Below are 55,545 nucleotides of genomic sequence, written 5' to 3' on the forward strand. Positions count from 1 at the left end.
GACTGCGGCTCCAAGATCGGCTTTCTCACGGCCAATGTCGTCTACGCGCTCGACCGCGACGACATCCGCGAAGGCTTCCTCAAGGAACTCCGCAAAATTGACCTCGGTGACAGCCTGCAGGTCGCCGCCGAATAGCAGCGACTTCCAGTTTAGATCTTCAGCCAGCCGTGCAGGTGTTCCGCCAGCACGGCTGGTTCGTTTTCGGCGCCATGCAGCACCAGCTCGGGCGTGGTCGGCGGCTCGAACGGGGAATCGATGCCGGTGAAATTTTTGATCTCGCCTGCCCGCGCCCGCTTGTAGAGCCCCTTGGGATCGCGCGACTCGCAGACCTCCAGCGGCGTATCGACATAGACTTCCACGAAGTCTATATCGCCGGCGATCTCGCGCGCCAGCCGGCGCTCCTTCTCGAAGGGCGAGATGAAGGACACCAAAACGATCAGCCCGGCATCGGCCATCAGCCGCGCCACTTCCGCCACGCGGCGGATGTTTTCGACGCGCGCCGCTTCCGTAAAGCCGAGATCCTTGTTGAGGCCATGCCGGACATTGTCGCCGTCGAGGATATAGGCGTGCCGCCCCTCGGCAGTCAGACGCTTTTCGAGCAGGTTGGCAATCGACGACTTGCCCGAGCCCGAGAGCCCGGTGAACCAGACGATCTTGGCCTGCTGCCCCTTCATCTGCGACCGCACATCGCGGTTCACGTCGAAATTCTGATAGGTCAGGTTCTGCGCCCGGCGCAGGCCGAAATCGATCCTCCCGGCACCCAGCGTCGCATTGGAGATGCGATCTACCAGGATAAAGCCGCCGGTCAGCGCATTGCTGGTATAGGCGTCAAAAGCAATCGGCTTGTCGGTGGCAATGGTGACGGTCGCCACCTCGTTGAGATCAACCTTGGTCGCAGCGGTTTGCTCCAACGTGTTCACATTGGTGCGGAATTTGAGATCGGTAATCGTCGCCGGCACCAGCTGCGTGCCGAGCTTAAGCAGATAGGACCGCCCCGGATAGGCCGGCTCTTCGCTCATCCAGACCACGCGCGCCTGGAACTGGTTGGAAAATTCCGGCGTCTCGCCGGCATGGGTCAGCATATCGCCGCGCGAAATATCCACCTCGCGATCGAGCACCAGCGTCACCGCCTGCCCCGCCACCGCCTGGCTCAGCTCGCCATCCATGGTGACGATGCTTTTGACCACCGCCGGCCTGCGCGAGGAAGCAATCAGAACCTCATCGCCCACCTTGACCACGCCCGACGCAACAGTGCCGGAAAAGCCGCGGAAATCGAGATTGGGCCGGTTCACCCATTGCACCGGAAAGCGCATCTTGCCGAGCGTCCGATCTTCGGCGACCTGAATGGTCTCGAGATAAGGCACCAGTGGCACCCCATCAAACCACGGCGTCCGCCCACTCTTGGCCAGGATATTGTCGCCGCGCAGGGCCGACACCGGCACAGCCGCCAGCGTCGAAAAGCCCAGCGGCTCGGCAAAGGCGCGATATTCGGCGACGATGCGGTCAAAGATTGCCTCGTCATAATCGACGAGGTCGATCTTGTTGACCACCAGCACGACATGTTTCACTCCGATCAGCGACAGGATGAATGAATGCCGCCGTGTCTGGGTGAGCACGCCCTTGCGCGCATCGATCAGCACCAGCGCCAGCTCGGCATTGGAGGCGCCGGTCGCCATATTGCGGGTATATTGCTCATGGCCCGGCGTGTCGGCGACGATGAACTTGCGCTTGTCGGTCGAAAAGAACCGATAGGCCACGTCGATGGTAATGCCCTGCTCGCGCTCGGCGGTCAGCCCGTCGACCAGCAGCGAAAAGTCGATGCCCTCGTCACCGACGGTGCGATTGTGGCTTTCCTTCTTGAGGCTCGCCAATTGGTCGTCGAGAATAAGCTGGCTGTCATAGAGCAGTCGGCCGATCAGCGTGGATTTGCCGTCATCGACCGAGCCGCAGGTGAGGAAGCGCAGCAGCGACTTTTCGGTCTGCTGGTTGAGCCAGAGCGCGATGTCGGTATCGGGGGTCAAGGCAGCAAGGCTCATCAGAAATACCCTTCCTGCTTCTTCTTTTCCATCGAGCCGACGCTATCGCTGTCGATCAGCCGCCCTTCGCGCTCCGATGTCCGGCTCGCCTGCATTTCCATGATGATACCAGGCAGCGTCGCCGCGTCTGACCGGATCGCGCCCGTCAGCGGATAGTCGCCCAGCGTACGGAAGCGCACCACCTCCTGCCGCGGCTGCTCGCCCGGCTCGAGCCGGAAGCGCTCGTCATCCACCATGATCAGCGTGCCCTGGCGATCCACCACGGGGCGCGACTTGGCATAGTAAAGCGACGGCAGTTCAATGCCCTCGCTGTAAATGTAGGTCCAGACGTCGAGTTCGGTCCAATTGCTGATCGGGAACACTCGCATGCTCTCGCCCGGATTAAGCCGCGTGTTGAACACCCGCCATAGCTCCGGCCGCTGGTTCTTGGGGTCCCAGGCATGGCTGGCATTGCGATGCGAAAAAATGCGTTCCTTGGCGCGCGATTTCTCCTCGTCGCGCCGCGCCCCGCCGATCGCCGCATCATAGCGCCCGGCGTCGAGCGCCTGGCGCAGCGCCTGCGTCTTCATGATATCGGTAAAGCGCGACGAGCCATGATCGAACGGGTTGATGCCATTGGCCAGCCCTTCCGGATTGGTGTGGCTGATCAGATCGAAGCCATGCTTTTCCGCCATGGCGTCGCGAAAGGCGATCATCTCCCGGAATTTCCAGGTGGTGTTCACATGCAGCAGCGGAAACGGGATCTTGCTGGGAAAGAACGCCTTGCGCGCCAGATGCAGCAGGACACTGGAATCCTTGCCGATCGAATACATCATCACCGGCCGCTCGAAACTCGCCGCGACCTCGCGCAGAATTTCGATGCTTTCGGCCTCAAGGCTTTGCAGATGCGTCAGGGAACCACTTGTCACTCTGCTCGACACTCCAACACGCGCGCCACAGAGCGCAAGATCATGCCTGTTGGTAGGGCGGAAGCAGTCCTGTCATCAAGCCCAAAACGGGCGGAAAGGCCCGGTGCACAAGGGCCTTGAGCATATTTGCCTGCTCGTTGCGCCTTGCCTGCCAAGCCACTGCGTGCAAGGCGGCACCGGGCAACAGAACATATGGCCAGACCGCCGTGCTGGAGAAAAATAGTTTCCTACCGACGCCAAACAGACCCGATTCCGGACAATATTCTACAGTATTAGTAGAATATAACAGGCAGCAGAGTTGGTGAGGTAAGGTGTACGCCCAGCTCATCCCCCTCCCCCTAAACGCCAAAGGCCGCGCCTTGCGGCGCAGCCTCTGTGTCATTGCTTCGTTCAACCTAGAACTCGGACGACACCGAAATCTTGAAGGTGCGCGGTGCACCGGCAGCCAGATAGCCGCGAGCCGAAGACGCCCAATAGTTGTTGTCGAACAGGTTTTCGATATTGGCCTTGAACTCGACCGGCTTGCCATGCGGACCTTCGATCGCATAGCGCATGCCGACATCGACGCGGGTCCAGTCAGCCACCTTCTGGGTATTGGCCTGGTCGTAGAAGGTGCTGCCGCTGTACACCAGTCGGCCCGTGGCCGTCAGACCTTCGAGCCATGGAATGTCATATTCGCCATAGAGGTTGAACGCGGTTTCCGGAACGCCCGGCACCAGCTTGCCATCCAGCGTACCATTCAGCGTCTTGGCCAGCTTGGCATCCATGAAGGTTACGCCACCGAGCAGGCGCAGTCCGTCGAAGGGTTCGCCAAACACCGAGAGTTCGAGCCCGCGATTGACCTGCAGCCCGCTGACCGAGAACACACCGCCGGGTGAGTTGAAGCCGTTGGGCTGTTCGATTTCGAACAGGCCGGCCGTCACGCCAAATGCGCCGCCATCATACTTGACGCCCATTTCGCGCTGTCTGGTAACCACGGGTGGGAAGATCTGCCCAACATTGGACGCCGTCCGCGGTGCCGACGGACCTTCGGTCAGGGCCTCGACGTAATTGCCATAAACCGACAGGTTGTCATTCACCCGCGCAGTCATGGCAATGGCAGGGCTCCACCGGCCATCCTCATTGAAGTAGTTGCGCTGGCCGAATGTGGCCCCCGGCGTAGTATTATAGCTCTGCGACACGAAATTCTGGTAGCGCGCGCCGAGGGTCAGCTGGATGCGATCGTCCAGTAGAGACATGGTATCGCTGATTGCCAGGCTGGTCGAGGTCAGCTCGGCGAACAGCGGCAAGTTGCCGGACCGCGGCAGGGCCGCGATATTGACAGAGCCGTCAGGCAGGTAGCGCGGCGTATAGATATTGGTCGCATAAGCCGCCGGAAGACCCAGCGAAGCTGCAACGAAGCCACCGCGGTAATTCTGGTTGAGCGAGCGCGCCGCGGAGATGTTGACCTTGTGCCCGATCGGGCCCGTTTCAAATTCTGAGCGGACGCCGATTTCCCCGGACACGCCGACGATCTGCTGCGGCTGGATCGCCAGCGTTGCCGTTGCATTGCCATTGGCGTTGACGATCTGGTGCGACGACGAGACGAAGTCCTCGTGATATGCACTGGCGCCGCCAGCGGCATAAATCGTGGTATTCGGCAGCACGTCATATTCGACGCGACTGGCGACCATATTGTAGGTGCTGTCGTGATATTCGAACGGGCTGGAGAGGTTGATCCGGCCATTGGGCGCGGCTGGAATCACCACTCCTGCAGCGGCCGAATTGAACAGCGAGGTCGGCGCGTTGATGTTCTGCGTCGAGTGGTTGTAATCAAGCGAGGCGCGCAGGCGTTCGCCGCGATAGTCCAGCGCCACCGACGCCACGCCAACCTCGGCCTGGTTGTTGTTGTAAGGCGTATTACCATTACGATAAGAGCCGTTGACCCGCACACCGAGTTCATTGGCTGCGCCGAAACGCCGTCCCAGATCGAGATGCGTCCACAGCTGCGAATCGCTTGAATAGGTGCTCGTGATGCGGGTCAGCGGCTCATCCGCTGCACGCTTGGGCACGAGGTTGATGGTTCCGCCAACGCGTCCAAGGCCGCCGTTCAGCAGGGTCGATGGGCCCTTCAGCACCTGAACCTGATCGATGCCTTCCATAAAGCTGCGGCGTGGATTGGCCAGGTAGAACAGGCCGTCGAAAGCGGTGTCCAGATTGGTCACCGAGAACCCGCGGATGAAGAAGGCGTCGCGCTCGCTGAAGGGCGATGCGTCGTTGCGCACGGTCGGATCGTTGAGCACCACGTCGGCGAGGGTTTTAGCCTGCTGGTCGCGGATCAGTTTTGCGGAATAGCCCGAAACGCTAAAAGGCGCGTCGAAGACCGAGACATTGCCCAACACGCCAAGCTGCGTGCCCGACACGGCCTGTCCACCCGCATAGGCAGGCGCCGTCTGACCGATCGTGCCGGTTGGGGGCGCACTGCCCTCCCATCCCTCCACGATCAGACGGTCAAGCAATGTCGGCTGTATCGTTGCCTGCTGTCCCAGTGCGCTGCCGGACATGAGCGCCAGTAGCGAAATTCCTGTCAGCACACGACGACGGCCCCTACTACGGCTAAACACTTGCATTCTTTATCCCCCAAACATCTATCAACGCTTGGGAATTCTCAAACATGATAATTAGAGTCAAGTCTAAGTCGGCGCATGCGGTACGGTTTGCCGGTGATTGACCACCAAAGGGTCAATGTGTCGCAACCCGTCCCAGCAACGCGTCACGACGCGCAGAACGAGAGCCACGGAGGGGACGTGCCAAAAAATGTAGGGGATGTGGTGCCGGCAGCAGGGTTCGAACCCGCGACCCCCTGATTACAAATCAGGTGCTCTACCAACTGAGCTATACCGGCAGCGGCTTGCGTCTAGCATCACCAGCTACGGGTGGCAACAATCGGTTGCACTGTCCCACAAGCAGAGTTGCATCACGCCCAAGCATGTGAAATCCAGCAACGGGATGCTCTTGCAAAGCAACCGCTTGCCGCGCATCTCACTAGCAATTCGCAAACGCTCTGGCGCTATGTTGACCGAAAAAGGACCCGCGATGTGGAATCTGTTTCGGCGCGAAGTCGCCGCACCGACGCTAGCGGCGCGGCGCCTCGCCCGCGGTCAGCGGCCTGAACTGGTCTATGCCATCGGCGATGTGCACGGCTGCCTCGATGACCTGAAGCGCCTTGAAGCCAGGATCGTAGCAGACGCGGCGGCGACGCCTGGTACCAAGCTCATCGTCATGCTCGGCGACTATGTCGATCGCGGCCCCAAATCGGCCCAGACCTTAGATTGGTTGCAGCGCCCGGCACCAGACGGTTTCGAGCGCATCTGCCTGCGTGGCAATCATGAAATGTTGTTTCGGGATGCGTTCGCCCGGCCGGATAAATGCAATGACTGGCTCGCTTGGGGCGGCCAGGAGACGCTGGCGTCCTATGGCATCGCTCCGCAAGGCTTCGTCCAAGCATCCGGCCGCCTCCGCAAGCAGATGCTGCAAAGTCTCGTGCCCAACGAACATTGGCACTTTCTCGACCAGTTGCCGATCATGCTGGACCTGCCCGGCTTCCTGCTGGTTCACGCCGGCATTCGGCCCGGCATCGCCCTGGACGAGCAAGCTGACGAAGACCTGATCTGGATCCGCGAGCCCTTTCTCAGCCAGCCGCATGGCCTCGACAAGGTGGTCGTGCATGGCCATACGCCGGCCGATCAACCATCCTTCGAACCGTATCGCGTCGGCATCGACACACGGGCCTATGGCGGCGGCAAGCTCACCGCCCTGCGCATCGCGTCCACAGGCGAATTTGCTCTGCTAACCTCCTGACGCCAAGGGGGCAGGACAGTTTCGGCCAGTCGCTACACTTCCGAATAATACGAATAGTACTTGTTCTGGTAGCGGTTGCCGGTCGGCGGCTGCTGCGTCATTGCCAGGAGGATTGGCGTTTCCGGCCGCTTCGAGCGTTCGACGGCCTCCAGCGAACGCACCACTTCGCGCTGCGTCGTCTGTCCCCAGCAGGTGACGAAGACGATCGCATCGGCCAGCTGCATGACATAGATGCCGTCCACCACCACGCCGATCGGCGGCGTGTCGAGGATCACCACATCAAACGCCGCCTTGCCGGCTTCGACCAGCCGCACGAAAGTATTGCTGGCCAGCAATTGCTCGGTCGGCACGCCGCTATGGCGCGCGCCGACAATCGCCGCGACATCGGAAATCGGGTCCTTGCTGACGATCGCCGTCGGCAATTCGGCGCCCATCGTGCCGGACAGATAGTCGAATAAGCCATCCGACGAGCTGATCTCCAGCTGGCTGTTGACCGAAGGCTTGCGCAGGTCGCCGTCGATCAACAGCACCTTCATGCCGGCCGCGCTATAGGTGCGGGCGAGACCGATAGCAGTCGTCGTCTTGCCTTCGACCGGCACAGACGAGGTCACGACGATCAGCTTGCCCTTGCCGGGCGTCGATTTCACGCCGCTTTGCGCCATGGTCTGATCGACCCGGAGGCGCAGCCGGCGCAAGCTTTCGGAAAACTGCGACAGCGGCGAGGCGATGATCGCATCAGAAGCACTGCTCGATTGCGTCCCGTCCGGCCGCTTGATGGCCTTCTGGTAAGGAATGGTCGCGGCCACTTCGCGACGGGTCACCGCCTCGAGCTGCTCGGGCGAGGTAAAGCCACCGACGAAGTTTTCGACGAGGAAGGCCAACGCCGCGCCGAGGCCCAGCGCAAACAGCGCCGCCATCACGAGGATTAGGCGGGTATTGGGGAAAGACGGCGACGACGGCGCGCTGGCCGGCGCCACCACGCGGCTGTCGGCGATCTGAACGGCAGCCTGGTTGTTGAGATCGTTCACCCGCGCAACCAGACGTTCGTAGTTGGCGCGGCTGAGGCTCGAATTCTGCTGCAACTCATAAATGCTCGTCAGAACGTCGGCCGGCAATTCGCCACCCAGCACGGTCTGGCGCAGATTATCGCGCAACGTCGTGGCGCGGTCCTGGTTGGCCGACACCTGCTGCCGCAGGCTGGCGATCTCGGTCTCGGCCGTTGCCGAGAGCTGCGACGACAGCGAGCCCAGTTCGGCGCGCAGATCGACCGCTGCCGGATCATCCGATGCCACGGCATTGAGGCGATTGAGCAGGTCGGCCCGCTGCTGCTCAAGCGTTGCCAGAGCTTCCGACTGCAACGCACTGGCCACCTGCTCGTAATTGAGCTGGGTTAGTCCCTGCGATGCGGTCTCGACGGCCGAGCTGAGCCGGGACGCTTCAGACGTCGCAGCGGTGAACTGGCTGCGCAACGCGGCAATATCCTGCCGGCCGGTATCATCGATGATGCGCTGCAGGTTGACGTCGATAAACGTGTCATAGGCGCTTTCGCTGGCTGCCAGCGCCGCCGTGGCATCGGCAATGCGCGGTTGCAATACGCTGAGCGAGCCCAGAATCGACTGCGTCTTCGATTGCAACTGCGATTCGATATAGGCCTCGGCCACTGCATTGGCGACCTTGGCGGCGGTCTCGGGCGATGCGGCGTCGGCGCTGATCGAGATCAGATAGGTGAGGCCACGGCGCCGGACCGACACCGAATTCATCACCTTGGCAACGACGTCGTTGAGGGCTTCTTCGCCGGTCGGCAATTTTGGTTCAGCCAGGCGGAAAAACGCCATCAGCTGCTGGCGCAATCCGATGGTGGGCTGGAAATCCGGGTCCTGCAGCAATCCGGCCTTTTCCACCACGCGCAGCATGGTGGGCATGGATTTGACGATTTCGACTTCGCTATCCACGCGCGCACTGTCGCTGGACGAGGACGTGCCCTGCATGCCGTCGGGATCGAGCAGATCTTTGCGCGACGGATCGACCATCACCAGGGCCGAGGCGGTATATTCGGGCTTGAGAGAGAAGACGACACCGCTGGTGACGATCAGAACGGCAACCAGAACCATGGCAATGAGCCGGAACCGCCGCCTGAGCACACCCAGCACAGACCGCAAATCGAAATACTGTTCGTCCATAACCCACCTTGGCCGTCTAACACTTGTCTCGTTATCACCGCGCAAGGTGATCCATGCAACTCGATTTAGTTGCTATGCATAACTGGCAGACCCGCGTTGCAACGGGCGCCGCGCACGCCGAAAGTATTTTTGTTCGGGCCCTGATATCGTCTTTTCTTGCTGCCCGTAGTTAAACTGCCTCAAGGCACCCCCGATAACGCTGCGTTTATTGCGCGCTGGCGCCCCGGTGGTAACCATTCCGATAGCTATGCTGTTGATGCATCTGACATCCTTCTCAACAGCAATTGACACGAATACGAGTGCCATCGTACTTAAGCACAACTTAATTCCCATGGGGGACAAAATGAAAAAGCTGTTCGCAGTACTGCTCGCAACCACGACACTGTCGTTGGTCGCCCTGCCTCAAGTATACGCTCAGGAGCTGACCGCTGTTGAACAGGGCCAGCTCAATGCCCTTCCGATCGCCGTCCGCACCGCGATCCAGGCACGCCTCGCAGGCCTCTCCCCCGCTCAGGTCCAGGCAGTACTGTCGCTGCCAGCCGCCAGCCTGACCAAGCTGTCCGCCCTGCCGGCTGCTGAATTTGCCAACCTGGCCACGCTGCCTGCAGCCTCGCTGACCGTTGTCGCCGCTCTCCCGGCCGCACAGTTGGCCGCCGTCGGCACCCTGCCCGCTGCGCAGTTGACTGCAATCTCCACTTTGCCGGCGGCCAACAGCACTGCAGTGTTCTCGGCCGTTGCCAGCCTCAAGACTGCTGCTGTCACCGGTAACGCTGCAACCATCGCAGCTCAGGTCGGCGCTCTCAACACTGCACTGAACGCTGCCAAGGCCGTTGCTGGCGCAACCTTCTCCACCGCTGTGGTTGCTCAGGTCGCCGTCGCTGTCAGCCAAGACATCGCTGCATCGGTTGCTGGTACAGGCAACGCTGCCGCTGCCGTCGTGTCGAACGCGGCCCTGACCGGCTTGGCCGGTATCGCCGTCAACAATGGCGCTTCGGCTGCGCAGGTTGAAACCATTACCGTCGCTGCAAATACCGCTCTCGGTGGCAACACTGCCGACGCAACGGTCATCGCGTCCGTCAACACTTCGGTCAGCCCGAGCTAAGCTCCGACCGACTTAAATGATTTAGAAGGCCCGCCATTGGCGGGCCTTTTCTTTTGGCTGGTTACGAGCTGGCGGTCCGGCCGGCGACCGCCCGGCCCATCGCCAGCAAGGCTACCAGTAAATATGCATTGGCCTGCATCTCAAGGCTGAAGTCGACCGCGGTATGCGTTGCGGCAGCCACCAGGGCACCAATGGCCGCAAGCCGCACGGCAATGCCCGCCTCGCTGCGCATATAGCGCAAAACGATGGAGCCCACGATGCAGCCGACGATAATGATCGGCAGCGCACCGAATACCACGCCCAACTCTGCAAACAGCTGCAGATAGGTCGAATGCGCCTTGTCGACCAGCACATGCGTCCACAGCGGCGCATGATCAAACAGCGGAAAAGCCAGTTCAAACGATCCGCCGCCATAACCTAGCAAGGGCCTCGCCTGGATCATTTCGATCACCTGTGACCAAATATCGGTTCGCCCACTGCCGGTCTCTTCCAGCATGGTGATGCGCTCGAGAACGCCCTGACCGAATAGGGATAGCAGGGCAACGAAGCCGCCCAATGCCACGACGACAGCCACTATGGTGACGACTGGGTGCCATTTGATCCACCGCGCAGCTAGCACCAATACCACCACTGCCCCAAGAACAGCCGCGATCAGACCCATGCGCGACTGGCTGGCGGCGATTGCAATCACCAACACCAGCATACCGGCCAATTGCGTAAAGACGCCGGTTCCGACCTCACCCAATGTGCGGTTCTCGCGCGTCAACTGCACCACGGCATTGGCCACCAGCCCGGCCCCGACTGCCAACCCCATAGCAAGAAAGGTCGCATAGGAGTTGCGGTTGACGAAGGTTCCGGTCGCCATGCCCTGATAGGCCACCTTGTCAAAACCGAGCAGCGTGTCGTTGAACTGGGTCAACTGGATCAGCCCGAAGGCAGCATGGGCGACGACAGCCCAGAAGATCACCGTCACCAGACGCTCGGCCCGTCGTTCATTGGCGCCCACCTGCAGGGCCAGGAAGAAGAACAGGCCGTAGCTTGCCATGCGGATCAGCATCATCCAGGTCGACCCCGGCGCGAGGCTCAGATAGTCGCTCTCGACCATCTGGCCACGGCCGGTTTCGAAGCTGAATGGTCCCAGCAATTGCCCCAGCGGCAGCATTTGCACGATGAGATAGAGGCACAGGACAGCGGCAAGACCGACGACAAGCTTCATCTTGCCCAGAGGAAAGCGCAGCGCCTGGTGTCCCCTCGCCGCGGCCAGCATGTAGACCAGCGCTGCCAGCCCCACCAGCGTTCCGGAAATCGCCCAGAAGGCAGGCGGATTGCTACCCAGGGGGATGGGCGACAGCAAGACCAGCGCGACAACAAACCAGCCGAGCGTATCATTGAGTTTAGTCATGATGAGACTACCGGTTGGCCGAGCGGACAGCGGCGACGAATTGCCGCTGCAGGTCGGGTGAAAGCGTTTCGACCACGGAGGTGGCCCGGGCCTGGAGGTCCGCATCGAGATGGTAGTTCTGCGCCAAGAACCGGCGACCCAGGTCGGATGCCGCCAGCGTGGCAATATCCATCTCATAGGCGCGCAAGGCCTCGGGTGTCAGGCTGCCCACATTGCGCAGCGCCAACATGGCACGCGACTGGGCCAGCCATTGCGCGCGCTGTCCGAACAGTTGCGATCGCACCAGCGAGGTATTGAGTTCGTCAAAATTGCCCTGTCCCTCTGCGACCAGTGCATCGATGAACCAGGCAAAGGAAAAGCTGGGCTCTTCGGCAAGAATGGACTGGGCCATTTCTTTGCAGTTTTCCAGCATGGCCTGCCGTGCTTCCGGTAACAGCACCTGCCCCTGCACGCTGCTGACCGCCGCATTGCAGTCGGACAGCACCAGCATCTGGGACTTGTAGGACGGCCCCGAAGGCAGCGCCCCGGCCGTCAAGGCATCGAGCTTTTGCTCGATACCGGAACCGGACCGGAACAGCGGCAAGATCTCGGAATAGGCCGTTACGGCAGATCCAGCAGTCAACAGGGCAGCGACGCCCAGGATACCCCAACCGGGGAAAGATTTCGAACGAACTGCCAAACGAGCACCAAATGAAAATTGCGGCGCGATCATCGCGCCGCAACATCTATAGGGCTGTCATCTTGCTACAAGGTTAGCTCCAGCGGCGCGGATCGGCACCGGCAATCGACACCAGGCGGTGGCCGCTCTCGCGGAACTGCTTGATTTCGCCGGTCAGATTATCGAGCGTCAGGTCGCCACGGCTGGTCTTGACCACGAGCACCGCATGGCCTTCGCCAGCACGGGTATTGACGAAGGCGATGCGCAGCGCGCTGGCTGGCAGGCCGGCCTCGATCAGTTCATGGCGCTTGCTGACCACATAGCTCTTGCAATCGCCTGCGCGGGGATTGATCTGCCATATCTGCATCGCAGCCGAGTCCTGCTTGGGACGGATCGAGCGATTAACGCGCGCATTGACGCGTTCCAGCACCGTCATCACGTCCTGGGTCAGGCTGATCTTGGAGGCACCGCCCGGGCGGCATTCGGCGGGATTGAGCATGCAGAACATCTGGAAGCTCAGCGGACCCTGCGAAGAAACGCGTTCGGGCGTTGCAATGCTGGTTGGTGCATAGGCGACAGCGCCACTGATCGAGACTGCAGTGAGCATTGCGCCGGTGACGATGGAAAAGAGAAACTTGTTCATGACCTACCCCTGATTGGTATGTGGTCACCGTACGCACTGGGTTTTTCCGCCCTCTGTAAAACTTCGATAAAATTGTAATCAAATTGGATCGAAGCTTCTTGATGTTGAACCGTGCCAGCGTTACTTGAACTGGCGCAAAAGCTGCAGCCGCACATCTCTGCCCCCGTTAATCAATCTAGCAGGTCTGCGTTTTGCGCAGATGACACGGACGCGAAGTTTTGCGATGGTAACTCAAGCGTTAATAGCAAGTCCCCAGATAGGGAATGTCTATGTCTGAGTTTGTGCCGACCATTGAGATCACGAACCTGCCCTCCTTCCGCTTCGACGATGCGAAGCTGGCCGGCATAGGCGATATCGACTCGGCATTTTCCTTTGACACGAAAGAGCGCCGCGAGCGTGCCCTGCGCGCCAAGCAGAGCGGCCTGCCAATCGAATGGCAGGATGCGGCTCCCGCAGCCCCTGTACAGACTGCCTCGCGCAAGTTTTCGCTCGCTCTCAAGCGCGGCGTCGATATCGCCGGTGCCATGCTCGGCCTGATGGCCCTTGGTCCGCTGCTGCTGATCGTTGCCGCCGGCGTAAAGCTGACCGACCGTGGCCCGGCCCTCTTCCGCCAGCAGCGCGTCGGCATGAACGGCAAACCATTCGACATCTACAAGTTCCGCTCGATGTATTTCGACCGCTGCGACGTGTCCGGCATTGCCCAGACGGTCGCCAGCGACAGCCGCGTCACCCCGATCGGCCGCATCATCCGCAAGACCTCCATCGACGAGCTGCCACAGCTGCTCAACGTGCTACGTGGTGAAATGTCGCTCGTCGGCCCCCGCCCCCATGTTGCGGGCATGCTCGCCGCCGGCGTGGCTTATGAAGATCTGTCGCCACACTACGCCTATCGCTACCACATGCGTCCGGGCATCACTGGCTGGGCCCAGTGCAACCGCTTCCGCGGCGCCACGGTCAGCGAAGACCAGGCCTTCGGTCGTCTTGGCCACGACATCGCCTACGTCCAGAACTATTCGCTGACGCTCGATGCCAAGGTGATCTGGCGCACGCTGCGCCAGGAATTCCTCAGCGGCGCCGCTCACTGATACAACTATCGCAGGCATTGCTGCTGCGCTCGCATTGGCTTAGTCAACGGCGAGCGGAGTTCACATGAGCGGCAATTTGCATATTCATTTTACCACCAATGGATCCCCGGAAGCCAATACTGCGGCCGACCGGCTGATCGCCCGCTATGAGCAGGCGCCGCTCAAATCCGCCGATGTCGTGGTGGCATTGGGTGGCGACGGGCTGATGCTGCAGACCCTGCACCGCGTCATGAAGACCGGCATTCCGGTCTATGGCATGAATTTCGGCTCGGTCGGCTTCATGATGAACGGCTTTTCCGAGGATGATCTGCAGCAGCGCCTCGAGGCCGTGCAGCGCACCCGCATCTTCCCGCTGTCCATGCAGGTGCTGGATACCTCGGGCAAGACGCAGGTTGCCCTGGCGCTCAATGAAGTCTCGCTGTTCCGCTCGACCTATCAGGCGGCCAAAATCCAGATCATTGTCGATGGCGAGACCCGGCTCGACGAGCTGATCTGCGATGGCGTGTTGCTCTCCACCCCGGCCGGCTCCACCGCCTATAACCTCTCAGCGCATGGCCCGATCCTGCCGATCGAGGCACAATTGCTGGCGCTGACGCCGATTTCGCCCTTCCGCCCCAGGCGCTGGCGCGGCGCCATTCTCTCCAACCATGCCGAAGTCCGCTTCATCACTCGCGAGGCCGAAAAGCGTCCGGTCAGTGCTGTCGCCGACAATGTGGAATTCCAGAATGTGCTGGAAGTAACGGTTAAGGAAGATCGCACGCATGGCGTGACCTTGCTGTTCGATCCCGGCACCAGCCTTGAAGAACGCGTGTTGAGCGAGCAGTTCCGCTTCTAGGCGGCTGGCAGCGCCAGCCGGCGTTCAGCAACGGGCAGGCTCATCGGCATCGCCGTTTCCAGCGCAAAGGCCGCCATCACGCCGCGCGCCGCCTTGCGGGCCAAAAGGATGTTCTGCTCGCTGAGATAGGCAAAGGCCTCTTCGAGATCTTCGGGGATTACCCCGTCATGCTCGGCAATCAGCTCTTCGGTCAGCGCCGTCACCACGAAATGCCGCGCACCAGCATCATCGGCAAGGTCGCTGCTGCGCGCATAAAGCACCAGCCGCGCCAGGAGGTTCCGCACGCCCTCACCGAGGCCACAGCGGATGAACAGGGCATTGAGCGCCGCCCGGCTGCCGCTTTCGAGCAGGGTAAACACCTTGCCGCGCGGCGTTTGCGCCAATTCGGCCAGGCAATCGGCAAAAAACATCACATGGCCGGTCACCACCGCGTGCAGCATCACGCGGGTATTGACCTTGTCGGTGACGATAAGATCGCTGACATAGCCCGGCTTGGCCTGTACCGCCTCGCGCTCGCCGATGGCGGTCAGCGCCGTATCGGCACTGTCGCGCAACACACGGGCCAGCCGATCCTCGGCCAGCGCACCCTTGACGATCCGCGCACCGCGCAGGGCTTCCGTCACCTTCTGCACCAGATGCAGTCGCGCCGCCGCCGGCAGATCCTTACGCGCCAGCAGCGCACCGCGCATCTCAGCCTGGTCGGCCAGTTCATGGGACAGTGCACCCAGCACAGCATCGCCCAGCGCCACATCCATCCGGCGCAGCAGCTTGAGTGTCACCGCACCCTCCCCGCGCGCCACGATGGCGCCGGCGAGACGCGTGCTCAACGTGGTGCGTTGGCTGACAGCCAGCAGCATGGAAAGGTCCAGCGTCTTGACCAGACCGATCAGGTCCGCGTCAATCAGCACCGGGGAATACTGCATCACGGCCCGGGCGATGATGGCGCTGTCATGCAGCAGCGCCAGCATGATCGGCCGCGGCGCTTCGCTCGAATGCAGCAGGCCATAGGCCAGCGCGGCGCGTACCTTGACCGACGGGTCATCGAGAAAGCCGATCAGCGCCGCATAAAGCGCCGCATGCTCATCCGCGGGTCCGAAATGATTGAGATAAGCCAGGGCTGAAAGGTGGGCTGCGCTGCCGCGCTCTTCGCTCACTTGCGACTGAGACAGCGAGACAAACTCTTGATACGCAACCATTCAACACTCCGCACACCGGCAGAGCCCACCCTAAAGGCGAAGTTTTAAGGAACGGTTCACCATAACCCGCACGGGTCAGGGTCGGGAAATCTCAGATGGCGGCAAGCACGTAGGAGAAAAGCTGCGACGTCGCGGCCCACATCGCCGCCAGCAACATCCAGCTCGCCAGCGCACTGCCCAATACGATCCAGCCGCGCGGAATCTGCGCAATATGCAGGCTTTGGGCTACAGCTGTCGAACGGCGCATTGTGGGCCTCCTGATCGCCAGCGCACACAACGCCGGACATTCCGATTACACGTTACCTCTGCTAAAGCGGTGCTAACCGGGTTGGTTGCATTTTACTGAATGCACCGGCCTTGCGCACCGGTCTGGGGGAATGGCTACAAAAGTGTAAACACGGCGGCTAACGCCCTGCTATTGCGCGTAAAGCTGGGTGAAGAACCCGCCGCCATCATCGGTGCCGGTGGCCGGTACATCTTCTTCATTCTTGAACAGGCCGGTGAAGGACATGTTGTCCGGCGAAAAGCGCGACGGCACCACCGGCGCCTGCGGCACGACCGGCTGCCCCGCCATCTGCTGCGCCGCGAAGGGCGCGCTCACGCCGCCGCCCTCATGCTTGGCCACCAGCACGCGATAGACGTCGCGAATGGTGCGCGGCTGGCCGTTGGAGTAAAAGATCGCCTGATTGGCTTGCGCCTGCTTGGGAAACAAGTTCGCCGCGATCTGTTCGGGATCCTGCAGGCCCGCGGTGAACATGCGCTCGGCGCCCTGCGCCCCGAGGAAATGCGCGATATACAGCTCGCCAGCGCTGGGCCGGCGGCCGAAGCGCGCTTCGAGATATTCGCCATTCGACTTGGTAAAGGCGGCGGCGAGGTCCGAGGCCATCTGCGGATCCTTGCGCATCTCGAGGATCTGCGCCTTCACCGCCGGATCCGCCACCACATAGTCGCCGCTGCTGTTACGACTGATATTGCTGGCAACATCGCCATAGCCGAGCCGCGGCCCCTCTTCCTTGAGCACCTGCAGCCAGGTGCTTTCGAGGAACTGGAACAGCCCGGTGGCCGACGAGGTCTGCGCCTTGGCGGCTGGATTGAGGCTGCTTTCGCGGATGGCCGTCTGCAGCAGATAGTCGAAATCCACGCCATTCCGGTCGCCAGCTGCCGTCAGCACATAGGCAAGGCTTTGTGGCACCGAAATTGGCTGTACGCCCATGACAAGGCTCGTCTTTCAGAATCGTCCGAGCCTTCAATAGGCCACACCAACGGTTAACCATCCATTAACCATATGAATCAGGTTGGTGAAGATCACGCCGTCCAGCGACTGACCACATCCGACAGCGCCGGACGCGGCCGATCTTCGATCACCGCGCTCGGCGTACCGATATGGATAAAGCCGACGATCTTTTCGCCCTCGCCTGCCCCTAACATGGCTCCGGCTTCGGCATCGAAAGCATACCAGCGGGTCACCCAGGACGCGGCAAAACCCAAAGCGTGGGCCGCATGCACCAGGTTCAGCGCCACATTGCCGGCCGAGAGCAATTGCTCGAACTCCGGCACCTTGGGATGCGCCTTGGGCGAAGAGATCACGACCACAGTGAGCGGTGCCGGCAGGAAGCGGTTGCGCTCCACGTCGAGGCTGGCTTCATCGGTCCCCGGATTGTTGCGCGCATAGATTTTGGCCAGCTTTGCACCTGCCGCGACCCGTGCCTCGCCCTCGATCACCACCAGCCGCCAGGGCGCGATCTTGCCATGGTCGGGCACGCGCGTAGCAATGGTCAACAATTGCTCCAGCTCGGCCGCATTGGGCCCCGGTTCCTTTAGAAACGCCATGCCGACCGAGCGGCGGGTCAGCAGATAGTCGCGCAGGGCAGCATGGACCGGCATTTGCAATCTCCGAGAGGTCAGGCAAGAGCCATAGTCTCACCCGGCGCGTCGTGCCAGCCTATGCGACAAATTCTGCGTCGCCCGCCATTGTGCTGTTTTCATCCCGCGAGCTCTGTGACACAGCTTTTCCCCATTCGCTGCGTAAGACCCTTGCAGCGATTCAATCCGTCGCCCCGGGGAGACCAGATGCGCCTGCGACCATTTCTAGCCCTTCTGCTCCTGCTGGCTGTCGCAGCGCCCGCTTTTCCAATGCTTTCGGCGCCCGCCTATGCGCAGGCCGCCAGCGAAATGCCGCCCCTGCCGCGTCCGCGTCCTGACCCCGACAATCTGCCCGCCAGCGCCCCGACTCCAGCCAATACGCCGGCCACCGAGGCCATCACTGCGCTGACCTCGGCGCCGCAACCGGTGACCCTGTCTGCGCGCATCACCGAAGCCGGCACGCCGATTCCCGATGGCCTGGTCTGGCGCATCTTCGACACGGTGCCCGATGCCAGTGGCGAACTGGCCCTCGTGGCCAAGTCCGAACTCGGCGCGCCGACGGTCGAACTGCCGCCCGGCGAATATGTCGTGCATGTCGCCTATGGCCGTGCCCAGACCAGCGAACCGCTGACCGTCTCGCCCGGTGCCAATGAAAAGAGCTTCATCCTCGATGCTGGCGCCCTGCGGCTCAATTCGGCCGTCACCGGCGACATTCCCATCCCGGTCGGGCTGCTGAAATTCGATATCTTCACCGCCGGCAATGAAGGCGATCGCACCCCAGTTGCCGAAGGCCTGGCGCCCAATGACATCGTGACGCTCAATGCCGGCACCTATCACATCGTCTCCTATTTCGGCTCGATCAACGCCGTGGTCCGCGCCGACCTGCGCGTCGAAGCTGGCCAGTTGACCGACGCCACGCTCTATCACCACGCCAGCCAGGTCTCGTTCCGCCTGGTCTCGGAAGCCGGCGGCGAGGCGATTGCCGACGTCGAATGGACCGTCAAGACGCCCGATGGCGCCACCGTCTTCACCGAGCTCGGCGCCTTCCCCACTACGGTCTTGGCCGAAGGCGACTATCTCGTCCTCGCCAAGCAGGGCACCCAGGTCTTCAACCGCGAGTTCCAGGTGCAGTCCGGCGCCGCCAGCGACATCGAAGTGCTGACCACCGTCTATTGACCGTCATCGGCATGGTCTATCCAGCTGACTGATATGATTGTTTCTGTGTCTTGCGGCCCGGCGGCCGAAAGCTCACATTGCCGACAACCAACAGCGGAGAAACCACGATGGTGTTCAGCACAAGCATCCAGCGGCGCCTGGGCCTTCTGGCCACGGCCTGTCTCTTGAGCGTTGCCCTGCCAGCCACGGCGGCCTGGGCGCAAAAGACCAAGACCAAGCCGGCAGCCGAAGCAGCGGCGCCCAGCGTGGCGCCCACCTTTGATGTGGCCATCCCGGACATCATGGCCGTCGACTCCAATGTCGATGACGACACGCTGCGCGCCATTTTCAGCGGCGGCCTGGTCGACAATGCCGATGCCTTGGCTGGTCTCACCGCCACCAGCATCACCATCCCCGCCATCACGCTGGACACCACCTCCACCATCGAAGGCGTCGAGCACAATTCCACCGTCACCTTCACAGATCTGGTGATGAGCGACGTGACCGATGGCAATGCCGCCGCCGTGACGCTGGGCGGCTGGACGCTCGATGCCGGCGATGACGGTTCGGGCGAATTCGGCGCCATCTCCGCCGACAATTTCAACATCGCCGGTATGCTGGGCATCTATGGCCTCGTCGCCGACCCGGATGCGCCGGCTGAAATGCAGACCATCTACACCGATGTGACGCTGGAAGGCGGCACTTTCGAAGCCCCCGACGTCAGCTGCACCGTGGGCGGCATGAGCGTCGGCGAATTCAAGGCCCGCCCGCTCAACACCTCGTTTGCCGAGATGATGACGCTGGTCCAGTCGCTTGAAACCGATGACGACCCCTCCCCCGAAACGATTGGCGCCCTGCTGCGCATGTATGGCGATTTCTTCACCGCCTTTGAATCCTCGCCAGCCACCTTCGACGGCTTCGAGTGCACGGGCGAAGAAGACGGCAAGGCGATCAGCTTCTCCATCGCCGGCGTCACCATGGATGGCATGAGCCCCGGCATCTACCCCGCTATTTCGATGGATGGCTTCGACGTCACCATGGAAGGCGACGGCACCGTCCAGCTCGGCAATATGACCATCAAGCAGATGGACCTCTCCGGCCCGATCGCTGCCATTGCCGCCGCCCCCGCCGCGCTTGACGAGCCGTGGTTCACCGCTAATGCCCGCGCCCTGATCCCTGCCTTTGAAGGCTTCTCCTTCAGCGATGTGGTGATCGATGTCCCCGATCCGGATGCCGATGGCGAACGCATTGCCGCCAGCGTCGGCAGCTTCGATGTGACCCTGGGCAGCTATTTCAACGGCATCCCGACCGATGTGCTGACCAGTGCCAGCAACATCGTCGTCGATCTGCCCGAAACCACCGATGACGAACAGCTGCAGCAGCTGATCGACCTCGGCATCACCAGCATCGATACGGGCTTTACCCTCGATGCCTCGTGGAGCGAAGCCGAGGACACCATCAGCATTGATGAAATCTCGCTGACCGGCGCCGATCTCGCAACCGTCGCGCTCTCGGGCACGCTGACCAATGCCGGTGAAGCGCTGTTCAGTCTCGACGAGGACGAGGCCCTGGCCGCCGCCATGGGCCTAGCCGTCCGCGGCCTCAAGCTCAATGTCAGCGATGCGGGCCTGTCCGACATCATCCTGGCTGCCGTCTCCGCCGACCAGGGCTCCGACGCCGCCACCATGCGCCCGGTCTATGCGGGTCTCGCCGAAGGCACCATCATCGGCATGCTCGCCGGTGCGGCCGAAGCGCAAAAGGTTGGTAGCGCCATCAACAGCTTCATCAGCGGCAAGGCCAAGAACCTGACCATCGAAATGACCGCCAAGAACGCCCCCGGCCTTAGCATGATCGACTTCATGGCGGCAGAGAGCGATCCGACCAGCCTGATCGGCAAGGTCACGATCGACGCGATCGCGAAGTAACACAAAGGGCCGCTGCGAAGCGGCCCTTTCCTTTATGCGACCTCTTTGGCCGCTGTTTCCAGCCCCCAGGCCAGCAGCGCCTCAGCCACCTCGGGCGTACTGCCCTCGACATAGCACCGCAGCTCCGGAGCGTTCCCAGACGCCCGGAAATGCACCATGTCGCCGGCCTTGGTCCGGAACTGCAACCCGTCGATCTGGGCCAGCTCGGCAATGCCATGCGGCGCGAACAGCCCCTCGGCATAGGCCTTGTCTTCCGCCAGGCGCTTGAGAAAAGTCCCGCTCTTTTCGCTCGGCACATCCTGCAACCGGTCGGCCAAGGCCACCTGCAGCGGCAACCGTGCCACAATCTCATCGACGCCGACGCCCTTGCCGGCCGCCAGCCCCAGCACGCAGAGCAGCGGCAGCACCGCATCGCGCGTCGGCAGCGGCGGCAGGCTGACGCCGGCAGCACTCACGCCGCCGCCGACAAACGTTCCGCCATTGGCCTCGAAGCCAATCACCGAGCCCGCAGCGCCGGTCATCGCCTCGATCACATAGGGCGAGCCCACCCGCGTCCGCACCACGTGGCTGAAGGCGCCGGTGCGCTCGATGCCAGAATTGGAAGTCACCGGCGTCACCACGGTCTGTGCGCCGAGATAGCGCGCGGTAATCAAGCCCAGCACGTCGCCGCGCACAAACTGTCCCTTGCCATCCATCAGCAACGGCCGGTCGCCATCGCCATCGGCCGAGACAGTCGCATCGAGCCTGTGCTCGGCCACCCAGCCCCTGAGCGGCGCAAACACCCCATCGCCAAAAGCCTCGGTATCGACAGCAACGAAATCATCCCGCCGCTCCAGCGCCACCGTCTCGGCACCGAAGTGCTGGAGGATACGCGTCAGCAGATCCCGCGCCACCGTCGAATGCTCGAACACCCCGACGCGCAGGCCAGCCAGCGCCCCCTCGGGCAACAGAGTGGCAAAGCGGGTGAAATAGCGCTCGGTCGCCGCTTCGGACTCATCGGCAAAATCCGCCGTCAGCTCTGCCACCGGCGCGTCACTCAGCGCCGCCAGAATCCCCAGTTCATCCGCCTTGGTGATCTCGCCGCTCGGCACATAGAATTTGAGCCCGTTGCGATCAGACGGAATATGGCTGCCCGTCACCATGATCGCAGCGCAACCCGCAGCCATGGCATGCAGCGCCAGCGCCGGCGTCGGAACGGTACCGCAATCGACCGGGATCAGCCCAGCCGCAGCAATCGCCGCCGCGCAATCACGCGCAATGGCCGGGCTCGATGGCCGGAAATCGCGGCCGATGAACACCTTGCCGCCGCTGTCCTGCCCCTGCTCGGCCAGCCGGCGCAGGAACGCTGCCGTATAGCGCCGCGCCTCCTGCCCTTCCAGCTCGATCGCCAGCCCGCGCAACCCGCTGGTTCCAAATTTGAGGCTCGTGCCCGCCAATCCCGCTCTCCCGAACTCAGTTCTTGCCGTAATAGCTGTTGTACCAGCTGACGAATTGCTCGACGCCTTCGCGCACCGGCGTTTCCGGCACGGTGCCGATCAGCGCCTGCAGCAGCTGGGTATCCGATTCCGTCGCCACCACGTCACCCGGCTGCATCGGCAGCATGTTGAGTTTCGGTTCGACACCCGTCGCCTGTTGCAGCGCGGCGATGAAATCCATCAATTCGGTCGGCTTGCCGCCGGCAATATTGACCACCCGGAATGGCGCCACCGCCGACAGACTGTCATGCTCCACCGGCTTGCCGACCTCCGGCACCTGATCGGCCAGCGCGATAATGGCCGCCACCAGATCATCCACATAGGTGAAATCGCGCCGCATCTTGCCGAAGCCATAGACGTCGATGGCACGGTCTTCCAGCATGGCCGAGACGAATTTGAACAGCGCCATATCCGGCCGGCCCCACGGCCCATAGACCGTGAAGAAGCGCACGCAAGTCGATGGAATGCCGAAGAGGTGCGCATAGGAATGCACCATGGCCTCGCCCGACTTCTTGGTCGCGGCATAGAGCGACACCGGCCCATCGGCGCGATCGGTCTCGGCAAAGGGGAATTTCGTATTTCCGCCATAGACCGAACTGGTCGAGGCAAAGATGAAATGCTTTGGCTTGTTGTGGCGCAGCGCTTCGAGCAGGTTGGCCGTGCCGACCACATTGCTCTGGATATAGCTCCCCGGCGCTTCGAGGCTATAGCGCACGCCGGCCTGGGCCGCGAGATGCACCACCACCTCCGCCTCGCTGCCGGCCACGGCGGCGGTCAGCGCCGCCGCATCCTCCAGCATGCCGGTGACTTCAACGAAGCCCGGCTCCTGCCGCAGGATGGCCAGTCGCGACTGTTTCAGCGCCGGATCATAGTAATTGGTCAGCCCGTCAAAGCCGGTGACCTGATGGCCCTCGGCAAGCAGCCGGCGCGCCAGATGAAAGCCGATGAACCCTGCGGTTCCGGTCACGAAAATCTTCACAATGCCCCCTGTGAATAGCCGGGCGAGTGAGCGCCCGGCCTGAAATCTTATTCGGCGGCGTTGGCCACGCTTTCGGCAATGCCGCCATCGGGCCGGCCGACGCTCGAATATTCAAAGCCATGCTTGGCCACTTCGTCATGGCGATAGACATTGCGCAGGTCGACCAGCACTGCCGTCTTCATCGAGCGCTTCAAACGGTCGAGGTCGAGCGAGCGGAACTCGTTCCACTCGGTCACCAGCACCAGTGCATCGGCATCGACAGCAACTTCATAGGCGCTGTCGGCAAAATCCACCTTCTTGTCGATCAGCTCGCGCGCCGGCACCATGCCCTGCGGGTCATAGGCCACCACATGGGCGCCGCGGTCGATCAGACCCTGGATAATGTCGATGGATGGCGCCTCGCGCATGTCGTCGGTATTAGGCTTGAAGGTCAGGCCCAGGACGCCAATGGTCTTGCCGCGCACATCGCCGCCACAGGCCGCGATCACCTTGCGCGACATGGCGCGCTTGCGCTGGTCGTTGATCGCCACGGTGGTTTCAACCAAGCGCATCGGGCTGTCATAGTCCTGGCCGATCTTGACCAGCGCCAGCGTATCTTTGGGGAAGCAGGAACCGCCATAGCCGGGACCGGCATGGAGGAATTTGGCGCCAATGCGGTTATCGAGACCGATGCCGCGCGCCACCTGCTGCACATCGGCGCCGGTCGCTTCGCAGAGATCGGCAATCTCGTTGATGAAGGTGATCTTCATGGCGAGGAAGGCATTGGCGGCATATTTGATCAGCTCGGCCGTGCGCCGGCCGGTGAACATCAGCGGCGCCTGGTTGAGGTAGAGCGGACGATAGACTTCGGTCATCACCGAACGCGCGCGTTCGTCCTCAATGCCGAGGACGATACGGTCCGGCCGCTTGAAATCGTCGATCGCCGCGCCCTCGCGCAGGAATTCGGGATTGGACACCACGGCCACATCGGCCGCGGGATTGGTCGCGGCAATGATCCGCGCCACTTCGTCACCCGTGCCCACCGGCACGGTCGACTTGGTCACCACGACGGTAAAACCATCCACGGCAGCAGCAACTTCGCGCGCCACGGCATGCACATAGCTGAGGTCGGCATGACCATCGCCACGACGCGACGGCGTGCCCACGGCGATGAACACCACTTCGCTGCCCGGCACCACCGCCTTGAGATCGGTCGAGAAGGACAGCCGGCCACCGCTGACATTGGCTTTCACCAATTCGCTGAGCCCCGGCTCATAGATCGGGATAACGCCCTTCTCCAGCGCGTCGATCTTGCGCTGGTCGGTATCGATACATGTCACCTCATGGCCAAAATCGGCCAGGCAGACGCCCGTAACCAAGCCAACATACCCTGCCCCGACAATGGCGATCTTCATTGGTAACGCGCTCCCGAAATATTGCCCGCATAGTAACCACGGCGCCGCACGCTGTCGCTACTGACTTTGTTTGACCGTGTTATGTCTTGCTTGCATGATTAATTGCGCCACGATTTTCTCATGGCTGCCTTGCAAGCAAGATTTTCCGGCGTCATTGCCCGTCGGACGGACTGCCGCGCATCTTCTTGACCTCGGAGCGGATCGACTTGCCCTCAAGCCGACGGCGCTTGCTGGCCAGCGTCGGCCGCGTCGCCACGCGGAACTTCGGCACATGCGAACCCTCGACCAGCAGAGCCACCAGCCGCGCCAAGGCATCGGCCCGGTTCATCGGCTGATCGCGATGCGAATTGGCAATGATGACGATCACGCCATCCTTGGTCAGCCTTTTGCCCGCCAGCACGCCGACGCGCCGCTTCATCGCCTCGGGAATGTTGGGGGAATTCTGGAGGTCAAAGCGCAGCTGAACCGCGCTCGACACCTTGTTCACATTCTGCCCGCCAGCCCCCGTGCCGCGCACGAAGCTTTCCTCGATCTCGGAGGGATCGATCGCGATGGAGCGGGTGATGGGGATCATATCTGGCAAAGAAAGAATACCCCCACCTAGCCTCCCCCTGAAGAGGAGGAGGAACAGATCCAATTCCTGGCACTATCGTGCCACAGACAGCGCACAGATTCCTCCCCTATCAGGGGGAGGTTAGGTGGGGTATCCAACAAGGACTCTTCGGCCGTTCTAATTCCGATACCGGCCCGCGAAGATGATCTCACCCTCATGAATGGTGAGGCCCTTGATGGTGGCCCGGTACTTCCCCGGCAGGCCTTCAGCCTCGACCACCCAGCCCTTCTTCAGCATGCCGGCGAACACCTTCTCGCCGATATCCTTGAAGTCGCCGGGCCCCAACGCATTCTCTTCACCGAGATGCGTCAGGGCCTTGATTTCGCGATTGGACGGACGCTGCGGCATCAGGCGGCCTGCGCTGCCTTGAGGTCCGGCGCGGTCGCTTCGGCCATCAATGCGACGATCGCATCCATGCTCGGCTCGACTTTCTGGCCCTCGGTGCCGAGACGACGCACCGAGACGGTGCCCTCCTCGGCCTCGCGCTTGCCCACCACGAACATCAGCGGCACCTTGCCGACCGAATGCTCGCGCACCTTGTAGTTGATCTTCTCGTTGCGCACGTCGAGCTCGGCCCTTATGCCGGCCGCCTTGAGCTGGCTGACCAGCTTGGCCGCATAGTCATCGGCTTCCGAGACGATGGTCGCGACAACCACCTGGGTTGGCGCCAGCCACATCGGCATCTTGCCGGCATAGTTTTCGATCATCATGCCGATGAAGCGCTCGAGCGAGCCGAGGATCGCCCGATGCAGCATCACCGCATACTGGCGCGAACCGTCTTCGGCCACATAAGTGGCGTCCAGCCGTTCCGGCAGCACATAGTCGAGCTGCAGCGTGCCCACCTGCCACGAGCGCCCGATGGCGTCCTTGAGGTGGAACTCGAGCTTGGGTGCATAGAAGGCGCCCTCGCCTTCGGCGATCTCGAAATCATAACCGGTCGCACGCAGGGCATCGCCCAGCGCCTTTTCCGCCGCATCCCAGCGTTCCACCGTGCCACCGAACTTTTCCGGACGGGTCGCCAGCTTGATCACCACATTCTCGAAGCCCATGTGGCCATAGACCGAATAGAGCAGATGCACGAAATGCTCGGTTTCGCTCTGGATCTGGTCTTCACGGCAGAAGATATGCGCGTCGTCCTGCGTCATCTGGCGAACGCGCATCAGCCCGTGCAGGGCCCCATGCGCCTCGTTACGATGGCAGCAGCCGAATTCCGCCATGCGCAGCGGCAGGTCACGGTAGCTCTTGATGCCCTGGTTGAAGATCTGCACATGCGCCGGGCAGTTCATTGGCTTGAGCGCCATCAGCTCGCCCTTGCCGGAAAGAACCGGACCGGTTTCTTCCGTGCCTGGCACTTCGTCGGGCACCACGAACATGTTTTCGCGATACTTGCCCCAATGGCCCGATTGCTCCCAGAACTTGGAGCTCATCAGCTGCGGTGTCTTTACTTCCACATAGCCCGACGAATTCAGACGGCGGCGGATGTAGGCCTCCATCTGATTGTACAGCACATAGCCCTTGGGGTGCCAGAACACCGACCCCTGCGCTTCCGGCTGGAAGTGGTAGAGGTCCATCTCCTGGCCAATCTTGCGATGGTCGCGCTTTTCCGCCTCTTCCACCATGTGGAGATAGGCTTCCAACTCTTCCTTGCTTGCAAAGGCGGTGCCGTAGATGCGGCTCAGCACCGGATTATTGCTGTCGCCACGCCAATAGGCGCCGGCCACCTTGGTCAGCTTGAACGCCATGCCGACGTCCTTGACCGTGCGCATATGCGGCCCGCGGCAAAGGTCGATCCACTGGCCCTGCTTGTACATTTTCAGCGACTGGTCAGCCGGAATCGCGTCGACCAGTTCCACCTTGAAGTTTTCGCCACGCGCATTGAAGAAGGCTTTGGCCTGGTCGCGCGTCCACACTTCCTTGGTGAAGGCAGCGCCACGCTCGATGATCTCGGCCATCTTCTTTTCTATGGCCGGGAAGTCTTCTTCCGAGAAGGGCTCGTCGCGCTTGAAGTCGTAATAGAAGCCGTTCTCGATCACCGGGCCGATCGTCACCTGCGTCGTCGGCCACAATTCCTGCACCGCTTCGGCCAGCACATGCGCGGCATCGTGCCGGATCAGCTCCAGCACGTCCTTGGACCCGCTATCGCGCGTCACGAACTCGATCTTGCCGTCGTCTTGCAACTCATCAGACAAATCAGACAACACGCCATTCCAGCGCATCGCCACCGTCTTCTTGGCCAGGCTCTTGGAGATGCCTTCGACCACGGTGGTCCCGGTGGTGCCACGCGCATAGTCGCGAGCTGCACCGTCGGGGAACGTCACCTTGATCGTCATTGTAGGTCTCCAGAAATAGGGGTCATGCTACGATTTTCGTAGCAAGGGCGCCTGTCTAGCACGATTGGCTATTATTTCCAGCGCCCATAGCGCCAGGGCGCGAACCAACGACCGCGCTCCGGAACAGCCTCCGGCACCGGGTCATAGCCATGTGTTCCGCCCGGCCGGCACCGCACAAACCGCGCCAGTCCCATCCAGCCGCCCGGCCAGAAGCCGAACTGCCAGATGGCGTCGCTTGTATATTCCGAACAGCTCGGCAGGTGCCGGCAGTTCCGCCCGACGAACATCGACAGCGTGTAGCGGTAGAGCGTGATCAGAAACACCGCCGCAAATTTGAACGGCAGGTCCACCATCCGCCAGAACAGCGAGATGACGCGATCCATCACCCGGCCGCCGCAAGTGATTCTGCGGATTCGACTTTTTCCAGCGCCTCAACCACCGCATCAAACACCAGAAGCGTCGACATATGCCGCGCCTTGTAGTCCCGCACCGGCTCGAGATATTTGAGGTCGTCCCACTTTCCCGACGGTGGCGCACCATCCGCCTTGAGCATGGCAACCATGGTCTCGCGCAGCGCCACAAACTCCCCCACCGGCGTGCCGACAATCTCCCGCGCAACCACCGCCGCCGAGGTCTGTCCCAGCGCGCAGGCGGAGACCACATGGCCATAGCCCACGATCACCCCGTCACGCACCGCGACATCCACCTCCACCACCGAGCCACACACCCGGCTCACCTTCCGGGCTCTTGCATCAGCCTGCGCCAGCCGTCCAGGCTGGGGCGCATTGCCCGCCAGATCGAGGATTTTTTGGGAATAGAGATCGCTCAGGTCCATCAACCAGACAATTCTGTTTCTTGTCGCCACTGCTTGCTCTCCTTATATAGGGCGTCGCAAGCGGGCTAGCATCACCCAACTGGTCCAAAATCGCTCTGGTCTCGTAGAATGGCCAAGCGCACAGGAGCCGCCGTCATGGATGCCACCACCAAGCCGTTTGGCGCCGTTGCCACGTCCACTGCCCCCTATCCCCGCCCGACCCGCGAAGAGGCCGAGGCCGCCGTGCGCACTTTGCTGGCCTGGGCTGGCGATGATCCGACTCGCGAAGGGCTGCTCGAAACGCCGGCCCGCGTCACCAAGGCCTATGGCGAATTCTTCGCCGGCTATGGGCAGAACGCCGGCGAAATTCTGTCGAAGACCTTCAAGGAAGTCGGCGGCTATGACGATATCGTCCTGGTCAAGGACATCCCCTTCTCGTCCCATTGCGAGCACCACATGGTGCCCTTCGTCGGCAAGGCCCATATCGCCTATCTGCCGCATGACGGCGTCGTCGGGCTGTCGAAGCTTGCCCGTCTGGTGGAAGTCTTTGCCCGCCGCCTGCAGACCCAGGAAAACCTGACGGCGCAGATCATCGACGCCATCAACGAGCATCTCGGCCCCCGCGGCGCCGCCGTCATGCTGGAAGCCGAGCATATGTGCATGTCGATGCGCGGCGTCCGCGCCCATGGCGCCTCCACCGTCACCCACCGCTTCACCGGCGTCTTCGCCGAAGACCGCAATGAGCAGGACCGGTTCTTCTCAATGACCCGGAGATAGTTCTCCATGACCCTCACCTTCACCGATCCAGCGCCCCTCACCCACGGCCAGCTCGAAGAAGGCACCGCCTTCGCGCCGCGCTTTGATGCGAACGGCCTCGTCACCGTCGTCACGGTGGAAGCCGGCAGCAATGAAGTGCTGATGCTGGCGCATATGAATGCCAAGGCGCTGGCGCTGACGCTGGAGACCGGCATTGCCCATTACTGGTCGCGCTCACGCGGCAAGCTGTGGAAGAAGGGCGAGACCTCGGGCGAATTGCAGGAAGTCGTCGAGCTCCGCACCGATTGCGACCAGGACGCCCTGGTGATGGTGGTAAACCAGACTGGCCGCGGCGCTGCCTGCCACACCGGCCGCAAGAGCTGCTTCTATCGCCGCGCCGTCGTCACCGGCGATTCCGTCACGCTGCAAGACACCGGCCTACCGAAGCTCTTCGACCCGAAACAGGTCTACAGCGCCTGATCCTGCGTGACGCTTTTGCGACAAAAGCGCCCAGTTCACACGCTTTCGTGAGCCATCTGTGAACGCCGCCTTAATCTGGCAAGATTCTTCGCACTCTTAGGGACAAGCCGCATTTCTCCTCCGGAATACGAAGGAGCGAGCCATGCATCTGGCGAATGCCCCATATGCATCAACTATTTGCACTATGCGGCGTTCGAGCTTTGCCGAAGAAGTCGGCTTTACAAGACCCACAGGGCATAGCGTTGAAGCGTCACCTTACAAACCTGCCTACCCGTCGTCAGTTCCTTCAGGGACTCGCCGCTGTTTCACTTCTCTCGACCACGGCCTTGACAGCGCCCGCCTTCGCACAGGTGACGCCGCAGGCTGCCGAGTTTGCCTTCGATTTCGACAGCTTCAGCGCCCGCATGCAGGAGATTGCCGCGGCCGATTTCGTGCCGCCCTCGCGCGACCTGCCCGCCGCCTTCGCCGATCTCGATTACGACGCCTATCGACGCATCCAGTACAGCACCGACGCCAGCAAGTGGCTCGACGATAACCTCGGCTATCGCCTGCAGGCCTTCCACATGGGCTGGCTCTTCCCTGAGCCGGTACAGGTTTATGAAATCCAGGGCGGCACCGCCCGCTCCATCGGCTTCAGCGCCAAGGATTTCGACTATCACGACGATGCCGTCGAGGCCGCTGCCGCCGAAGTTACCGATTTCCCGGGCGTTGCCGGATTCCGCATCAATGCGCCGATGAACAGCACGGCCATGTATGACGAGGTGGTCTCCTTCCTCGGCGCCAGCTATTTCCGTGCACTTGGCCGCAACAACAATTACGGTCTCTCCGCCCGTGGCCTGGTCATGAACACCTGGCTCGAGGGTCCGGAAGAATTTCCGCGTTTTTCCGAATTCTACGTCGAAAAGCCCACCGCCATCGGCAATCCGCTGACCATCTATGCGGCGCTCGAAGGCCCGTCCGTGGCCGGCGCCTATCGCTTCATCTTGACGCCCGCCGGCGAGGCGCATCAGGAGACGACGCTGGAAGTCACCGCGCGGCTGTATTTCCGCGGCGATGTCACCGAGCTGGGCATTGCCCCGCTGACCTCCATGTATCTGTTCGCCGAGGCCAACCGCACCGGCTTTGACGACTATCGTCCGCAGGTCCATGACAGCAATGGCCTGCTGATCCAGAACGAGGCAGGTGAAGTCACCTGGCGTGCGCTCAACAATGCCGCGACGCTCGGCACCTCCTACTTCTGGGAAAACAACCCCCGTGCCTTCGGCCTCTACCAGCGTGGCCGCGATTTCGAGGCCTATCAGGATGCGGGCGCCCATTACGAGCGCCGCCCGTCCCTGCGCATCGAACCGATCGGCAATTGGGGCCAGGGCCATGTGCGCCTGGTGGAAATTCCCTCGCGTCTGGAAGGCGACGACAATATCGCCGCCTTCTGGATTCCCGAGGAGAAGGTGACTGCCGGTAGCTCGCGTGAATTGAGCTATCGCATGGTCTGGGGCGACCTAAATCCCGATTCAGCAAGCCCGATTGCCCATGTGGCAGAAACGCGCAGCGGCGTCGGCGGTGTGTCCGGCGTGGAAGCTGTTGAGAACTTTAAGAAATTCGTCATCGACTTTGCGGGGGGCAAGCTCGCGAGCATGACGGATGAGACCCAGCTCGAGGTAGTGGCCGAGGCAGCGGGCGGAACCATAACAAGTTCCGTGCTTTCTCGTGTCGATGCCAACGGCGTCTGGCGTCTCGTGCTCGACGTCGAAACTGGAGACTCCAGCAACGTCGAGCTCAAGGCCTACGTGATGGGTCTTGGCCGCAAGCTGACTGAAACATGGCTCTATCAGTGGAGGCCCTAGCATGAAGCATAGTGCAGATTTTCCGTTCGCCCGCGCCCTGCCCGACGCACCCTTGGACATGCCCAAGCAATTGCTCGAGCGCCGCAGTCTGCTTGACTTGCTGCGGATGACCCTGTCAGCCCTTACCGGGCGCTAGGTCTTCGGGTACCGCATGCTTGTTCCTGCCTTTTTTCGATTGGCGACCCTGTCGATCGCAGCGACCCTCACCGCTTTGGGGGCGCATGTCTTCCTGCGCCTGACAGGCGAAGGTGGCCTGACCATCGTCGATCTCCTGCGCACCGGCCTAGTGGCCTTCAGCGGCTTCTGGCTGGTCTGGGGCAGTGCTGCCGCTATTCTCGGGGTGTTTCGCCCGGTCCGCATCCAGACCGGCGAAGCCACGGCACCGAACGGCATGACCGCCATTCTGGTGCCGGTCTATAACGAAGACCCGATCGCCACGTTCTCGCGCATTGCCGCGATGAACCGCAGCCTGGTCGATCTCGGGATTTCCGGGAAATTTCACTTCGTCATCCTGTCGGACACCCAGGTGATGGAAACCGCGGCCCAAGAAGCCGTGTGGTTCAACACGCTGCTCGACGAGCCTGATGCCATCGGCCGGATTTTCTATCGCCGTCGCGAGCGCAATATTGGCCGCAAGGCCGGCAATATCGAAGATTTCATCGCCCGCTCCGGCGGCGCCTATGATTATGCGCTGATCCTCGATGCTGACAGCCTGATGGAAGGCAAGACCATTGCCGCCATGGCCCGCCGCATGGATGGCGACGACCAGCTCGGCCTGCTGCAGACCGTGCCGCATGTCATTCATGCCAGGACCACCTTTGGCCGTTCGCTGCAGTTTGCCTCGACCTATCTGTCGCCGACCTTTGCCCGCGGCGCTGCCCTGATGGCCGGTCGCGAGGGCCCCTATTGGGGTCACAATGCCATGGTGCGCATGCGCGCCTTTGCCTCCTGCTGCGGCCTGCCGGTCCTCTCCGGCAAGCCCCCCTTTGGCGGCCATATCCTCAGCCATGACTATGTCGAGGCGGCGCTGCTGTCGCGTGGCGGCTGGAAGGTCAATCTCGACCCGTCCATGCCCGGCTCTTATGAAGAGGGTCCGGAAAACCTCATCGAATATGCCAAGCGTGACCGCCGCTGGTGCCAGGGCAACCTGCAGCATGCCCGGCTCGTCGGCGCGCCCGGCCTCAAGATCTGGAGCCGCTTCACCTTCATCCAGGGCATCATGGCCTATATGGCATCCCCGCTCTGGCTGCTGCTGCTGATCGCCAGCGTCGTCGCCGCCATGTATCCCGACATGCCGATCTTCATGCCCGGCTTCATGAACATCAACTTCAGTGCCTGGACCCTGATCGTGGCCGTCGCGATCGTTCTGCTGCTGCCCAAATTCGCCATCCTGACCCGCGGCATGTTCGACGGCCACAACCGGCGATTCGGCGGCACTATCCGCTCGTTCGCTTCGGTGCTGGGCGAAATCCTGGTCTCGACGCTCTTGGCACCAACCCTGCTGCTGCTGCAGACCCGCTCGGTGCTGCAGGTGCTGCTCGGCCTCGACGGCGGCTGGCCCGCCACGACGCGCGGCCAGAACTGGGTCGATCTCAAGACCGCTTTTCAGGCCAGCTGGTGGATCGTCACCATCGCCGTGTTGACCCTGGGCGGTGTTCTGATCTTCGCTCCTACCAGCGCCATCTGGGTGGCCCCGGCCATGGTACCGGCGATCCTCGCACCATTCCTGATTTCGCTGACCTCGCGCCCGACCGAAAATCCCGGCACGCCGCTGCTCTTCGCCTCGGACTCCGAACTGGCCCCACCCAGCATCGTCAGCACGCAGCGCGCCATCTTCGCCGCCTGGACCAATAAGGGCACAACGCAGGACGCCGGTCTGGTCTCCTTGAGAACCGCACAGCATGTCACTGCCTGAACATACCAATTATCGTGCCGCCGGCCTGCTCGGGCCGACCTGGGCGCGCGCCATCTGGTCGCGCCCGGCCGCCGCACCCGCCGCGCCGATGACCGGTCGCGATGACCGTCTCGACATGTTCCGCGGCCTGGCGCTGGTGATGATCTTCATCAACCACGTGCCCGGCACGGTCTACGAAGCCTTCACCAATCGCAATTTCGGCTTTTCCGATGCGGCCGAAGCCTTCGTCTTCATGTCCGGCATGGCGGCGGGCCTCGCCTATTCCAACCGCTTCCGCAGCGGCAATCTCTGGGCCGCCACGGCAAAAGTCTGGGCCCGTGCGCGCCAGCTGTATTTCGTCCACATCACCATCACCATGCTCTGCATCGCCATCTTCGCCGGCGCGGCAAAATGGTTTGGCCTGACCGACCTCCTGACCAAGAACAATCTGGCGCCGCTGTTCCAGCAGCCACTCGGCGCGCTGATCGGCATTCCCCTGCTTAGCCATCAGCTCGGCTATCTCAACATCCTGCCGCTCTATATGACGCTGCTGCTGGCCAGCCCGCTGATCATCGTGGCCGGCCTGCGCAGGCCCTGGCTGGTGCTGATCGCCTCGGTCGCCCTGTGGTTTGCGGCCGGCCAGTTCCGCCTCAACTTCCCCGCCTTCCCCAATCCGGGCGGCTGGTTCTTCGACCCCTTTTCCTGGCAATTGCTTTTCGTGCTCGGCCTGCTGACCGGCACGGCGATGAAGGTCGGCGGCAAATTCATTCCCTGGTCGCCGGTCCTCTTCTGGCTCGCCGCAGCCTTCCTCGTCTTCACCCTGCTCTGGATGAAGGTTCCGCCGATCGGCAAGGGCATGAATGGCGCCATGGGCTGGCTCAGCAGCATTGGCGTGCCCTTCTACATCACCTGGTTCGACAAGACCTTCCTCTCCCTGCCCCGCCTGCTGCACGCCCTGGCGCTTTTCTACGTGCTGGGCAGCCTTCCCATCATGCGCCGCCTCGCCAGCTCGGCCTTGGCCACGCCCCTGCGCCTGATGGGTCGCCAGGGCCTCGCCACCTTCGCCACCGGCACCGTGCTGTCGATCCTGCTGCAATCCATCAAAGCTGGCCACCCCGGCAACGATCCCGTCTTTGACGGCATCCTCCTCGGCAGCGGGCTGTTGTTGCTCGTTGCCCTGGCCTGGGCGCTGACCAGGACGGCGGAGATCAGTCGCGCAAAAGCCGCCTAGGCTTTTCGCTCGAACAGCCCCACCATCAAAATCCCGCCGAAAAACCCGCCGAGATGCGCCTGCCACGCGACCGACATTTCCATGCCCGTCACCAGCGGCAGCAGCGGCACGGCGGCATTGAGCACCACCCAGATCAGGATGAAGAACCGAGCCCGGCTATCGCGCCAAAGGTCGGCAAAGCTGGCCAGCCGCCGCCCCAGCACCACCCGTTCGCCGGTCTCGGGATGATTGGCCACAATCACTGGCTGGAAGATGAACCGGCAGGCCGCCCCGGTCAGCCCGGCCACGCCACCCGATGCGCCGATCAGATACGAGCCCGACAGCAGCGTCGTCGCCGCAAACAGCGCCGCGCCGCCCGCTGCCGAGACGAAAAAGATCGCCAGCATCGGCCCTGCCCCATAGCGTCGCGCTACGGGCGTCGCAAAAATCGCGAACCAGGCCGAATTGACCAGCACATGCTCCCAGCCGCCATGCAGCAGCGCGTGGCTGAACGGCGTCCACAACAGCGGAATGGCCAGCGACGGATCGGAGGGCGCGGCCACGATGCGCAGCGGCTGGAAGGCGAACCAGAACACCAGCTGCAAATAGCCGTCCTGGTTAAGCACCACGGTTGATGCGAGGTGAATGGCCAGCAGCACGCCGATCACCGCCGTCACGCTGCCCGGCAAAAGGAACACCGGCTCACGCCCGCTGGGGCCCGGTTTGACTGGCGGCTGACCTTGTTCACTCATCACTTCGCTCCGACTCGCTGGCGCCCTGCGCCTCACGCTGTTCTTTTCCACATGCCGGCCCCGGCGTTAACCTTAACTGTTCTTTAAGAGGGCTTTTGTCGCCCGCTTTTGACAATGTGAGCCCTGCGGCGGCAGCGTTCCATCAGGGGGGAGCGCCCGCTTATATTGGGCGGGTCGAGAGAACAATGCAAAAAGCTAGCACCAGGACGCTGTACGATTATTGGAACGCCATTCGCGGTGCCCGCAGCGCGCCCGATCGCAAGGACATCGATCCGACGCGCATCCGCGAAGCGCTGGCCAATACTTTCATCCTGGAGCTCGACGAAAGCGAGAAATTCTCCTTCCGTCTCGCCGGTTCGCATCTCTGCACCGCCTATTGCCGCGAGCTCAAGGGCCGCTCCTTTTCGACGCTCTGGCATGAGCGCGACCATGACGCCATGGAAACCCTGATGCGCGCCGTGACCGAGGATCACGCCGTCGCTCTGGTCACCTTCCAGGGCACCACCGCGCTGCACACCAAGGTCTCCTTCGAAACCATCCTGATGCCGCTGCGTCACAACGGCTCGACCCACACCCGCCTGCTCGGCGCCATGACTGCACTCGACGAGCCCTATTGGCTCGGCGTGCAGCCGATCATGGAACAGCGTATCACCGGCCTGCGCCTGATCTGGCCGGACGATGTCGCACTGGAAGAATCGGTACGCGAAGTCGCCGCCAGCGTCGTCAACGACTCCGGCTTCTCCAACGGCCCTGCCCCCACCGCCATGCCGGCCATGGTTTATGGTCGTTCGGCCCGCCGCTACGCCCATCTGGCTGTCATCGACGGCGGCCGCCAATAGTCGGCATTTTCTTTAAAAATCAGCGATCTGCGCGCGTTTGATGTGCGCCGATCGCGGCTGAAACTCACCTTGCGTTAACCAGGACAGGCTAGCCTGCTCATCATCTGAGTCCCTGGCGGTCCGGCGAATGCTGAGCGACGACCTTCCTTCATCGCAGTTCATCGCCCCTAACCGCACGCGTGCGGAGGCGACGAAATTCCAGCGCGTCCGCGTGTCGGTGCTTGGCCGCTACATGCTGGCCGACCGCCGCGAATTCCCCTGCCAGATTCTCGAAATGTCGCCGGGCGACGCCATGGTCATCGCTCCAGTGGCCGGTGTGGTCGGTGAAAAGGTTATCGCCTATGTCGACCATGTCGGCCGCATCGAAGGCGTGATCCAGAGCCAGATCGACGGCGGCTTCTGCATGGATATCGCCGCTTCGCCCCGCAAGCGCGACAAGATGGCCGCCCAGCTCACCTGGCTGGCCAACAAGGACGTGCTCAACCTCCCCGAGGATCGTCGCCACGAGCGCGTCGTCCCCGATATCCGCCATTCCACCGTCGTGCTCGACGATGGCCGCCGCTACAATTGCAAGATCATCGACATCTCGCTTTCGGGCGCCGCCATCGAACTCGACGTCCGCCCGGCCATGGGCACCCCGGTCACCCTCGGCCGCATGCGCGCCCGCGTCGTCCGCCACTTCCAGAACGGCGTCGCCGTGGAATTCGCCTCGGCCCAGGAAATGCTGACGGTTATCCAACAAAACCTCAGAATGAACTAAGACTGTCGCATCTGTGAGTGGCGCCGCCCGGTCGCGCTGCTTATGAAGCTTGCATGACACTCCTGCTGCGCACCCTCCTCCTCGCCACCCTTCTCCTCATCTTGCCATCCAACGCCTTCGCCGATGGGCGGACCGATTGGAAAGACTACGCCTGGCAGGAGATCAAGCTGACCAAATGCGCCAGCGACAGCATGACCGTGGCCTGCCCGCTCTATCACCAGAAATGGGACTGGAAGCGCAACCAGTGGGTCGACATCACCATCAGCATGGACTTGGTCCGCGGTGAGCTGGAACTGACCCAGCGCCTCACCGACAACGACCCCAAGGATGACGACCACGTCTGCGTCACCGCCCTCGGCGTCGACGCCGCCGGCAACAACATCATCGCCCATCATCAGAACTGGCACATGCACCCGCGCCAGATCGAGGAACGCGCCTTCAGCATCCGTTCATCCCGCCTCTCCAGCATCACCAGCCTTTTCATCGGCTCCAAACAATGCCGCCAGGGCGCCAGCCAGGACGACGACCTTTATGCGCGGGTGCTGGCCGGGATTGCGAACTAGGAGCTGGCATCGGGGATACCCCCACCCACCCGACCCCTTCGGGGCCACCCTCCCCACAGGGGGGAGGGATAAGAAAGAATTCGAGACCGGTGAGCTCTCAATTCCCTCCCCTGAATGGGGAGGGTGGCCCCGGAGGGGTCGGGTGGGGTGATGGCCAGGCACGATATTAGCTCGCGCCGCCAAGCCTCTGGCCCGCATGGTTAATTCCTCCGGAATCACATCGATAAAACACGCATAAAATGTGCATCTCAGTTTTCTGATCGCCCTAAGTCGCGCTCCCTAACGTGGTCTCCATCAGGGAGACTGCAATGCACACGAACACCAAGGGACTGCGAACCGCGCTGCTGGGAGCCATGCTCGCTCTCGCCGCCATCGCCGCCCCGGCCCAGGCGCTGGACACCACCAATGTCGCCTTTATCCAGACCTCGACCGCCCCGACCTCGATTCCGGTCGGCCACCTCGAATTCTGCAAGAGCCACCGCGACGACTGCCGTCCGCATGCCAATCCGGTCACCGCCGTGTCACTGGATGACCAGCGCTGGCAGCAGCTGCTCAATATCAATGCCTATGTGAACCAGACCGTCACCCCCGTCACGGACGAGGATCTCTATAAGGTCGCCGAATTCTGGACCTATCCCAACGGCTATGGCGATTGCGAAGACTATGCGCTGGAAAAGCGCCGCCAGCTGATCGGCGCCGGCTGGCCCGCCAGCACGCTGCTGATGGCCGTAGTCAAGCAGGCCAATGGCGAAGGCCATGCCGTGCTGCTGGTCCGCACCGATCGCGGCGATCTCGTGCTCGACAACCAGGTCGGCTCGGTCGATCTGTGGAGCCAGACGCCCTATAAATTCGTCAAGCGCCAGTCCCAGGCCGACGCCGGCCAGTGGGTCGACATGATGGATGATCGCAACATCACCATCACCGCGGCTATCCAGTAGAACACGCAGTTACAGGAGCGAGGCCGAAGGGTGCGCTCCGAACAGTTCCAGGCTCCGCCCGGATCGCAAGATCCAGCCTATCCCTGATAGGAGTCTGAAGAATGAGGCCAGCTTCGCAAGAGGCTGGCTTCATTGTTTCTGCGGTTCTGAATTACCAGCCAAGGATCGCCACATAGGCGCCCATGAACAGCAGGCCAGTGAGAAAAGCCCAGCCGAAGGCCACCACGGCCGACACCAGCGCCGAGGTCATCGACAGCGTGCCACCCTCTTCATGCTGCCAGCCGAGCTGCAGCATGATGTAGGGACCACAGATAAAACTCATCGCTACATGGCCCATCGACGAGATGAAGGTCTTGCCGTCATAGCGCAGCATGGCCTGCTGACGCGCCACGAACTGGTAGAGATGGGTGCCGGCACCAGCCATGCAGAGCCCCACGCCGATCAGGAAAGCCGCGAGCAAAAGTTCCTTCGTCATGCTATCCATCCCCGTCGTCTGCAGCATTTGGACTGCAGGCATTAACCCTTCATTAAGCATATTGGCTGCCTGATGACCTGTCACCTTCCCACGATGAAACTGGTTAATGCTGGAGATGGGCTCCAAATCCGCATCGGCGCTGCGCCAACCGGGCCATTCCTCCCTGGCCTACAACCTTGCCTGCATTGGTGTTTTCACGCTTTTTCTGGCGGTGAGCGCGGCCTATCTGGTCGATGAACTGGGCCGCATGGACGACGTGCCATCCCCAGGTTTGAGCGATGCCGATCCGGTTTTGCAGACCATCGCCGGCCAGGAATTATCCATTCCGCGCCGCTGGTTTCGCTATGGCGAGCAGATTCGCGATGGCTTCACCGACCAGATCAACTTGCGGGTGATTTTTCCGGCCGACACCGCGCATGGCACCCAGCCAGTCGACGTGACGCTGCTGCCGCCCAGCCGCGCCCGCACCAGCGCCAGCCTGCTCGACCGCGTCTATCTGCACCAATTCGCCGATGAAACGCTCGACGGCGTGCCAGGCCTCGTCGGCAAACCCATGCTGGCCCAAAACGGCTATGCCGGCGAAAGCGTCTGGTATGACGCCCTCTCGCCCAACCCCTTCGTCGCCAAATGCCAGCAACCGATCGCCGAAGGCGGCACCGCCCAATGCGTCCGCACCGTCACCCTCCCCACTGGCATAGCCGCCATCTACACCTTCGACGCCAGCCTGCTGCAGTCGTGGCGCGGCTTCGATGACGAGGTGAAGAAATGGCTGGAGCCGATCAAGGCCTGGTGAGCTTTTCGGACAACAAAAAATCCCGCTCGCGCGGGATTTTTTCACTTACTCTCGATGCCGTCAGCGTTCAGCCGACGTCATCCAGATCGATATCGAGGATCGACATGTTGAAGATGTAGGACTTGTCGCCGTCCTCGTCATCGACATGGATCAGCCCGATCGACTCGTCGCCGATGAACACTTCCACGGAATCATTGAGCTTCACGCGCGGGCGTACGTCGATGTTCTTGTTGTTGAATTTCAGTTGCAGGAACTTCTGCAGTTTGATGATCTCGGGATGGTTCACTGTCGATGTCCTGCTATTTGGTTGAGCCGGCAATCTAGTCACAAGCTCAACGCATACAAGCCCGAAACAGTGCCATTTTAGCGGTGAGAACCCGGCCTACGGTCTTGCCCCGTCACTCGGCTGGCGCACCAAGGTCGTGCACCAGCACCATCTGATCCATCACCAAAGCCGGCTGCGCACAGCCCGCTTCGCCGATCACCTTGGCCGGCACACCTGCGACGGTGACCCGCGGCGGCACTTCCTTGAGCACGACCGAGCCGGCGCCGATGCGCGAGCAGTCGCCGATCTTGATATTGCCGAGCACCGTCGCGCCGGCACCGATGAGCACGCCATTGCCGATTTTGGGGTGACGGTCCTGGTCCGACTTGCCGGTACCGCCCAGCGTCACATTCTGCAGCATGGAGACATTGTCGCCCACCACCGCCGTCTCGCCGATGACGAGGCCCGTGCCATGGTCGAGCATGATGCCCTTGCCCATCACCACGGCCGGATTGATGTCGACCTGGAACACCTGGCTGGCGCGGCTCTGGAGGTACAGCGCGAAGTCCCGGCGGCCGGCCATGAACATGGCATGGGCAAAGCGATGCGTCTGGATCGCCTGATAGCCCTTGAAATATAGCAGCGGCTCGATTGCCCGGTGGCAGGCGGGGTCACGCTCCAGCGTGGCCGCCAGATCAACCCGCGCATTGATGGCAATCTCGGGTGCATCATTGAGGGTCTCGGCAAAAGCCTGGCGGATCAGATCGGCGGAGACGTCATCATGGTCGAGTCGCGCGGCAAGGCGATGCGCCAAAGCCTGCTCGAACGTGTCGTGATTGAGAATCGCCGAGACAGCCATATTGGCCAAAGAGGGCTCGGAACTGACGATCTGCCGGGCCCCGGCGCGCACGGCTTCCCAGACGGGATCGACCGTCTTGAGGGTCGCTGATGTCTTGGCGCTGGTCGGCATGGCGCGTCTCCGCTTCATCGAGAGATACCGATATAAGCCATCTCGTGCTCCAAAACAAAGCCCTGACGGGCCGATTGGTTCACGATTGGCTCAATCAGGCGAATGTCTTGCCCAGAAAGGCCAGCGCGGCTGCCTTGAAGGCCTTATCGCCGGTGGCCCGCATATGGTCGCGCTTGGGAATGGTGAAGGCCTCGCCCTGCGGCAGCAGTTCGGCCAGTGGTTCGGGCGACCCGGCCATATCGTCGGCCTCCCCCACCGCCACCAGCACCGGCACATCGATCCGCCGCACGTCGGCCCGCGCCATCGGCTGGCGCGAGGTTTCCATGCAGGCCGCCAGTGCCTCGCGATCGGCTCCAGTATGTTCAGCAAAGATGCGGAACTGCCGCGCCGTCGGATGGGTCAGCCCGGCCAAAGCCGGCGCCCGCAATCCGGCGATGATGTCATTGCCATCGCTCAGCCCATTGATCAGGTTCATCCCCATACCGCCAAAGATGGCGCAAGCGACCCGCTCGGGATGCTCATAGGCCAGAAAGGCACTTATCCGCGCGCCCATGGAGTAGCCTAGAATGGCAACGCGCTCGATCCCCAGGTGATCGAGCAGCGCCAGCGCATCATCCGCCATCTGCTGCGGATAGTAGCGTTCGGGATCGTAGGGCTTGTCGGAATCGCCATGTCCGCGATTGTCGAGGATAATGGCCCGGTATCCGGCGGCGGTCAGCGTTTCGACCCAGCCGGTGTCGATCCAGTTGACTTTGCCACTTGAGGCAAAGCCGTGAATGCACAGCACCGGCAAACCATCGCCAAAGCTCTGATAGGCAAGGTTTAATCCGTCCGAGGTGAACTGTGGCACGTGACCTATTCCTGCGCTCGATGCTAACAGTCTGTTAGCACTTGGTGACCATCTGCGACCACTTGGCCAATAGGGCGTGAGCCCTTTCTTTCGCTCCGTCCTTGGCATATGGTCCGGCCAAATCAAACAGGTTTATCGTCATGGCACACGGCACCACGCCCCATTTCCATAACACCGAGGGGCTTCGCCAGATCGAGGTCGGCTCCAAGGAATTCCAGTGCGTCGGCGCCCTGCCCCCGTTTGACCATCCCCATATCTATATCGACATGGGCAAGGACAACGAGGCGGTTTGCCCTTATTGTTCAACGCATTACGTGTTCAATTCGCGTCTTGCCGCCGGCACGTCCAACCCCGTATCCGCCATTTTCCACGCCGCCTGAGTTGCGCCCATGACGGGCACATTCTATGTCGCCGGCGCCGGCATATCCGGGCTGACGCTGGCGCTGGCTTTGGCCAAATTCGGCGCCACGGTCATCGTGCTGGAACGCAGCGCGACCATTTCCGAATTCGGCGCTGGCCTGCAGGTCAGCCCTAACGCCCGGAAAATCCTCGATAATCTTGGCCTAGCCGAGGCACTGACCGCCCGCGGCCTCGAGCCAGCCGGCATCGACATCTACCCCCACCGCGCTGCCAGTCCCTTGGTCACCATGGACCTCGGCGCCGCCATGCGCGAGGCCTTCGGCGCCCCCTATGCCGTGATGCACCGGGCCGACCTGGCCGACGCGCTCTACAAGGCCTGTCGGCGCTTTGCCAATATCGACATCCTGTTCGGCGTCCGCTCATGGGATGTCGTCTCACATGCCCGCGGCATCACCATTTCCATTGATGAAGCCAATGGCCAGACCCGCATGGGCCGCGGCCAGGCCTTCATCGGCGCCGACGGCGTCCACTCCCAGACCCGCATGAAACTGCTCGACGGCCCCTCGGCAAAATACGGAAATCGCGTGGCCTGGCGGGCACTTGTGCCATTTGATTCAGTCGCCGGACAGATTGCGCTCGACAAGGTTTCCGTCCTCTTCGGACATAACTACCACCTCGTCTGCTACCCTCTGCCGCATCGCCGCCAAGTCAATTTGGCGCTCTTCGCCGCGGTCAAGCAGATCAGCAAGGACCTCGGCAATCGACCCAGACTGCCTCGCGCTTTCCCCAAGGGTCCCCGCATCGAAGTCCTGCTCACCGCCGCCGGCGAAAGCTGGACGCCCTGGCCGCTCTACACGGTCAGCACGCCCAAATGGCATGCCGGAAACATCGGCATCCTCGGCGATGCCGCCCATGCCATGGTGCCCTTCCAGGCCCAGGGCGCGGCCATGGGCATCGAGGATGCCGCCACTCTCGCCCCGCTGCTAATCAGGGAAGCTAGCGCCGAAGCGGCTTTCGAGAAATACGAGGCTATGCGCCAGAAGCGCGTCGCCCGCGTCGCCCGCACCTCGGCGACCAATGGCAAGATTTTCCATATGCGCTGGCCCTTTAGCCTGGCGCGCAATCTGGGTATCCAGCTGCAGGGCAGTCGCGGCCATCTGCGCCGCCTCGCCTGGCTCTATGGTTATGAAGTGCCGGTAACACCGCCCGCCGATGGAACTTTGCACTACCCTTCGGCCTTGCGTTGAAAGGCTTGGCTGTGTCAACTGCGCGACATTATCAGACCGGCCGTGGACACAAAGGTTAGCGCAACCAGCATGCAAGCAGCGACCCGCTCACGCCTGACCCTCACCTGCATTCTGGTGACGATCCTGCTGGATATGATCGGTGTCGGCATCATCGTGCCGGTCCTGCCCGAATTGCTGGAAGACCTTACCGGCGGCAGCGTCGCCAATGCCGCCGTCATCGGCGGCTATCTGGTCTTTGCTTACGCCTTCATGCAGTTCGTTTTTTCGCCGGTGCTGGGCAATCTTTCCGATCGATTCGGCCGCCGTCCGATCCTCCTCGCTTCGCTGCTCGGCCTGACCTTCGACTACCTGATGATGTCGATCGCGCCCTTCGTCTGGTACCTGTTCATCGGCCGCATCATCGCCGGCATCGCTGGCGCGGCCCTCGCCACCGCCACGGCCTATATGGCCGACATCACCCCGCCGCATAAGCGTACCCATCGCTTCGGCCTGATCGGCGCCGCCTTTGGCCTCGGCTTCATCATCGGCCCGGTGATCGGCGGCGAACTGGGCGAACTCGGCCCGCGCGTACCCTTCTATGCCGCCGCCGGCTTGGCCTTCGCCAACTTCCTCTTTGGTCTGCTGGTGCTGCCGGAAAGCCTGCCCAAGACGTCGCGCCGCAAGTTCGACATCCGCCGCGCCAACCCCTTCGGCGCCGTCGCTGCCCTGCGCAAATACCCGGCGGTGCTGTGGCTGCTGGCCGTGCTGTTCTTCCTGCAGCTGGCGACGCAGGCCCTACCGACGATCTTCAGCTATTTCACCGTGGAAGTGTTTGCTTTCACCTCCTCCTCCATCGGCCGCACGCTGGGCGCCTTCGGCATCGGCTTCGCCGTCAGCCAAGCTGTGCTGGCAGCGCCGCTCTCCAAGGGTCTCGGTGAACCGGCTGTCGGCATCGTCGGCCTGCTGGCCGCCGCTGCAGCTTTTGCCGGCATCGCCTTCTCGGCCGATGTCTATCAGCTCTATCTGTTCATCGCCGTGGGCTGTGTCAGCGGCCTCGCGCCACCAGCCATCAATGGCGTGCTGTCGCGTCAGGTGCCCGACAATAGCCAAGGCGAGCTGCAGGGTGCAGTCAACGCCGCCAGTTCGCTGGCCACCATCATCGGGCCACTCGCCGCCACGCAGATCTTTTCCTATTACACCAGCGGCGCGCCAGGCTCGGAACACTATTTCCCCGGTGCCCCCTTCATCGCCTGCGGCATTGCCGTGGTGATTGCGCTGTTCGTCTTTGCTGTCGCCGCCTGGCGTTTCGAGCTGGGTCACCGCCCCAGCGTCGCTGATCACCCCCATGTGCCCGGCACCCCGCCGCCCGGCCAGGTTCGTATTGCCCCGATTGAAGATGACCCAGACCTCGATCCGCCCCGCCGCTGACGCCGATAAGCCCGCCATTCTTGCCATTGTCGCGCCCACCTTGGCGGCCGGCGAAACCTATGCCATTTCCCGCACTCTCGATGCGGACGGCGTCGACGCGTATTGGTTCGGCCCGACCCACGAAGTCTTTGTCGCTGAGCGGGACGGCATGATCCTTGGCACCTATTACTTGATGGCCAACCAGCAGGGCGGCGGCGCCCATGTTGCCAATTGCGGTTACATGACCTCCCCGGCAGCGCAGGGCAAGGGCATTGCTCGCGCCATGTGCGAACACTCGCTGGTCCGAGCGAGGGAGCGCGGGTTCCGCGCCATGCAGTTCAACCACGTCGTCTCGACCAATACCCGTGCTGTGGCCCTGTGGCAGCGCTTGGGTTTTGATATCGTCGGCACCCTGCCCCTGGCCTTCAAACACCCGTTCCACGGCTATGTGGACAGCTTTGTGATGTACCGCAGCCTGCTCTAGGCGTCCGTTTTAACGCTTCCTTATCTCGAAATAAGGCTGATAGCCGCGGGACATCTGCGGATTTATCGACACGTGAGCGGGCAGTTTTTCTTCACATTGCTGAACCCGGCGGTCGCGGCCATTCTGGCGGTGACCTTCCTCGTGCTGTGGCGCAAACGGTCGGATCAGCTTTACCTTGCCATGCTGGCGCTGGCCTTCGGCTGCAGCGGCGTCGCCTTCGCCATCAACGATCTGCTACCCTATTTCGAAACGCCGGCCTCCCGCATCGCGGCCAATCTGATGTTCCTCGTGGCCATCGCTTCCGCCTGCATTGGCGGCCTGCTCCGGGTTGGCCAACCCGTACCATGGCGGCTGTTTGCCGGCACCAGCGCGATCTGCGCTGTGCTGTTCAGCTGGTACCTGTTTGTTGCGCCTTCCACCGAAGCGCGCATTTATGTCGTCAGCGCAGCCTATGTCATTCTGACCTCCAAGACGGTCTGGATGCTGTTTCGCGCCACGCCGCGCGGGCTCGATTGGCTGTTTGTCGGCTTGTCATCGGCCCTGTTGCTGCTGGCCATTCTCCGCCCAGCCGCAACCCTGCTCAAGCAACTCGATATCAACAGCGCCGGCTCGTTCCGCGACTCGGCCTATTGGGCCACGGTCCAAGCAGTGACGCCGGTCATCGCTATTGCCATGGGCCTCGCCTTCCTCTTCGCGCTGGCCTCGCGTCTGTTCGACGAGTTGACCGCCGAGGCCAATCGCGACTTCCTCACCGGCCTGCTCAACCGCCGTGGCTTCGACAAGGGCGTGCAGAAGCTATTGGGCGGCGCGCCGGACGCCGCGGTGATGATCGTCGACATCGATAATTTCAAGCTGGTCAACGACACCTATGGCCATGGCACCGGCGACCAGGTGATCGCCGCAGTGGCCCGCGTGCTGACCAAGCAGGGCGAGGCCGATCTTGTGGCCCGCACCGGCGGCGAGGAATTCACCCTGTTCTACCGCGCCATTCAGCGCCCGACCTTGCTTGAGCATGCCGAGGCCATCCGCCACGAAATGACCCAGACCGAATTCCCCGGTCTGCCTTATGATCGGTATGTGACGGTCAGCATGGGCCTGCATCCGCGCATCAAGTCGGAGAGCATTTCCGAGATGATGTCCGCCGCCGACCGGGCGCTTTACGACGCCAAACGGGCCGGCAAGGATCGCGCGGTGCTGGGCGCCCCGCCGCTGCAGGCCCGGGCCTTCATCCATGAGCGCCGCGTCGGCAGCCGAGCCCGCGCCGTCTGATGCCGGACAACAAAAAGCCCCGCCGAAGCGGGGCTTTTCAATTCAGTTCTGCGACGCGGCTTACTTGCCCAGCGTCGACGGCCAGGTGCCGTGCAGGTCGGTGCCGCGACCGGCGATCTCGAAGCCATGTGCACCGAAGAAGTCGCGCTGGCCCTGGGTCAGGTTGGCCGTGCCCTGGGCTTGGCGATAGCTGTCGAAATAGCTCAGCGAAGCGGAGAGGCAGATCATCGGGAATTCGCCGACGGAAGCAGCAGCCACGACCTTGCGCAGACTCGGATGGCTGTCCTTCATGATGGTGACGAAGTCGGGCACGACCAGCAGATTGGTGGCTTCGCCCTTGGCATAGGCCGAGGACATCTGGTCGAGGAACCGCGAGCGAATGATGCAACCGGCGCGCCAGATCTTGGCGATGGTTGCCAGCGGCAGCGACCAGCCGAACTCTTCCGACGCCTTGGCGATCACCGCAAAGCCCTGTGCATAGGAAACGATCTTGCCGGCCAGCAGCGCCTTTTCGAGATCGGCTAATGTCACGTCGGTCTTGGCGCGGTTCGGCTTGCCATAGATGGCTTCGGCGGCTACCCGTTCAGCCTTGCGCGAGGACAGCGAACGCGCCGCAACGGCGCCTTCAATGGCGGTTGCCGGCACACCCATCTGCTGGGCGACGACGGCGGACCACATGCCTGTGCCCTTCTGACCGGCCTTGTCGAGGATCAGATCCACCAGCGGCTTGCCGGTCTCGGCGTCAACCGCCTCGAGCACATGGCCGGTGATTTCGATGAGGTAGGAATTTAGCGGACCCTGGTTCCATTCCTTGAACACGGCGGCGCATTCCTTGGCCGACATGCCCAAGCCATCACGCATCACGCCGTAGATTTCGGCGATCATCTGCATGTCGCCATATTCAATGCCATTGTGGATCATCTTGACGAAGTGGCCGGCGCCGCCCTCGCCCAGATAAGCGCAGCAGCTTTCGCCATTGAACTGGGCCGCGATGGCCGTCAGTACCGGCTCGGCATTGTGCCACTGTTCCTTGGAACCACCGACCATGATCGAGGGACCATGGCGCGCGCCTTCTTCACCACCGGAAACACCGACGCCGAGATAGCCGATGCCCTTGGGCTTGAGATAATCAAAGCGGCGCTGCGTATCGGTATAGAGCGAATTGCCGCATTCGATGATCGCGTCGCCCTGTTCGAGATGCGGCAACAGCTGCTCGATCATGTCGTCGACCGGCTGACCGGCTTTCACCATGATGATGATCGAGCGCGGCGCCTTGATAGTCTGGATGAAGTCGGCCAGATCGGCCTTGGGGATCACCTTGCCGTCGAGACCCTGTTCCTTGGCCGTGACCACGAAGTCGTCGATCTTGGACGCGGTTCGGTTGTGGACAGCGATGGTGTAGCCTTTTTCGGCAATATTCAGCGCCAGATTGGAGCCCATCACTGCCAGGCCGATCAGGCCAATATCCGCTGTCGACATGCAAACGTCCTTCCGAGAACTTTCCGTCCAGTCCATGCCTGTAGCGCATGGCTCGCGGCGGCGAACTGACCACAAACCAGCTTCATACGGAAGCCGGATTCGGGGAAATCTTGGCCGAATAATGCATCTGGTATGGCAGACCACCTTGTGTGATCGGACGCCTCTGCTTAGGGTCCGCGCAAAGTGGAGACCGCCCTTGCCTTCCAATCCCTTCGACCTCACCGGCAAACGCGCTCTGGTCACCGGCTCCAGCCGCGGCCTTGGCCTCGCCATGGCGACAGCCCTGGCCAATGCGGGCGCCGCCGTGGTGCTCAACGCCCGCGACAGCGTAGCCCTGGGCGCCGCCGCGCATGACCTTGCGGCGACGGGCGCCACCGTCAATGCCGTGACCTTCGACGTCACCAGCCGCGACAGCATCAACGATGCGGTCAACTATATCGAGGACGAAATCGGCCCGATCGACATCCTGGTCAACAATGCCGGCATGCAGTTCCGATCGTCGCTGGAAGCCTTTCCTCCGGAAAAATTCGACCAGGTCATCGCCACCAACCTGACCTCGGTGTTCAACGTCAGCCAGCCGGTGGCGCGCCACATGATTGCGCGCGGGTCGGGCAAGATCATCAATATCGCCTCGCTGCTAGCCCAACTGTCGCGCCCTTCCATCGCGCCCTATGCAGCAACCAAGGCGGCCGTGACCAATCTGACGCGCGGCATGGCGGTCGACTGGGCCAGGCATGGCCTCAACGTCAACGCCATCGCGCCGGGCTATTTCGCCACGGAAATGAACGACGCTTTGCTCAAGGACGACAAGTTCAACGCCTGGATCGAAAGCCGCACGCCGATGGGCCGCTGGGGTCAGCCCGAGGAATTGGGGGGCGCCGTGGTCTTCCTCGCCTCCGAGGCGGCCCGCTTCGTCAACGGACATATCCTCTATGTCGATGGCGCTTTCACCGCGACGGTCTAGGATCAGCTGATGACCCTCACCCCTTCCCGCATCATTATCGTCATGGGCGTCAGCTCATCGGGCAAGTCGACGGTGGGCCAGTCGATCGCCCGGCGCCTGCATGTGTCCTTCCTCGATGGCGACGGCTACCATCCGGAGGCCAATGTCGAGAAGATGCGCGCCGGCATTCCGCTGACCGATGAAGACCGTTGGCCGTGGCTGGAAACGCTGGCAACGGCGCTGCATGAAGCGGCCGAGAAGAAGCAAGCCGCCGTCGGCGCCTGCTCGGCGCTCAAGCGGTCATATCGGGAGTTTTTGGTCAAGAAGGCCGGCGAACCGATCCTGTTTGTCTATCTCGACGGCACAAAAGAAATCATCGCCGAGCGCATGGCCAAGCGGAAGCATGAGTATATGCCGCCAAGCCTGCTCGACAGCCAGTTCGCCACTCTGGAAGTTCCGGATCCGGCCACCGAGAATGTTCAGGTGCTACCGGTGACCGACAGCGTCGAAAAGCTCACCATGGCGGTGGTCAAGGGGCTCGACCACCTCAAGAGCTTCAAGCGCTGGCAATAGGCCGCTTGAGCCAGGCCTCGCCCCGCGCAGACAGGCGATAGCCGACCGCAAGGCTCTCGGTCAGCCCCAACGCCTTGAGCCGCCGCACATTGCCCTTGAACTTGACCTGCGGTAGGTCGAGGACCTTGGCCAGCTCGTGTGCCGACTGGCCGGGCTGGCTTTCGATCAGCTCGAGCGTCCGGCGCACCCAGGGCGTTGAGCCATCCATCCTGCCCAGCGTCTCGGCGATGATCGCCGCCTCGGCATCGGAAAGGTCGGCATTCTCCCGCAGTGCCGCGCGCGGGTCTTCGCCGAGATAGCGCAGGCGAATGCGGTACAGCGTGCCCTCGCGATTGCCCAGCATGGCATCGAGGTCGCTGCGCGTCTCGAAACCGGCCCGCTTGAGGTCTTCCGGGGTGACGGCATTGAGCGCCACGACATCCACCGCGTCGATTGCCAGCACGCCCGCCGCCGTGGTCAGCGTGCCGCCGGCCTTGACCGTGGGCCGGACCCATTTGCGAAACGCCGTGTCGAACCGGCCGGCGGCGATCGCCTCAAAGTCTTCTGCATTGATCAGCATGGTCATCTCTCCATTGGGGCGGCCGACGCCGCCTGGCGCGAAAACCGGCCTTGCCCATAGGCCACAAGCGCCGCCGCCGCAACGACAACCAGCGCACCGGCCACCGACCAGATGTCCAGCACCACGCCCAACAGGGCCACGTCGAACAGGAAAGCCCAGATGATGCCGGTATATTCATAACCCGCCAGCAGCGACACCGGGGCCCGCGCCACCGCCTCCATCATGAAGATATGCCCCATGCCGCCGAGCAGGCCTGCGACGATCAGGGTACCAAAAGTCCAGCTGTCGAGTTCGGCCCAACCGAAGGCCAGTGTTGAGAGCCCGACAAGCGTACTCACGACGGCGAAGGATAGCGCAATGCTGGCTGGCGGATCGGTCCGGGTCAGATCCTTGACCTGCACCCGCGACAGCGCGCCGGTGGCCGCCATGGCGAGGCCCGCCGCAACGCCGATCAGCGTGCCCTGCCGGACTTCGGTGCCGACCAGCGCCGGATAGAGCATCAGCAATATACCGAGCAGACCGAGCAGCACCGCGCCCACCACCAATGCGCCGGGCCGTTCGCGCAGGAATATCATGGCCGCGCAGATCGACATGAGGGGCGTCAGATAGCTGATCGCCTGCGCCAGCCCAACCGAGAGATAGCCCAGCGCGATGAAGTTGAACATCATCACGCCGGAGCCGAGAATGCCTCGGATCAGGTGTTTATGTGGATATTTGGTGCGCAGCGAGCTGCCCAGCTCTTGGCGAAACCACAGATAGATCAGGATCGGCCCCAGCGCGACGATACTGCGCCAGAACACCAATTGCCCAACCGGCGCGACTTTGGCCGCCTCGTGGATAATGGCGTTCATCGCCGTCAGCGTGAACAGGGCAAAGGTGGAGAGCAGCAGCGCCAAGGCTGGGCTGGCGCTGCGTGTGGAGACGTGGAGTGCGGTCATGCCCCGCTTCTAGCGGGGCATTGGTTTGAAGTCACGCGGGCGCAGCAATTACTGCGCGGCGTAGCCGCCATCGACCAGATGATAGGACCCGGTAATGAATGAAGCTGCGTCTGACAGCAGGAACAGCGTCAGGGCGGCGACTTCGTCGGATGTGCCGAGGCGGCCCATCGGATGCAGCGCCTTGAGCGCGTCGAAATTGCTGCTGCCGGTATTGCCGTTGAGCAGCGGCGTCTCGATGAAGCCCGGTCCGACGGCATTCAAGCGGATGCCCTGCCTGGCATAGTCGATCGCCGTCGCCTTGGTCAGGCCGACAACGCCATGCTTGGAGGATACATATGCCGGTGCCGAGGCGAAGCCATTGGTGCCGAGGATGGAGGCCATGTTGACCACGGCGCCGCCACCGCTCTTGAGCAGCGCCGGGATTTCGGACTTGAGTGAGTAGAACACGCTGTCGAGATCGATCTGCACAACCTTGCGCCACTCTTCCACCGTATAGTCGGCGGTCGGCTTGGCGACGCCGCCAATACCGGCATTATTGACCGCCAGATGCAGCGCACCATAGGTGTCGACGGCGAACTTGACGGCCTGTTCGACCTGCTCGGGCTGGCCCACATCGACGGCAACGGCGGCGGCCGTGCCACCGGCGGCCACGATCGCATCGACCACCTTCTGGCCGGCCTCGAGCTTGAGATCGGCGACCACAACCTTGGCACCGCGCGCCGCGAGCTGCTTGGCCACCGCCTCGCCAATGCCCGATGCTGCACCCGTTACGAAGGCGACCTTGCCCTCAAAATCCTTGGCCATTTTGAACTCCTGTTTTGTCCCCCTGATGTGGGAGCAGAACTGGGGCGCGGCAATGACTTGGCTCACGCTGAAATGGGAACGGACTGTTCAGGACGTATTGAACGACCGGCGCTACAGAGGCTGCGGAATGCCGTCGCTGCGCGACAGGCTGGCATTGTAGTAGCGCTCGTCATCGGTCACTTCCCTGCCGACCCAGTCGGGAAGCTCCACCACCTGATCTTCGCTCTCCAGCTCGACCTCGGCGATAATCAGGCCCGCATGCCGGCCCCCGAACACGTCGATTTCCCAAGTCAGCCCGGCGAAGGGCACGAGATGCCGGCGCTTTTCCAGCACATGCGGCCGCGCCATTTCGAGCATTTCGCGGGCGTCGTCCATCGGGACGTCATATTCATATTCGGCCCGGGTCATGCCGCTGGCCTTGCCCTTGAGCGTCAGCGCCGCCCTGGCGTCGTCCCAGCTGCGCACCCGCACGGTGGCCTTGGCATTGGACGACAGATAGCCCTGCCGCAACAGGCTGCTGCTCTTGGCCAGCGCCTTCCAGCCATCGCCCATCACCAGGAATTTGCGCTCAATCTCTTGCGCCAAATCAATTCTCCTCAGGCAGCAGCTGCCAATAGGCGGCAAAGCGCTGCCGCAGGGCCGACGGTGCCTCGGCCGCCAATTGCTGGCCCAGCGCGAAAGCATCGGCGGCCAATTCATGCTGTCGCGCCACAATGGACCGTTCGATCTCCGACACATCGCCGAGCCGACCGGCCTCGTCTGCCAAAGTATCGCCCAGCACGGCCAGATTATGATGATCGCCCAACAGGTCGCCCAATCGCACTAGCGACTTGCCGCGCGGTTCGAGAATGTCGGGCGCTGTCTTGCCGAGCAACGTCACGTGATAGCCGTGATACTTGGCCTGCTTTCGCCAGACGTGCAGCGCCTCGGCCGTATCATGCTTGTGCGCTTCGGCCACGCCCTTACAGAACTGCTTGTAAGTCCGCTCCAGCCCGTCGCTGATCACCACATAGCCCGAAGCGTCGAACTGCCAGTGGTCAATGCGCTTGGCGATCTGGCCGAACATTTTGGCAAACTGTTCCAGCGTTTCCGCCCGGTCACCGCCGTTCGAAAGGCTTTCCACGCGATCGACCAGATACTGCCGCGCTCCAATCGCCTGTTCGGCCGCAGCATGCCGGCCCGCCACGAGGCCATCCAGCGTCTCGACCATCACCCGCGCATCCCGCGCGCCGCCCAGCAGGTCTGCAGCATCGCGGATCGCGGCGTTTTCTTTCGTGAAGCCTTCAAAATGCGGTTCTACCAGGCGCAACAGGCCACGCAGTTTCTTGCAGCGGCGGCGCAGGGCATGGACCGTGGCGTCGAAATCAGCGTCGCCCGCTTCCACCGCGGTAAGGGCCTTGCTCACTTGTTCGGCGGCAATCTCGCGGACCTGTTGTGTTACGCGCTTGCTGGTCTTGAAGGCAAAACTCATTGGCTAAAATCCAAATGTCATCTGGCCGGCCGGCGTGCCGACGGAAACGCCTTCCAGCGCCAGCATGCGGACTTTCGACTCCGCCCCGCCCGGAGCCGAAAAGCCGCCCGGCTTGCCATCGCTGGCCAGCACGCGATGGCAGGGAATGATCAGCGGGATCGGGTTGGAACCCATTGCGGCGCCGACGGCGCGCGACAATCCGACATCACCCAACTGCCGCGCCATGGCGCCATAAGTGGTGACCTCGCCCCAGCCGATCGTCAGCAAAAGCGCATAGGTGCGCCGGTTGAAATCGCTGACGCTAGAGAGGTCGAGCGCAACATCGGAGAAGTCTACGACCTCCCCTTCGGCATAGTCCTCGACGCGATTGATGACGGCTTCTACCGCCCGCGTCGGGTCGCCCGGCCCCGCCCCGTCGCGATTGATCCGAGACAGCATGGCCGCCTGATCGAGACCCGGCAATTGCAGGCGCGCAATTCCGGCGTCGGTCCAGCCGATGCCGAAAGTGCCCAGCGCGGTGTCAAAGGTCGTCGTATCCATCGCTGGACCTTAGTGCGCCCCATTGTCACAAACCAGATGGACGCAATCATGGCCGACACGACAAAGGCCGCCCCTTACGGGACGGCCTCGATTTGGATATCTAGCGAAAGACTAGTTTTTGAGCGCGTCGCGCGCCTTGTCTTTTACGTCGCCGACCTTCTGCTGAAGCTTGCCTTCAGCCTTGTCGAGCTTGCCTTCGGCCTGGAGCTGTTCATTGCTGGTGAGGCCGCCAGCAGCATCCTTGAGCGCGCCCTTGACCTGCTTGCCAGCGCCTTCGACCTGATCCTTGTGCATTTTGAACTCCTCTGGTTGTTCTGGCAGGTCAACGGCCCAGACTCCGCGACGTTCCATGAATTCGCGTTCACGGAAGCGTTCATGTCTGCTAGGACGCCGCAATGTCCGGACCCATGCCCACGCTCAAAGACTACTTTCCGCCGTTAGAGCCCTATCTCAACGTCCTCCATGTCGATGACGACATCCTGGTGGTGGACAAGCAGAGCGGGCTGCTGAGCGTGCCGGGCAAGGACCCGTCGCTGTGGGATTGTGTCGAACATCGCGCCCGCCAGACCTGGCCGACCGCCGGCATGTGCCATCGGCTCGACAAGGACACGTCCGGCGTTCTGGTGCTGGCGCTCAACAAGCGCGCGCATGGCCGCATCGGCAGCCAGTTTGAGCATCGCAAGACGACCAAATCCTATGTCGCCCGCGTCGCCGGCATCATCGAGCAGGATACCGGCCTCGTCGATCTGCCGCTGGCCACCGACTGGGAAAACAAGCCGCGCCAGCGTGTCGACCACGACAACGGCCGTCCATCGCAGACCGAATGGACGGTGCTGGAGCGCGAAGACAATGTCACCCGGGTGCGCCTGCATCCCCTCACCGGCCGCACGCATCAATTGAGAGTTCACATGAAGGCCATCGGCCATGTGATTCTGGGTGATGCGTTTTATGCCGATGCGGAAATTTTTGCCGCCGCCGACCGGCTGCAGTTGCATGCCGCCGAACTGGGCCTCACCCACCCGACGACGGGCGAATTCATGACCTTCGTGGCGCCAACGCCTTTCTAGGGCGTCTCGCCGAGGTAAGAGACCTCGATGCGCTGGAACAGATGTCCCGGCTTCATCGTATCGAGCCACTTTCGGAAATCGGCGACATCGCGGAAACCGGCGCGCTGGGCATCGGCTTCACTGACATCATCGGGCTCCATATCGGTGATCGCGCCAATCGCCAGCAGCCCGACCTTGGTCTTGAGTGTGCCACCGGGCTTGACCGAGGGCCGGCTCCAGCGCCGGAACACCAAATCGACTTCGCCAGCCTTGATCTGTTCGAGCAGGTCGAGTTTGAGCAGCATCAGTCGAGCACTCCCTGAGCGGTCATCTCGATGAGCAGGCCCTTGGAGAGCAGTTCCTTGACCACCACTGTGGCGCGCACCGGATAGGGCTGCGCGGTGAAATACTCGCGATAGACCGCATTCATCCCCGGCGCATCGGCGCTGTCGACGATAAAGATCTGCACCATCACTAGATTGGCCAGCGTACCACCGGCAGCGGTGATGCCAATTTGCAAGTTTTCGATACAACGCCGCGCCTGCGCCTCGATGCCACCGCTGACGATCTCGCCACTCACCGGGTCCTCGGCAATCGCCACCAGCCAGACCTGCTTGCCGGCCC

General features: G+C 62.3%; 59 protein-coding genes and 1 tRNA gene (1 of these 60 only partly in view). 25 read left to right on the forward strand and 35 right to left on the reverse strand.

All coding sequences use genetic code 11. The features are described 5' to 3' along the window. Positions 1-149: 149 nt before the first annotated feature. The 4 genes from cysN to BM045_RS06305 all read right to left on the reverse strand — a co-directional run bounded on the left by cysN (position 150) and on the right by BM045_RS06305 (position 5,828). The gene (cysN, locus tag BM045_RS06290; protein WP_092181036.1) at positions 150-2,036 is read right to left on the reverse strand and encodes a sulfate adenylyltransferase subunit CysN; all 1,887 of its coding nucleotides are present in this window, start codon (positions 2,034-2,036) and stop codon (positions 150-152) included. Further along, positions 2,036-2,944 (reverse strand): sulfate adenylyltransferase subunit CysD, encoded by a 909-nt coding sequence (gene cysD / locus BM045_RS06295; protein WP_092181039.1) that lies wholly within the window; start codon positions 2,942-2,944, stop codon positions 2,036-2,038. Before cysD ends, cysN begins: the two co-directional genes overlap by 1 nt. Positions 2,945-3,339: 395 nt before the next feature. Further along, positions 3,340-5,442: a TonB-dependent receptor gene (locus BM045_RS06300; RefSeq protein WP_348271233.1), complete on the reverse strand. Its 2,103-nt coding sequence runs from the start codon at positions 5,440-5,442 to the stop codon at positions 3,340-3,342. 310 nt (positions 5,443-5,752) lie between these two features. After that, positions 5,753-5,828: transfer RNA gene (locus BM045_RS06305), tRNA-Thr, on the reverse strand. A 191-nt stretch (positions 5,829-6,019) separates the two neighbouring features. On the opposite strand from BM045_RS06305, the gene BM045_RS06310 reads away from it, so the two are divergent. Beyond that, the gene (locus tag BM045_RS06310) at positions 6,020-6,784 is read left to right on the forward strand and encodes a metallophosphoesterase family protein (RefSeq protein ID WP_170848409.1); all 765 of its coding nucleotides are present in this window, start codon (positions 6,020-6,022) and stop codon (positions 6,782-6,784) included. A gap of 32 nt (positions 6,785-6,816) precedes the next feature. Here BM045_RS06310 and BM045_RS06315 read toward each other — a convergent pair whose 3' ends face one another. Beyond that, the gene (locus tag BM045_RS06315; RefSeq protein WP_092181048.1) at positions 6,817-8,964 is read right to left on the reverse strand and encodes a GumC family protein; all 2,148 of its coding nucleotides are present in this window, start codon (positions 8,962-8,964) and stop codon (positions 6,817-6,819) included. 343 nt (positions 8,965-9,307) lie between these two features. Here BM045_RS06315 and BM045_RS06320 point away from each other — a divergent pair, with 343 nt between their 5' ends. Then, positions 9,308-10,066: a hypothetical protein gene (locus BM045_RS06320; protein WP_092181051.1), complete on the forward strand. Its 759-nt coding sequence runs from the start codon at positions 9,308-9,310 to the stop codon at positions 10,064-10,066. A 61-nt stretch (positions 10,067-10,127) separates the two neighbouring features. On the opposite strand, the gene BM045_RS06325 is transcribed toward BM045_RS06320, so the two are convergent. The 3 genes from BM045_RS06325 to BM045_RS06330 all read right to left on the reverse strand — a co-directional run bounded on the left by BM045_RS06325 (position 10,128) and on the right by BM045_RS06330 (position 12,769). Next, on the reverse strand, positions 10,128-11,468 hold the full coding sequence (locus BM045_RS06325) for an O-antigen ligase family protein (RefSeq protein WP_170848410.1): 1,341 nt from the start codon (positions 11,466-11,468) through the stop codon (positions 10,128-10,130). Positions 11,469-11,475: 7 nt separating this feature from the next. After that, the gene (locus BM045_RS18850; protein ID WP_170848411.1) at positions 11,476-12,090 is read right to left on the reverse strand and encodes a hypothetical protein; all 615 of its coding nucleotides are present in this window, start codon (positions 12,088-12,090) and stop codon (positions 11,476-11,478) included. Positions 12,091-12,220: 130 nt separating this feature from the next. Beyond that, positions 12,221-12,769 (reverse strand): transglutaminase-like cysteine peptidase, encoded by a 549-nt coding sequence (locus BM045_RS06330; RefSeq protein ID WP_092181057.1) that lies wholly within the window; start codon positions 12,767-12,769, stop codon positions 12,221-12,223. A 269-nt stretch (positions 12,770-13,038) separates the two neighbouring features. Between BM045_RS06330 and BM045_RS06335 the strand changes: the two genes are divergently transcribed. Then, positions 13,039-13,854 carry a sugar transferase gene (locus BM045_RS06335; protein WP_139198727.1) on the forward strand — a complete coding sequence of 272 codons (816 nt, stop codon included), beginning with the start codon at positions 13,039-13,041 and terminating at the stop codon, positions 13,852-13,854. Between the two features lie 64 nt (positions 13,855-13,918). After that, the gene (locus BM045_RS06340) at positions 13,919-14,689 is read left to right on the forward strand and encodes an NAD kinase (RefSeq protein WP_092181062.1); all 771 of its coding nucleotides are present in this window, start codon (positions 13,919-13,921) and stop codon (positions 14,687-14,689) included. Here the strand turns inward: BM045_RS06340 and BM045_RS06345 are convergent. The 4 genes from BM045_RS06345 to BM045_RS06355 form a co-directional block, all read right to left on the reverse strand. Beyond that, positions 14,686-15,885: a DUF2336 domain-containing protein gene (locus tag BM045_RS06345; RefSeq protein WP_092181065.1), complete on the reverse strand. Its 1,200-nt coding sequence runs from the start codon at positions 15,883-15,885 to the stop codon at positions 14,686-14,688. The genes BM045_RS06340 and BM045_RS06345 overlap by 4 nt on opposite strands. 91 nt (positions 15,886-15,976) lie before the next feature. After that, on the reverse strand, positions 15,977-16,132 hold the full coding sequence (locus tag BM045_RS18855) for a hypothetical protein (protein ID WP_170848412.1): 156 nt from the start codon (positions 16,130-16,132) through the stop codon (positions 15,977-15,979). Positions 16,133-16,300: 168 nt separating this feature from the next. Beyond that, complete coding sequence (locus BM045_RS06350) at positions 16,301-17,098, reverse strand: transglycosylase SLT domain-containing protein (RefSeq protein WP_092181068.1); 798 nt, start codon at positions 17,096-17,098, stop codon at positions 16,301-16,303. A 92-nt stretch (positions 17,099-17,190) separates the two neighbouring features. Beyond that, complete coding sequence (locus BM045_RS06355; protein ID WP_092181071.1) at positions 17,191-17,769, reverse strand: nitroreductase family protein; 579 nt, start codon at positions 17,767-17,769, stop codon at positions 17,191-17,193. Positions 17,770-17,955: 186 nt separating this feature from the next. Between BM045_RS06355 and BM045_RS06360 the strand changes: the two genes are divergently transcribed. Continuing rightward, entirely contained in the window at positions 17,956-18,924 is a 969-nt protein-coding gene (locus tag BM045_RS06360) for a hypothetical protein (RefSeq protein ID WP_139198728.1), read from the forward strand. A gap of 107 nt (positions 18,925-19,031) precedes the next feature. Then, entirely contained in the window at positions 19,032-20,828 is a 1,797-nt protein-coding gene (locus tag BM045_RS06365) for a hypothetical protein (RefSeq protein WP_092181077.1), read from the forward strand. A 32-nt stretch (positions 20,829-20,860) separates the two neighbouring features. Here BM045_RS06365 and BM045_RS06370 read toward each other — a convergent pair whose 3' ends face one another. The 8 genes from BM045_RS06370 to BM045_RS06405 all read right to left on the reverse strand — a co-directional run bounded on the left by BM045_RS06370 (position 20,861) and on the right by BM045_RS06405 (position 28,454). Next, positions 20,861-22,264, reverse strand: a complete 1,404-nt coding sequence (locus BM045_RS06370) for a phosphohexomutase domain-containing protein (RefSeq protein WP_092181080.1) — start codon at positions 22,262-22,264, stop codon at positions 20,861-20,863. 16 nt (positions 22,265-22,280) lie between these two features. Further along, positions 22,281-23,282: an NAD-dependent epimerase/dehydratase family protein gene (locus BM045_RS06375; protein WP_092181083.1), complete on the reverse strand. Its 1,002-nt coding sequence runs from the start codon at positions 23,280-23,282 to the stop codon at positions 22,281-22,283. Positions 23,283-23,329: 47 nt separating this feature from the next. Continuing rightward, positions 23,330-24,676 carry a UDP-glucose dehydrogenase family protein gene (locus BM045_RS06380; protein ID WP_092181086.1) on the reverse strand — a complete coding sequence of 449 codons (1,347 nt, stop codon included), beginning with the start codon at positions 24,674-24,676 and terminating at the stop codon, positions 23,330-23,332. Between the two features lie 151 nt (positions 24,677-24,827). Continuing rightward, a complete protein-coding gene (arfB, locus tag BM045_RS06385) occupies positions 24,828-25,250 on the reverse strand; it encodes an alternative ribosome rescue aminoacyl-tRNA hydrolase ArfB (RefSeq protein ID WP_092181089.1) in 423 nt (140 codons plus the stop codon). A gap of 156 nt (positions 25,251-25,406) precedes the next feature. Beyond that, positions 25,407-25,637 (reverse strand): hypothetical protein, encoded by a 231-nt coding sequence (locus BM045_RS06390; RefSeq protein WP_092181092.1) that lies wholly within the window; start codon positions 25,635-25,637, stop codon positions 25,407-25,409. Continuing rightward, positions 25,637-27,619 carry a threonine--tRNA ligase gene (gene thrS, locus BM045_RS06395; protein WP_092181095.1) on the reverse strand — a complete coding sequence of 661 codons (1,983 nt, stop codon included), beginning with the start codon at positions 27,617-27,619 and terminating at the stop codon, positions 25,637-25,639. Before thrS ends, BM045_RS06390 begins: the two co-directional genes overlap by 1 nt. 71 nt (positions 27,620-27,690) lie before the next feature. Next, complete coding sequence (gene yidD, locus BM045_RS06400) at positions 27,691-28,002, reverse strand: membrane protein insertion efficiency factor YidD (protein ID WP_092181098.1); 312 nt, start codon at positions 28,000-28,002, stop codon at positions 27,691-27,693. Further along, the gene (locus BM045_RS06405) at positions 28,002-28,454 is read right to left on the reverse strand and encodes an iron-sulfur cluster assembly scaffold protein (RefSeq protein ID WP_092181101.1); all 453 of its coding nucleotides are present in this window, start codon (positions 28,452-28,454) and stop codon (positions 28,002-28,004) included. The genes yidD and BM045_RS06405 overlap by 1 nt, the downstream gene beginning before the upstream one ends. 135 nt (positions 28,455-28,589) lie before the next feature. Between BM045_RS06405 and folE the strand changes: the two genes are divergently transcribed. The 6 genes from folE (at position 28,590) to BM045_RS06430 (ending at position 34,638) form a co-directional block, all read left to right on the forward strand. Continuing rightward, positions 28,590-29,210, forward strand: a complete 621-nt coding sequence (folE, locus tag BM045_RS06410; protein ID WP_092183091.1) for a GTP cyclohydrolase I FolE — start codon at positions 28,590-28,592, stop codon at positions 29,208-29,210. 6 nt (positions 29,211-29,216) lie between these two features. Beyond that, complete coding sequence (hisI, locus tag BM045_RS06415; protein ID WP_092181104.1) at positions 29,217-29,669, forward strand: phosphoribosyl-AMP cyclohydrolase; 453 nt, start codon at positions 29,217-29,219, stop codon at positions 29,667-29,669. Positions 29,670-29,995: 326 nt separating this feature from the next. Further along, entirely contained in the window at positions 29,996-31,513 is a 1,518-nt protein-coding gene (locus BM045_RS06420; RefSeq protein WP_210184991.1) for an OpgD/OpgG family glucan biosynthesis protein, read from the forward strand. 1 nt (position 31,514) lies between these two features. Then, complete coding sequence (locus BM045_RS19275) at positions 31,515-31,649, forward strand: hypothetical protein (protein ID WP_280139439.1); 135 nt, start codon at positions 31,515-31,517, stop codon at positions 31,647-31,649. A 15-nt stretch (positions 31,650-31,664) separates the two neighbouring features. Continuing rightward, the gene (gene mdoH, locus BM045_RS06425; protein WP_092181109.1) at positions 31,665-33,428 is read left to right on the forward strand and encodes a glucans biosynthesis glucosyltransferase MdoH; all 1,764 of its coding nucleotides are present in this window, start codon (positions 31,665-31,667) and stop codon (positions 33,426-33,428) included. After that, the gene (locus BM045_RS06430) at positions 33,415-34,638 is read left to right on the forward strand and encodes an OpgC family protein (RefSeq protein ID WP_210184992.1); all 1,224 of its coding nucleotides are present in this window, start codon (positions 33,415-33,417) and stop codon (positions 34,636-34,638) included. Before mdoH ends, BM045_RS06430 begins: the two co-directional genes overlap by 14 nt. On the opposite strand, the gene BM045_RS06435 is transcribed toward BM045_RS06430, so the two are convergent. Next, positions 34,635-35,369 carry a rhomboid family intramembrane serine protease gene (locus tag BM045_RS06435; RefSeq protein ID WP_092181112.1) on the reverse strand — a complete coding sequence of 245 codons (735 nt, stop codon included), beginning with the start codon at positions 35,367-35,369 and terminating at the stop codon, positions 34,635-34,637. The genes BM045_RS06430 and BM045_RS06435 overlap by 4 nt on opposite strands. A gap of 185 nt (positions 35,370-35,554) precedes the next feature. On the opposite strand from BM045_RS06435, the gene BM045_RS06440 reads away from it, so the two are divergent. The 4 genes from BM045_RS06440 to BM045_RS06455 all read left to right on the forward strand — a co-directional run bounded on the left by BM045_RS06440 (position 35,555) and on the right by BM045_RS06455 (position 38,469). Then, positions 35,555-36,208 (forward strand): PAS domain-containing protein, encoded by a 654-nt coding sequence (locus BM045_RS06440; RefSeq protein ID WP_092181115.1) that lies wholly within the window; start codon positions 35,555-35,557, stop codon positions 36,206-36,208. Between the two features lie 127 nt (positions 36,209-36,335). Continuing rightward, positions 36,336-36,968 (forward strand): PilZ domain-containing protein, encoded by a 633-nt coding sequence (locus BM045_RS06445; RefSeq protein ID WP_092181118.1) that lies wholly within the window; start codon positions 36,336-36,338, stop codon positions 36,966-36,968. Between the two features lie 53 nt (positions 36,969-37,021). Continuing rightward, entirely contained in the window at positions 37,022-37,531 is a 510-nt protein-coding gene (locus tag BM045_RS06450) for a hypothetical protein (RefSeq protein ID WP_092181122.1), read from the forward strand. A gap of 308 nt (positions 37,532-37,839) precedes the next feature. Continuing rightward, the gene (locus BM045_RS06455; protein ID WP_092181125.1) at positions 37,840-38,469 is read left to right on the forward strand and encodes a transglutaminase-like cysteine peptidase; all 630 of its coding nucleotides are present in this window, start codon (positions 37,840-37,842) and stop codon (positions 38,467-38,469) included. Positions 38,470-38,620: 151 nt separating this feature from the next. On the opposite strand, the gene BM045_RS06460 is transcribed toward BM045_RS06455, so the two are convergent. Further along, the gene (locus BM045_RS06460; protein ID WP_139198729.1) at positions 38,621-38,944 is read right to left on the reverse strand and encodes a DUF6949 family protein; all 324 of its coding nucleotides are present in this window, start codon (positions 38,942-38,944) and stop codon (positions 38,621-38,623) included. Between the two features lie 106 nt (positions 38,945-39,050). Between BM045_RS06460 and BM045_RS06465 the strand changes: the two genes are divergently transcribed. Continuing rightward, complete coding sequence (locus BM045_RS06465) at positions 39,051-39,737, forward strand: hypothetical protein (protein ID WP_092181131.1); 687 nt, start codon at positions 39,051-39,053, stop codon at positions 39,735-39,737. Positions 39,738-39,804: 67 nt separating this feature from the next. On the opposite strand, the gene BM045_RS06470 is transcribed toward BM045_RS06465, so the two are convergent. The 3 genes from BM045_RS06470 to BM045_RS06480 all read right to left on the reverse strand — a co-directional run bounded on the left by BM045_RS06470 (position 39,805) and on the right by BM045_RS06480 (position 41,822). After that, the gene (locus tag BM045_RS06470) at positions 39,805-40,023 is read right to left on the reverse strand and encodes a DUF3126 family protein (protein ID WP_092181134.1); all 219 of its coding nucleotides are present in this window, start codon (positions 40,021-40,023) and stop codon (positions 39,805-39,807) included. Positions 40,024-40,135: 112 nt separating this feature from the next. Further along, complete coding sequence (gene cysE, locus BM045_RS06475) at positions 40,136-40,972, reverse strand: serine O-acetyltransferase (RefSeq protein WP_244522911.1); 837 nt, start codon at positions 40,970-40,972, stop codon at positions 40,136-40,138. Between the two features lie 94 nt (positions 40,973-41,066). Further along, on the reverse strand, positions 41,067-41,822 hold the full coding sequence (locus tag BM045_RS06480) for an alpha/beta fold hydrolase (RefSeq protein WP_244522912.1): 756 nt from the start codon (positions 41,820-41,822) through the stop codon (positions 41,067-41,069). Positions 41,823-41,962: 140 nt separating this feature from the next. Here BM045_RS06480 and BM045_RS06485 point away from each other — a divergent pair, with 140 nt between their 5' ends. From BM045_RS06485 to BM045_RS06505, 5 genes are all read left to right on the forward strand, one after another. Then, the gene (locus BM045_RS06485) at positions 41,963-42,202 is read left to right on the forward strand and encodes a zinc-finger domain-containing protein (RefSeq protein ID WP_092181143.1); all 240 of its coding nucleotides are present in this window, start codon (positions 41,963-41,965) and stop codon (positions 42,200-42,202) included. Positions 42,203-42,211: 9 nt separating this feature from the next. Next, positions 42,212-43,429 (forward strand): FAD-dependent monooxygenase, encoded by a 1,218-nt coding sequence (locus tag BM045_RS06490; protein WP_092181146.1) that lies wholly within the window; start codon positions 42,212-42,214, stop codon positions 43,427-43,429. A gap of 69 nt (positions 43,430-43,498) precedes the next feature. After that, positions 43,499-44,836 (forward strand): TCR/Tet family MFS transporter, encoded by a 1,338-nt coding sequence (locus BM045_RS06495; protein ID WP_092181148.1) that lies wholly within the window; start codon positions 43,499-43,501, stop codon positions 44,834-44,836. Further along, positions 44,805-45,299 (forward strand): GNAT family N-acetyltransferase, encoded by a 495-nt coding sequence (locus tag BM045_RS06500; protein ID WP_092181151.1) that lies wholly within the window; start codon positions 44,805-44,807, stop codon positions 45,297-45,299. The genes BM045_RS06495 and BM045_RS06500 overlap by 32 nt, the downstream gene beginning before the upstream one ends. A 72-nt stretch (positions 45,300-45,371) precedes the next feature. After that, positions 45,372-46,568: a GGDEF domain-containing protein gene (locus BM045_RS06505; RefSeq protein WP_092181154.1), complete on the forward strand. Its 1,197-nt coding sequence runs from the start codon at positions 45,372-45,374 to the stop codon at positions 46,566-46,568. A 60-nt stretch (positions 46,569-46,628) separates the two neighbouring features. Here BM045_RS06505 and gndA read toward each other — a convergent pair whose 3' ends face one another. Continuing rightward, positions 46,629-48,047: an NADP-dependent phosphogluconate dehydrogenase gene (gene gndA, locus BM045_RS06510; protein ID WP_092181157.1), complete on the reverse strand. Its 1,419-nt coding sequence runs from the start codon at positions 48,045-48,047 to the stop codon at positions 46,629-46,631. 196 nt (positions 48,048-48,243) lie between these two features. Between gndA and BM045_RS06515 the strand changes: the two genes are divergently transcribed. Together BM045_RS06515 and BM045_RS06520 are read left to right on the forward strand one after the other, a co-directional pair. Then, positions 48,244-49,011 (forward strand): glucose 1-dehydrogenase, encoded by a 768-nt coding sequence (locus BM045_RS06515; protein WP_244522913.1) that lies wholly within the window; start codon positions 48,244-48,246, stop codon positions 49,009-49,011. Between the two features lie 9 nt (positions 49,012-49,020). After that, on the forward strand, positions 49,021-49,563 hold the full coding sequence (locus BM045_RS06520; RefSeq protein ID WP_092181162.1) for a gluconokinase: 543 nt from the start codon (positions 49,021-49,023) through the stop codon (positions 49,561-49,563). Here the strand turns inward: BM045_RS06520 and BM045_RS06525 are convergent. From BM045_RS06525 to BM045_RS06555, 7 genes are all read right to left on the reverse strand, one after another. Then, positions 49,547-50,122, reverse strand: a complete 576-nt coding sequence (locus BM045_RS06525; protein WP_092183095.1) for a hypothetical protein — start codon at positions 50,120-50,122, stop codon at positions 49,547-49,549. The genes BM045_RS06520 and BM045_RS06525 overlap by 17 nt on opposite strands. Before the next feature lie 2 nt (positions 50,123-50,124). After that, positions 50,125-51,060 (reverse strand): DMT family transporter, encoded by a 936-nt coding sequence (locus BM045_RS06530; protein WP_092181165.1) that lies wholly within the window; start codon positions 51,058-51,060, stop codon positions 50,125-50,127. 48 nt (positions 51,061-51,108) lie between these two features. Continuing rightward, positions 51,109-51,864: an SDR family NAD(P)-dependent oxidoreductase gene (locus BM045_RS06535; protein ID WP_092181168.1), complete on the reverse strand. Its 756-nt coding sequence runs from the start codon at positions 51,862-51,864 to the stop codon at positions 51,109-51,111. A 111-nt stretch (positions 51,865-51,975) separates the two neighbouring features. Next, positions 51,976-52,449: a CYTH domain-containing protein gene (locus tag BM045_RS06540; RefSeq protein WP_092181170.1), complete on the reverse strand. Its 474-nt coding sequence runs from the start codon at positions 52,447-52,449 to the stop codon at positions 51,976-51,978. A 1-nt stretch (position 52,450) separates the two neighbouring features. Then, positions 52,451-53,335 carry a CHAD domain-containing protein gene (locus BM045_RS06545; protein WP_092181173.1) on the reverse strand — a complete coding sequence of 295 codons (885 nt, stop codon included), beginning with the start codon at positions 53,333-53,335 and terminating at the stop codon, positions 52,451-52,453. A 3-nt stretch (positions 53,336-53,338) separates the two neighbouring features. Continuing rightward, positions 53,339-53,875 carry a methylated-DNA--[protein]-cysteine S-methyltransferase gene (locus tag BM045_RS06550; RefSeq protein ID WP_092181177.1) on the reverse strand — a complete coding sequence of 179 codons (537 nt, stop codon included), beginning with the start codon at positions 53,873-53,875 and terminating at the stop codon, positions 53,339-53,341. A gap of 111 nt (positions 53,876-53,986) precedes the next feature. After that, positions 53,987-54,169, reverse strand: coding sequence for a CsbD family protein (locus tag BM045_RS06555; RefSeq protein WP_092183097.1), 183 nt, complete (start codon positions 54,167-54,169; stop codon positions 53,987-53,989). Positions 54,170-54,270: 101 nt separating this feature from the next. Between BM045_RS06555 and BM045_RS06560 the strand changes: the two genes are divergently transcribed. Next, positions 54,271-54,942 (forward strand): RluA family pseudouridine synthase, encoded by a 672-nt coding sequence (locus BM045_RS06560; protein ID WP_092181180.1) that lies wholly within the window; start codon positions 54,271-54,273, stop codon positions 54,940-54,942. On the opposite strand, the gene BM045_RS06565 is transcribed toward BM045_RS06560, so the two are convergent. Beyond that, positions 54,939-55,226 (reverse strand): ASCH domain-containing protein, encoded by a 288-nt coding sequence (locus BM045_RS06565; RefSeq protein WP_092181183.1) that lies wholly within the window; start codon positions 55,224-55,226, stop codon positions 54,939-54,941. The two genes, BM045_RS06560 and BM045_RS06565, sit on opposite strands and share 4 nt — an antisense overlap. Then, positions 55,226-55,545: the 3' portion of a RidA family protein gene (locus BM045_RS06570; protein ID WP_092181186.1), read on the reverse strand. It continues 61 nt past the right edge of the window; only the last 320 of its 381 coding nucleotides appear in the window; its start codon lies off the right edge, out of view — the gene reads right to left on this strand; the stop codon is at positions 55,226-55,228. The genes BM045_RS06565 and BM045_RS06570 overlap by 1 nt, the downstream gene beginning before the upstream one ends.

This window comes from Devosia sp. YR412 (assembly GCF_900110945.1).
Taxonomy (GTDB): Bacteria; Pseudomonadota; Alphaproteobacteria; order Rhizobiales; family Devosiaceae; genus Devosia.

Bases quoted from the DNA above. Each gene is read 5' to 3' on its own strand.
- cysN (WP_092181036.1), bottom strand. From the start codon at position 2,036: ATGAGCCTTGCTGCCTTGACCCCCGATACCGACATCGCGCTCTGGCTC.
- BM045_RS06310 (WP_170848409.1), top strand. From the start codon at position 6,020: ATGTGGAATCTGTTTCGGCGCGAAGTCGCCGCACCGACGCTAGCGGCG.
- BM045_RS06315 (WP_092181048.1), bottom strand. From the start codon at position 8,964: ATGGACGAACAGTATTTCGATTTGCGGTCTGTGCTGGGTGTGCTCAGG.
- BM045_RS06320 (WP_092181051.1), top strand. From the start codon at position 9,308: ATGAAAAAGCTGTTCGCAGTACTGCTCGCAACCACGACACTGTCGTTG.
- BM045_RS06325 (WP_170848410.1), bottom strand. From the start codon at position 11,468: ATGACTAAACTCAATGATACGCTCGGCTGGTTTGTTGTCGCGCTGGTC.
- BM045_RS06330 (WP_092181057.1), bottom strand. From the start codon at position 12,769: ATGAACAAGTTTCTCTTTTCCATCGTCACCGGCGCAATGCTCACTGCA.
- BM045_RS06335 (WP_139198727.1), top strand. From the start codon at position 13,039: ATGTCTGAGTTTGTGCCGACCATTGAGATCACGAACCTGCCCTCCTTC.
- BM045_RS06340 (WP_092181062.1), top strand. From the start codon at position 13,919: ATGAGCGGCAATTTGCATATTCATTTTACCACCAATGGATCCCCGGAA.
- BM045_RS06345 (WP_092181065.1), bottom strand. From the start codon at position 15,885: ATGGTTGCGTATCAAGAGTTTGTCTCGCTGTCTCAGTCGCAAGTGAGC.
- BM045_RS18855 (WP_170848412.1), bottom strand. From the start codon at position 16,132: ATGCGCCGTTCGACAGCTGTAGCCCAAAGCCTGCATATTGCGCAGATT.
- BM045_RS06350 (WP_092181068.1), bottom strand. From the start codon at position 17,098: ATGGGCGTACAGCCAATTTCGGTGCCACAAAGCCTTGCCTATGTGCTG.
- BM045_RS06355 (WP_092181071.1), bottom strand. From the start codon at position 17,769: ATGCCGGTCCATGCTGCCCTGCGCGACTATCTGCTGACCCGCCGCTCG.
- BM045_RS06360 (WP_139198728.1), top strand. From the start codon at position 17,956: ATGCGCCTGCGACCATTTCTAGCCCTTCTGCTCCTGCTGGCTGTCGCA.
- BM045_RS06365 (WP_092181077.1), top strand. From the start codon at position 19,032: ATGGTGTTCAGCACAAGCATCCAGCGGCGCCTGGGCCTTCTGGCCACG.
- BM045_RS06380 (WP_092181086.1), bottom strand. From the start codon at position 24,676: ATGAAGATCGCCATTGTCGGGGCAGGGTATGTTGGCTTGGTTACGGGC.
- arfB (WP_092181089.1), bottom strand. From the start codon at position 25,250: ATGATCCCCATCACCCGCTCCATCGCGATCGATCCCTCCGAGATCGAG.
- BM045_RS06390 (WP_092181092.1), bottom strand. From the start codon at position 25,637: ATGCCGCAGCGTCCGTCCAATCGCGAAATCAAGGCCCTGACGCATCTC.
- thrS (WP_092181095.1), bottom strand. From the start codon at position 27,619: ATGACGATCAAGGTGACGTTCCCCGACGGTGCAGCTCGCGACTATGCG.
- yidD (WP_092181098.1), bottom strand. From the start codon at position 28,002: ATGGATCGCGTCATCTCGCTGTTCTGGCGGATGGTGGACCTGCCGTTC.
- BM045_RS06405 (WP_092181101.1), bottom strand. From the start codon at position 28,454: ATGGACCTGAGCGATCTCTATTCCCAAAAAATCCTCGATCTGGCGGGC.
- folE (WP_092183091.1), top strand. From the start codon at position 28,590: ATGGATGCCACCACCAAGCCGTTTGGCGCCGTTGCCACGTCCACTGCC.
- hisI (WP_092181104.1), top strand. From the start codon at position 29,217: ATGACCCTCACCTTCACCGATCCAGCGCCCCTCACCCACGGCCAGCTC.
- BM045_RS19275 (WP_280139439.1), top strand. From the start codon at position 31,515: ATGAAGCATAGTGCAGATTTTCCGTTCGCCCGCGCCCTGCCCGACGCA.
- mdoH (WP_092181109.1), top strand. From the start codon at position 31,665: ATGCTTGTTCCTGCCTTTTTTCGATTGGCGACCCTGTCGATCGCAGCG.
- BM045_RS06430 (WP_210184992.1), top strand. From the start codon at position 33,415: ATGTCACTGCCTGAACATACCAATTATCGTGCCGCCGGCCTGCTCGGG.
- BM045_RS06435 (WP_092181112.1), bottom strand. From the start codon at position 35,369: ATGAGTGAACAAGGTCAGCCGCCAGTCAAACCGGGCCCCAGCGGGCGT.
- BM045_RS06440 (WP_092181115.1), top strand. From the start codon at position 35,555: ATGCAAAAAGCTAGCACCAGGACGCTGTACGATTATTGGAACGCCATT.
- BM045_RS06445 (WP_092181118.1), top strand. From the start codon at position 36,336: ATGCTGAGCGACGACCTTCCTTCATCGCAGTTCATCGCCCCTAACCGC.
- BM045_RS06450 (WP_092181122.1), top strand. From the start codon at position 37,022: ATGACACTCCTGCTGCGCACCCTCCTCCTCGCCACCCTTCTCCTCATC.
- BM045_RS06455 (WP_092181125.1), top strand. From the start codon at position 37,840: ATGCACACGAACACCAAGGGACTGCGAACCGCGCTGCTGGGAGCCATG.
- BM045_RS06460 (WP_139198729.1), bottom strand. From the start codon at position 38,944: ATGACGAAGGAACTTTTGCTCGCGGCTTTCCTGATCGGCGTGGGGCTC.
- BM045_RS06465 (WP_092181131.1), top strand. From the start codon at position 39,051: ATGCTGGAGATGGGCTCCAAATCCGCATCGGCGCTGCGCCAACCGGGC.
- cysE (WP_244522911.1), bottom strand. From the start codon at position 40,972: ATGCCGACCAGCGCCAAGACATCAGCGACCCTCAAGACGGTCGATCCC.
- BM045_RS06485 (WP_092181143.1), top strand. From the start codon at position 41,963: ATGGCACACGGCACCACGCCCCATTTCCATAACACCGAGGGGCTTCGC.
- BM045_RS06490 (WP_092181146.1), top strand. From the start codon at position 42,212: ATGACGGGCACATTCTATGTCGCCGGCGCCGGCATATCCGGGCTGACG.
- BM045_RS06495 (WP_092181148.1), top strand. From the start codon at position 43,499: ATGCAAGCAGCGACCCGCTCACGCCTGACCCTCACCTGCATTCTGGTG.
- BM045_RS06500 (WP_092181151.1), top strand. From the start codon at position 44,805: ATGACCCAGACCTCGATCCGCCCCGCCGCTGACGCCGATAAGCCCGCC.
- gndA (WP_092181157.1), bottom strand. From the start codon at position 48,047: ATGTCGACAGCGGATATTGGCCTGATCGGCCTGGCAGTGATGGGCTCC.
- BM045_RS06520 (WP_092181162.1), top strand. From the start codon at position 49,021: ATGACCCTCACCCCTTCCCGCATCATTATCGTCATGGGCGTCAGCTCA.
- BM045_RS06525 (WP_092183095.1), bottom strand. From the start codon at position 50,122: ATGCTGATCAATGCAGAAGACTTTGAGGCGATCGCCGCCGGCCGGTTC.
- BM045_RS06530 (WP_092181165.1), bottom strand. From the start codon at position 51,060: ATGACCGCACTCCACGTCTCCACACGCAGCGCCAGCCCAGCCTTGGCG.
- BM045_RS06535 (WP_092181168.1), bottom strand. From the start codon at position 51,864: ATGGCCAAGGATTTTGAGGGCAAGGTCGCCTTCGTAACGGGTGCAGCA.
- BM045_RS06545 (WP_092181173.1), bottom strand. From the start codon at position 53,335: ATGAGTTTTGCCTTCAAGACCAGCAAGCGCGTAACACAACAGGTCCGC.
- BM045_RS06550 (WP_092181177.1), bottom strand. From the start codon at position 53,875: ATGGATACGACGACCTTTGACACCGCGCTGGGCACTTTCGGCATCGGC.
- BM045_RS06555 (WP_092183097.1), bottom strand. From the start codon at position 54,169: ATGCACAAGGATCAGGTCGAAGGCGCTGGCAAGCAGGTCAAGGGCGCG.
- BM045_RS06560 (WP_092181180.1), top strand. From the start codon at position 54,271: ATGTCCGGACCCATGCCCACGCTCAAAGACTACTTTCCGCCGTTAGAG.
- BM045_RS06565 (WP_092181183.1), bottom strand. From the start codon at position 55,226: ATGCTGCTCAAACTCGACCTGCTCGAACAGATCAAGGCTGGCGAAGTC.